The sequence below is a fragment of the Streptomyces sp. BE303 genome (genome assembly GCF_036290945.1).
Taxonomy (GTDB): Bacteria; Actinomycetota; Actinomycetes; order Streptomycetales; family Streptomycetaceae; genus Kitasatospora.
Genome location: NZ_JAQYWZ010000468.1, coordinates 57,672 through 115,342, shown reverse-complemented (window position 1 = coordinate 115,342; position 57,671 = coordinate 57,672). Strand labels below are relative to the sequence as shown.

Below are 57,671 nucleotides of genomic sequence, written 5' to 3'. Positions count from 1 at the left end.
CGTTCACGCTCACCGTGTTCGCCGGCGTCGTCGTGCCGACGGCGTACCGCCTCCTGCACGACATGTGGCTGCGGCTGACCGGCCACGCCTCGGCGGCGGGCCGCCTCGACTCGCTCGTCCTCATGGTGCTCACCCTCGCGCAGACCGGCGCCGTCGTGGTCCTGGCCGCCCGGGAGCGGCGCGCCGCCCGGTCGGCCTGACCCCCGAACGCCCCGCCCCACCGCACCTCACCACGTCACCGCACGAAAGGCAGCTGCGTCATGGCCGAGCACCGCCACCACTGGGTCCGCGCCGCCCGGCGTCCCGACCGCGTCGACGCCCGCGAGCGGCTCGACCTGCCACCCGCCCTCGCCCTGGTGAACGCCGACCGCCGGCTGCGCGGGCCCTACACGGCCGTCGGGTCGATCCTGCGCACGATCGTCCCCGACGCGCTGGCGCGCTGCCCGGAGGCCGTCGCCGGACACGACATCGAGATCCTCTCCACCACGCCGGAGCTGCGCGACCTGGTGCCCGCCACCCGCGAGACGCTGACCTCGCTGGCGGTGCCCAAGGAGCGGACCCGCTTCTACTCCGCACTGCGCACCCTGCGGATCGCCCACGGTCTGGTCGAGTTCCTGGAGGCGTACCTGCGGGCGGTCGGCCCGGCCCCGCGCTCGCTGATCGTCGAGGACGCCCACCGGGCCGACCCCACCGACGGTGAGTTCCTCGCCGTCCTGCTGCGGCGGATCGACCCGGAGCTGCTCACCGTGGTGGTCACCACCGGGACCGAGGCGCCGGAGCGACCGGCCGGCCCCGGGAACGAGGTGCTGGCCGACGCGCTCGCCGCCCACTGCGCGGTGCTCGACGCGCCGGACGGGGGACGGCCGGCCGGGGACGCCGCCCGGACGGCGGCCGGAACCGCCGCGCTCGGCCGCGCCCACGTCGCGGCGGACGGCGCAGGCGACGACCCCGACCGCATCGCCGCCTACCTGGCCCTGCCCGCCACCGAGCGCGCCCTGCTGCACGACCTGCGACGGGCGGAGCTGGAGACGGCCGGCGAGTCGTCCCTGCGGCTGGGGGCCATCGCCTGGCACGCGGAGCACGGCAGCGACCCGGCGGGCGTCGGGGCCGACACGCTGCGCCACGCCCTCGACCACTGCATGGACCTCGGCTACTACCACGCCGTCGTGGACCTCGGCGAGCGCGGGCGGCAGCTCGTCACCCACGAGAGCCACCCGACCCACTGGTGGGCCTTCACCACCAAGATGACCACCTCCTTCGCCGCGCTCGGCCTGGCCGATCTGGCGCTGCCGCTGTACGACGAGGCCCGGGCGCTCAGCGCCTCGCCCGAGGTCCACATGCAGGCCGCGTACGCCACGGCGATGCTCCACACCCGACACTTCGACACCGACCGGCGCGACCACCGGCTCGCCCGGGGCTGGGTCAACCAGGCGATCGCCTTCGCCAGTTGGCACCCGGACCCGAAGGAGCGGGAGGCGCGCGTGGTGTTCAACCGCAACGGGCTCGCGCTGATCGAGGTCCACCAGGGCCGCCTCGAAGCGGCGTTGACGCTGCTGGACGGCTGCATCGCGACCCTCGACGAGACGCTGGAGCCGCACGAGCACGCGCTGCACCGCTCCGTGCTCCGCTACAACCGCGCTCAGGTGTACGCGGGCCTCCGCCGCCACGCCGAAGCCGTCGCCGACTACACCGCGGTGATCGAGTGCGACCCCAACTACTCCGAGTACTACTTCGACCGGGGCATGCTCTGGCGCGAACTCGGCCGTCCGGAACAGGCGCTCGCCGACTACGACCGCGCCGTCCGGCTCTCGCCACCCTTCCCCGAGGCCTACTTCAACCGCGCCGACGTCCTGGCCGAACTCGGCGACACCGACGCGGCGGTGGCGGACTTCGGGTACGTCCTCCAGCTCGACCCGGAGTTCCGTGACGCCCGCCTCAACCGGGCCTCCCTGCTGTTCGAGGCGGGTGAGTACCGGCTCGCCCGGGAGGACGTCCGGGCCGGTCTCGCGGGCGATCCGGAGAACCCCCGGCTGCTGTGCCTCAAGGGCCAGTTGCTGGCCGCCGAGGGTGAGGGAACCGCAGCCGCCGAGTCCTACGCGGCCGCGCTCGCCGCCGACCCCGGCTGCGCCCAGGCGTGGGCGCTGATCGGTGAACTCCGCTACCAGGAAGGCGATCTGGACGCGGCCGGCAGCAACCTGGCGCGTGCCGTCGAGCTCTCGACGGAGCCCGGCATCCGGTTCAACCTGGCCGTGGTCCACCACGACGCCGGGCGGTTCGGGGAGGCGCTCCGGCTCCTCGACGAGGTGGTCGACTCGACCGAGGACGTGGACGCCCGGCTGCAGCGGGCGCGTTGTCTCATCGGACTCGACCGGGTGGACAACGCCAGGGCCGACCTGCTCGCCTGCCTGGAGGCCGATCCCGAGTCCGCCGGGCAGGTGTACGAGCTGATGCCGGAGCTGGCCCGCGCCTGACACCGTCCGTCCCGCGTCCCACCGGGCGCGCCGTTCCCTCGCCCCGCCGGACCAGGCCGCCCCTGCCGCACCCGTCGCCCCCGTCGCCCCTGCCGTTCCCGCTGCCCCGCGCAACGGGGGCGGCAGGGGCGGCGGGGGCGGCGGCGTCCGGTCAGTGCGGTACCGCCGCCGCCCTGGCCAGCTCCTCGCGCACCCGCCTGCGGACGTGGGCCACCGCCGGCGAACCGGTGTACGCGGCGGCGACCCTGACCAGCCAGGCCGCCTCCTCGCGGAGGTCGGCCACCAGCGGGTGCGGCACGCACCCCTCGCCGGGCCCGGCGGGGAAGTGGTGCCGGGCCCGGGCCGCCTCCAGGACGGCGGCGATGGCGGCGGCCTCCACCACGACGGCGAACTCCTCGGCACGGGCCGGGCCGAGCACCTCCGCCACCCAGAGCGGGACGTGAGGATGCAGATGGGACCGGAGGGACAGCTGCCCGTCACGGATCTCGATGATCCGCCGGTACAGGGCGAACCGGATGTCCTGCCGCCGGGCCCTCGCCCGTCCGACGTTCCGGTCCTGGGTGACGAGTTCGATCTCCGGGACCACCGACCTCATCGCCGACCAGAGCGGGTCCAGCCTGCGGTGGTCACGCCGGGCGCGCGCCCGGCCGCCCCGGTCGTCCCAGCGGCTGACGGCACCGGCGAAGCAGGCTGCCGGTGTCGGCCACCCCGTCACCCGTGCCACGCCGCGCCGCGCGGCCCCGGCCGGCCGATCGTGCGCCACCACTGCGCCGTCCGGTCGGCCAGCCGGCCGATCGCGGTGGACCGGGGACGCTGCAGCGCCCGGTGCAGCGTCAGCGAGGCGACGAGCTCCGCCTCCTGCTCCTGCCGCTCCGTGTAGACCGACCGGCCGAGCACCCGGCGGACCAGCTCGTCCGGCAGCTGGGGTGTCAGCACGCGCGACACGACCGTGCTCAGTCCCGCGCCACCCGTGTGCGCGCAGAGCAGGTGACCGATCTCGTGCAGCACGATGTGCTGTTGGTGCAGGGCCGTGGTGTCGACCGCGTAGCCGATGTAGTCCGCGCGGTCGGTGCTGATCAGGACGCCGCACGGCGAGGGCGCCGGGCCGGAGAGGGGCATGAGCTCGATGGGCCTGCCGCGCAGCCGGGTGAGTGACTCGGTCAGTGCCGTGATGCCGAACGGTTCGGGAAGCGGTATCGACTCCGCGATGCCCCGACATCGCTGCCAGAGTTCATGGTCGACCCCACGCGAATGCCCCACGCCTGCCCCCCTGCTGTCCGACCGGCCCCGGTCGGGAGGCGATCCTACGGACGGGGGAGCGCGGGGAGAACCGCTTCGACGTCGATTTCCGCTACCTGCCACCGGCCTCGCGGCGGGCGATGGCCTCGATCATGTCGCTGATCGTGCCGAGGCCCTCGGGCGAGAGGGCCACCGCGCGCAGCGCCACGTCCCGGACGCCCGCGTCGCGCAGTGCTCCCAGCAGCGCCAGCTCCTCGGCGATCCGTGCGCTCTGCCGGTCGTCGAAGAAGTAGGTCGGCGGGACTTGGAAGAACTGTGCCAGCGCCTCCAGATGACGTTTCGTCGGGTTGTCCCGGCGGCCGGTCCGCAGCTGCCAGAGGTACGTGGCGGAGAAGCTCTCGCCGGTCGCCTCCCGACAGGCCCGGGCGACCTCCTCGTGGCTGTACTGCTCGCGGTCCGCGCGGCGGACGACGTCGAACAGCCGGTCCAGCTTCGCCGCGAGCGTGGACGCAACGGAGCCTGTGTCGGACACGGCCCACCCCTTCCCTCACCCCGTGCACACGCCCGGTGCGTGCGCGGACCGACCACTCCCGATGACCCGGGCCCGCGGAGCGGACCCGGGTCCTCATTCTAGGTGCCCCGTGGAGATGACGAGGGGGTACGCGGGGGACCGGTTCGATCGCACGGCCGGTGACCTGCGCGCGCGGTCGCACGCCCTGCCGGACACCCGGTCGTCCGGGAGGGGCCGGGTGTTGCGCCGGGTGTCGCGGTGGGCGGCGGTGGGCGGCGCCGGACCGCGGGGGCGGGCCGGCCCGGGCTCCTTCGGCCGGGCCGGCCCGCCCCCCGGCTACTTGAGCCAGCCCAGCTGTTGGGCCCGGACCCCGGCCCGGAAGCGGTTGTCCGCGCCGAGCTTCTCCATCAGGTCGTTCATCAGACGGCGCAGTGTCCGGGTGGAAACGCCGAGTTCGCGGGCTATCGCCTCGTCCTTGAAGCCGGCGTTCATCAGCCGCAGGATGCCCGCCTGCTGGCCGGTGAGCGGGGTGTCGACGGGGGTCTGGGGCGGCGGGGTGTCGGTGCCGAGCTCGACCGCCGACTGCCAGCAGTGCTCGAAGACCCGTCTGAGCAGGCGGGTGATCACCGGGCCGCGGGTGACCATGGCGGTGGGCTGCGCCTCCGTGCCGAAGGCCGGCGTGAAGGCCATCACGTCGTCGATGACGATCAGGCGGAACGGGATGGTGGGAGCCAGCCGGATCTGGACCCCGGAGCGCTGCATCTCCTCCAGCAGGGCGAGGCCCTGCGGCAGCCGCGCGGTGGAGGCGAGGTGGATGGTGCGCATCCCCACGCTGCGGTTGACGACCTTCTGGTTGCGTTCCAGACGGGCTTTGGAGCGGCTCTCGACGACCGGGCCGGGGTGCATGCTCAGCACCTCGTCCTGGGCGAGCTCGGTGCAGTCCTCCAGCACTTCGGAGATGTGGTCGAGGCCGACGATCAGTTCGGCGGGCGCGAGGCTCTCCTGCTGCTGGTACTGGTCGGCGAGTTCGGTGGTGAGGAGCCGCATCGCCTTGCGGACCCGGATGGTCTCCTCCAGCCAGCGTACGGCGGTCTGCTCGGCCTGCTGCGCGAGGCGGTTGAGCGCGACCTCGGTGGAGGTGACGGTGGGCCGCCCGCTGCCGCGGCCGGACCCGGTCAGTAACCCGAGCTCGGTGAGCAGCGCCGTGGCCTCGTGGAGGGAGGCCGGATCCAGGCCCGACCGGGCGCAGATCTCGGGTGTGCTCAGGTTCGGCTCGTTCCGCAACTGCCGGTAGAGGTCCGTCAGGACCTTCCGGTCGCGCTCAAGATCCATTGCTAACTCCGTGGTGGTGGTTCTGCTGCTCTGTGGTGCCCCCGTGGATAACCTGGCCGTCACCAGTCACGGCACCTATGGGACAGCTGTGATCCCTGGACTTGCCGAAGTGCGGTCGGCAGGATCGAAGGAACTTCGCTTGGGAAACAGAGTACGGCGGAGCTGAGACAAAGATCGATTAATTCGCTGGGGGGATGAGTAACATGGTGGCCATTCGGCAATCATTTCAGTCGGCTTGGGTGGGTTTCGGATTCCCGGGCGGGCGTGACGGGGACCTTGAGTGGGGCTGAGCCGTCCGGCTCGCTCCGCAGCTGACGGAGGGGGATGGGCCCGGTGGAGTTGACGCTCCCGTCGATGGCGGCGCTGCTGCTGTTCGTGCCGACGGTGGTCGCGGTGGTCGCGGTGCCCGGGCCGAACATGCTGCTCATCCTCAGTCGTGGCATCGGCCAGGGCCGGCGGGCGGCGTTCGCCTCGGCGCTCGGGGTGGAACTCGGCACGCTGGTCCACGTCCTGGGCACCGTGGTCGGGGTGTCGGCGCTGATCGCCGCCTCCGCCACGGCGTTCGACGTGGTGAAGTACGCCGGCGCCGCCTACCTGGTGTACCTGGGCATCCGCACCCTGCTGTCCAAGGGGGGCGCGCTGGGCGATGGCCCGGCGGGCTCGGACAGCCCCCGGTCGGTCGGGACGCTGCTGCGCCAGGGGGCTCTGGTGAACGTGCTCAACCCCAAGGTCGCCCTCTTCTTCCTGGCGCTGCTGCCGCAGTACGTCGACCCGGAGCGGGGCTCCGGGGCGAGTCAGACCCTGGTGCTGGGGCTGGTGTTCTTCACGATCGCCCTGGCCATGGATCTGGTGTACGCGGTGGCCTCGGTCGGGGTGGGCGCATGGCTCGCCCGCAGTGTGCGGTTCGCCCGTGCCCAGAAGTACATCACCGGCTGTACGTATCTTCTGCTGGGTATCTCCGCGGCGTTCGCGCAGCCTTCGGGGCGGCGCGCGGGCTGATCGGGCCGTCCCGGTTCCGGATTGCGGGATTCCACCTTCGGCATTCCGTCACGCGGAACTCCTCCGCGCCGACCGGGCGGTTTATCGGTCAACTTCTTCAGGTGTATTCATCTATTTACCCATGGACGAGTGCGGCCGCCCACGCGTGCGGCCGCCCGCCACCTGGCGATTCATCCTGCGCACATTTTCGGCGGCAGCCGTAATCGGCTTTCGGCTGCCCGCGCAGAACCGCTCAGACAGTCCGCAGACCACTCAGACCCACTCAGATACTCCCAGGACGTGAGACGGAGGACCGTTCGATGCCGTGGAGATCCCTCCCTGGCCGGATCGCCGAAGAGGCGAGAGTCCGCCCGCAGGCGCCGGCACTGCTCTGGCACGCGGACGAGGTGAGCTACGCCGAACTGCACCGCATGGTCGGTGCCGCCGCCGCGCGGCTGGCCGGGCTGGGCCTGGGCCCCGCAGAACCGGTGGCCATGGTGGCGAAGAAGTCGCCGCAGGCCGTCGCCGTGGTGCTGGCCTGCCTGATGCTCCGCCGGCCGGTGCTGTTGCCCTCGGCGGAGCTCGGCGCCGAGACCCTGGCCGCCCTGGTGGACCGCTGTGGCGCCCGACGCCTGCCCGACCCGATCCAACTGACCGAAGGACACGAGGAGTTCACCTTCGAGGGTGACCATGACCCGGAGGACGTGGCGCTGCTCCTGACCACGTCGGGCTCGACCGGGCTGCCCAAGGTCGTGCCGCTGACCGGTGGCGCGGTGACGCGGTTCGCCGACTGGGCCGCCGAGCAGTTCGGCATCGGCCCGGAGAGCACGGTGCTCAACTACGCACCGCTCAACTTCGACCTGTGCCTGCTCGACATCTGGACCACGCTCAGCCGCGGCGGGTGTGTCTCCCTGGTGGACCAGGACCTCGCAGCCAACCCGGCCCACCTGCTGGCGCAGTACCGCGCCCGGCCGGTCCAGGTCGTGCAGGGCGTCCCGATGCTCTACCAACTGCTCACCCAGGCCGCCGCGGGCGACCCGGCGCTGGTGCTGGACGGTGTGGAACACGCGCTGCTCACCGGCGACGCCGTCAGCGCCCGCGGCTTCGAACCGCTGCCGGCACTCCTGCCCAAGGCGGTCTTCCACAACGTCTACGGCTGCACCGAGACCAACGACAGCTTCCTCCACACGATCGACCCGGCGGACCCGATGCCGTACGGCACGGTGCCGATCGGCCGGCCGATCGACGGGGTCGACGCGCTGGTCCTGGACGAGGACGGCGTCGAGCTCACCGGGCCGGGCCGCGGTGAACTCGTGGTCTCCACACCGTTCCAGACCGCCGGGTACCTGGACGCCGAGCTCGACCGGGGCGTCTTCTCCGAGCGGGCCGGAACCCGCTACTACCGCACCGGGGACCTGGTACGCCGTCACGACGACGGGGTGCTGACCCTGGAGGGCCGGCGGGACTTCGTGGTGAAGGTCCGCGGTGTGCGGATCAACACGGCCGAGGTCGAGACCGCCCTGCGCAGCCACCCGGCCGTCACCGAGGCGGCGGTGATCGCCGTCCCCGACGAGCTCGCCGGCACGCGACTGCACGCCGTCGTGCAGCGCGCCGAGGGCGGGAAGCTCAACTCCCTGACCATCCGCCAGCACGCCGCCGGGCTGCTGCCCCGGGTGGCCATCCCCGCCACCGTCGAGCTGGTGGACACCCCGCTGCCCCGCACCGGCACCGGGAAGCTCGACCGCAAGGCCGTCCAGCGCCGCCTCCTGCAGGCGCGGACCGACCGACCCGACACCACTGCCTCCGGAGGCTGACATGGCGCGCACCGACGACATCAAGCGGTACCTGATCGATCAGTTCCTGCTGGAGGTCACGGTCGAGGAGATCGACGACGACTTCGACCTGCTGGCGAACGGCGTGATCGACAGCCTCGGCCTGCTGACCCTGGTCGGCTGGCTGGAGAACACCTACAAGCTGGACATCGACGCGCTCGACATCGTGCCGGAAAACTTCCGTTCGGTCGCCTCGATCGACGCCTTCCTCGGTCAGGCCGACCCGGTGGCGAGCGGAGCCAACTGACCGTGGCCGATCTGCTGCAGAGCCTGGTCCGGGGCGCCGAACCGGTGGAACGCCCGGTCTGGGCCGACTTCTGGGAGCGGCTGCACGAGCGCCGGCTGAAGAACGGCGAGGCCCTCGCGGTACTCGCCTCGCTCTCCACCCGCACCCCCGTGACGCCGACCCTGGAGTCCTTCCTCGGCTCGCTGACCGACCGTGCCGCGCCGCTGCCGGCCCGCTGGCCCGGCGTCGTCAACCTGGTCGGCACCGGGGGCGGCCCCGCCACCTTCAACCTGACCACCGCCGCCGTCCTGGTGGCCGCGGCGACCGGGGTGCCGATCGTCAAGACCGGGTCGCGCGGCTACAGCAGCCGGTACGGCTCGATCGACATCCTGGACCGGCTGGGGCTGCCGACCGCGCGCTCGTACGCCGAGTGCGAGGACCTGCTCGGCCGCTTCGGCCTGGCCTTCGCCTCCGGGTTCGTCTACCCGGTCGAGCTGACCGAACTGGCGCGCGCCGTGCTGCCGTACGGCATGCAGCAGATCGGCCGGTTCGTCAACCTGCTCGGCCCGTTCCTGGCCGCGGTGCCCGTCGAGGTCCAGCTGACCGGTGTATCGTCGCCTGAACTCTGGGACGGATTCGCCGAGTTGGCGGCCGACCGGCGAGTCTGGCTGATCCGCAACGACCTCGGTGTGGACGAGCTGCTCAGCTTCACCGGGAACACCGTGCGGGCGAACGGCACGGAGCTGGCCGTCGGCCCCGGCACGGTGGGCGCGGCGGGCGGCACCCTCGCCGACCTCCGCCCGGCCGCGGAGGGCACCGACGCGGCCGAGCACCTGCTGGACCTGCTCCGGGGCCACGGCCCGGCGGCGGCGGTGGAGAGCATCTGCCTCAACGCGGCGGCCGCGGCCATCGCCGCCGGCCGGACCACCGACTGGGCGGAGGCGTTCGCCACCGCCCGGGCGGCGGTGGCGGACGGCGCGGCGGTCGGGCTCGTGGAGCGGCTGCGCCGGGAGGTGCGGGCCGGTGTCTGACCCCACCGAGCACGACGGCCGGCCGGCGGGCGGGTTCTTCGCCGGCCGCAGCTCCGCCGACCCGGGTCTGGCGCTGTTCCTCAACGCCGGTGACCCTGGCCTGGACCGGCTCGCGGACCTCGTCCGGCTGCTGGACGAGGAGCGGGTGGACTGCCTCGAACTGGCCGTGCCGTTCCCCGACTCGGTGACCGACGGCCCCGTCATCCGGCGCTCCGCACGGCGGGCGCTGGAGCAGGGCGTCGACCTGGACGCGGTGCTCGGCTTCGTCGAGCGCGTCCGGCCGGAGCTGAGGCACACCCGGATCGCGCTGCTGGCCGACTGGGGCCACTCGGTGAAGCCGGTGGGCCTGGAGGAGTTCCTGCGCAGGGCCCGGGACGCGGGAGCGGACGCGACCCTGCTGCACGGCCTGCCGCCGCTGGCCAGGCGGCGGTACCTGGAGGCCGCGGAGCGGATCGGACAGCCGGTGGTCACCACCTGCTACCCGAACTCGCCCCGCGAAGTCCTGGCCGAGAGTGCCGAGTTCGCCTCGGCGTACCTGTACCTGGTGGCCCACTTCGGCCGCTCGGGCACGGCCCCGGCCCCGGACCGCTCGGCGCTCGCGCCGGTGGTCGCCACCCTCAAGGGGCTCACCCCGGCCCCGGTGGCCGTGGGATTCGGGGTCCGCACCGCCGAGGACGTCTCGGCCATGGGGGACCTGGGCGCGGACGCGGCGATCGTCGGAAGCGCCCTGGTGGCGGAGGTCGAACGGGTCCTGGAGACCGGTGGTGACCTGCTCGCCGAACTCGCGGGATTCATCGGTGGCCTGCGTCACCGACCCGTGCACGAAGAACAACTGTCCAATCACTGAACGGAGTTCGTCATGATCATTCGCAAGCTGGAGGACGTCAGAACGGTCGAGTGGGGCAACGGCGTCAGCCGCCGCTTCCTCCTGGAGTCGGACCGGATGGGCTACTCGGTCACCGACACGGTCGTGGCGGCCGGCACCAAGTCGCTGCTGGAGTACAAGCGGCACCTGGAGGCCTGCTACTGCATCTCCGGCCGCGGCGAGGTCGTCGACATGGCGGGCAACAGCCACGTCATCGAGCCCGGCACGCTCTACGCGCTGGACCAGCACGACGCGCACTGGCTGATCGCCTGGCCGGAGGAGGACCTGCGCCTGGTGTGCGTCTTCACCCCGGCGCTGCGCGGCGACGAGGTCCACGACCTCACCGGCGCCTCGTCCTCCCACTACTGATCCCGCCCGCGCCACCGACCACCGACCGGGGAATGAAGCGATGATCGAATGGTCCGCCGATCGGCGCGAGTTGCGCGACGGCCTGACACCGTGGTTCGAGAAGTTCGGCGACGACTACCTGGCCCACGACAAGGCCGCGCGGTTCCCGCGCGGACCCTGGCAGGCCGTGGTCGACTCGGGCCTGCTCGGGCTGCCGTTCGAGCCCGAGTACGGAGGGCTCGGCCAGGACCTGCTGACCACCATGTACGTCCTGGAGGGACTCGGCCACGGCTGCCGCAACGGCGGGCTCAACTTCTCCGTCACCACCAGCATGGTGAGCGTCGGAGTCCCGCTGCAGCGCTTCGGCACGGCCGCCCAGAAGGAGCGGTACCTGACCGGGGTGGCTGGGGGCAGCCTCATCGGAGCCCACGCGATCAGTGAACCCGGCGGTGGCTCGGACGCGCTGGCGATGCGTACCAGTGCCGTGCCCGACGGCGACGCGTACGTGCTGAACGGGAGCAAGACCTTCGTCAGCAACGGACCGGTGGCGGATGTGATCGCGGTCTACGCCAAGACCGATCCGACCGCCGGTCCGCTCGGGGTGACCACCTTCCTGGTGGAGCGTGACACCCCCGGGCTGACCGTCGGCAACCCGATCGAGAAGATGGGCCTCAAGGCGTCCCCGATGTCGGAGCTGTTCTTCGACGACTGCCGGGTGCCGAAGGCCAACGTGATCGGCCGGCCGGGCACCGGGTTCCTGGTGCTCGACCACGTGATGAAGTGGGAGATCCTCTGCTCCTTCGCCGTCACCGTCGGCGAGATGCAGCGCCGGCTGGAGCAGTGCATCGCCTACGCCAAGGAGCGGACCGCGTTCGGGCAGCCGATCGGGTCGTTCCAGCTGGTGGCCGGCCGGATCGTGGAGATGCGGATCGGCGTCGAGACCTCGCGGCGGTGGCTCTACGACACCGCCGAGGCCCTCCTCGCCGGCCGGGACATCACCGTCGACCTGGCCTCCGCCAAGCTGGTGGTCAGCGAGGCGAACGTGGCGTCCGCCCTGAACGCCGTGCAGATCTTCGGGGGCAACGGCTACATGGCCGAGTACGGCGTCGAGCAGGAACTGCGCAACGCCGTCGCCGGGACGATCTACTCCGGCACCTCCGAGGTCCAGCGGGTCCGGATCGCCACCATGCTCGGCCTGTGAGCGCCCCCTTCCCAGAGTACGGAGTCCTCCCCATGTCGAGTGACGTGTCCGCCACCCTGGCGGCGACCGACTTCATCGACCACACCGCGCCGGAGGTGAGCGCCTTCGTCGCCGAGGTGCTGCCGGACGGCGGTACGGACGACCGCGACCGCGCGGTGCGGCTGTACTACGCCGTGCGGGACCGGATCAACTACGAGATCTACGGTGCGGAGTTCACCCGCGAGGCACTGACCGCCAGCGGGACCCTGCGGGCGAAGCGCGGCATGTGCATCCACAAGTCGCTGGTGTACCTGGCGGCGCTCCGCTCGGTCGGCGTCCCCGGCCGCCTGGTGCTCACCGACGTGCGCAACCACCTGGCGTCCGAGCGGATCAAGGAGTACGTCGGAGGCGACGTCTTCTACTACCACGCGCTCACCTCCGTCCAGCTGGACGGGCGCTGGGTGCGGGCCACCCCGGTCTTCAACAAGCTGCTCTGCCGTCTCTACGGGATGAAGCCGCTGGAGTTCGACGGGACGGCCGACAGCGTCCACCACCCCTTCGACGAGCACGGCGCCCGGCAGATGGAATTCCTGCACGAGCACGGCGAGTTCGACGACCTGCCGTACGACCTGGTGCTGACCGGGATGCGCCGTGAGCACCCCGGTCTGTTCGCCGGGCCGGAATCCCGGCGGTTCACCGCCGGTTCGCTGGTGGCCGACGCGGCCGCCCGCCGCACCACCTGACACCTCTTCCCCGCGACCCACCACCAGGCCCGGAGGCCGACACCGTGGACACCATCAAGTACCAGCTGGCCGATTCGCAGATCCCGACGTCCTGGTACAACCTGGCCGCCGACCTGCCCGTGCTCTCGCCCCCGCTGCACCCGGGCACGGGGCAGCCCGCGACGGTCGAGGACCTGGTCGGGATCATGCCGAAGGAGCTGGCCGAGCAGGAGCTCACCCTGGAGCGGGACATCGAGATCCCGTCCGTGGTCCGGCAGATCTACGCCCAGTGGCGGCCGGCGCCGCTGTTCCGGGCCCGCCGCCTGGAGAAGCTGCTCGACACCCCCGCGCGGATCTACTACAAGTACGAGGGCGGCAGCCCGGCCGGCAGCCACAAGCCCAACACCGGTATCGCGCAGGCCTTCTACAACAAGGAGGCCGGCATCCGCCGGCTCGCCACCGAGACCGGGGCCGGGCAGTGGGGCTCCTCGCTCTCCCTCGCCGGGGCCTTCTTCGGTCTGGAGGTCAAGGTCTTCATGGTGAAGGTCAGCTACCACCAGAAGCCCTACCGCCGCGCGCTGATGCACGCGTACGGCGCGACCTGCGTGCCCAGCCCGTCGACCGAGACCGCCGCCGGGCGCGGCATCCTGGCGGACGACCCGGACTGCCCGGGAAGCCTCGGCATCGCGACGTCCGAGGCGATCGAGGTCGCGATGAACGACCCGTTCACCAACTACGCGGGCGGCAGCGTGCTCAACCACGTCGCGCTGCACCAGACGGTGATCGGCAAGGAGGCGCTGCTCCAGCTGGAGATGGCCGACGACTACCCGGACATCATCATCGGGGCGGCCGGCGGCGGCAGCAACCTGGCCGGCCTGGCCTTCCCGTTCCTCGGCGAGCAGCTGCGCGGCGGGCGCCGGGTGCGGGTGATCGCCGCGGAGCCGTCCGCCTGCCCGAGCCTCACCCAGGGCCGTGTCGCCTACGACTTCGGCGACACCACCGGACTGACCCCGCTGCTGAAGATGCACACCCTCGGCCACTCCTTCGTGCCGCCCGCGATCCACGCCGGCGGCCTGCGCTACCACGGCATCGCGCCGCTGGTCAGCCAGGCGCTGGAGGACGGCCTGCTGGAGGCGCGCGCCGTCCCGCAGACCAGCTGCTTCGAGGCCGGCGTGACCTTCGCCCGCACCGAGGGCATCGTGCCCGCGCCCGAGTCCACCCACGCCATCCGGGTGGCCATCGACGAGGCGCTGCGGCTCAAGGAGGAGGGCCGCTCCGAGGCCATCCTGTTCGGACTCTCCGGCCACGGCCACTTCGACCTCTCCGCCTACGAGAAGTACCTGGGCGGCGAGCTCGTCGACGAGGGCTTCGACCAGGAGCTCGTCGCGCGCTCGCTGGCCCGGCTGCCGGAGCAGTTCGGGTCGGGCTCCACCGGTACCCAGGCCACGGGGAGCTGAACGAACCGTGCGGCTGAAGGTGTGCGGGGTCACCGGTGAGGACCAGCTGCGGCTGCTCGCCGGAGCCCCGGTCGATCTGGTCGGGCTCTGGTACGGCGTGCCGGACGGGCCCGCGGACCTCGACCTGCCGGAGCTGGTCCGACTGGCCGAGTGCGCGCGCTCGGCCGGCGGGCCGGCCCCGGTCCTGGTGACCCTGCTCGCCGACCCGGCGGCACTGCGCGAAGCGGTCACCGCCTCGGGGGTGTCGCGGGTGCAGTTGCACGGCTACGCGACACCCGCCCAGGTGGCGGCGATCCGCGCGGAGCTGCCCGGCGTCGAGCTGCTGAAGGTGCTCCACGTCCGGGACGGCCGGGTGCTGGAGAAGCCGCTGATCGGGGCCTACGAGCAGGCGGGCGTGGACGTCTTCCTGTTCGACTCGGTGGGCGCCGACGGCCGGATCGGCAGCACCGGTGTGCCGCTGGACGCGGACGCCGTCGAGGCGGTGCTCGGGCGGCTGACCAAGCCGTTCCTGCTGGCCGGCGGGATCAGCGCGGTCAACTCCGCCGCGTACCGGACCGTCCGGAGCCGCCCCGGCTTCGACGGCATCGACGTGGACAGCGCCGCGCGCGGTCCGGGCGGCGCCTTCGACACGCAGCGGGTCGAGCGGATCAGGTCGGCCTGGCAGCCCGCCGCCGGGGCGTTCCCGGCGGCGCTGCTGGCCGCCCGGCTGCCGGTCGTCATGGAGCTCAAGGCCCGCAGCGCCCACGGCGAGGACCTGTTCCGCGGCCGGCCGGTGCGGGAGATCGTGGACCGGTACACCCGGCTGGGCGCGCCCGCGCTCTCGGTGGTCACCGGCTCCTGGTTCGGCGGCACCCCGGCGCTGCTGGACGAGGTCGTCGCCGCCACCGAACTGCCGGTCCTGGTCAAGGACTTCTTCACCAAGGACCGGCAGCTCGCGGCGGCCCGCGCGGCCGGTGCGGCGGCCGTCCTGCTCACCGCCACGGTGCTGCCGCGCGGGGTGCTGCCCGGGCTGATCGAGTCCGCCCTGGCCCACGGGCTGACCCCGTTCGTCGAGGTCACGGACGAACGCGAGCTGGCGACGGTGGTGCACGGCGAGTCCTGCGTGGTGGCCGTCAACAACAAGGACATCCGGCAGAAGGAACAGGACGCGCCCGACCTCGGCCGCAGCCTGCGCCTGCTGCCCGACGTCCTGGCCACCGGGACCAGGGTGCCCGTCAGCGCCAGCGGCATCGAGACGCCGCAGGACGCCAGGGGGCTGCTGGCCGCCGGGTACCGGGGCCTGCTGATCGGCACCGGCCTGCTGCGCCACCCCGACCTGGACGGCTGGTTCGGCGAGCTGGGCGAAGGAGCCGTGGCGACGTGGTGACCATCTACCCCCACCCCGCGGCGGAGACCGTGACCGCCGGGCTCTCGCTGCGGGCCGCGCTGGCCGGGCTGCCGGTGATCGGCCGGGACGAGCCGATCGCCCGCGAGGCGGTCGCCGCCGACTTCGCCGAGCGGTACTCCGGCGTGCCGGCGGTCGGCCTGGCCCGGCCCGAACCGGCGGTGCTGTACACCGGGGTGCTGCCCGACGCGGCCGGCCCGGCCGACGCGACGGACCCGCCCGCCGGTCCGGTCCCGCCGGTGCCGTCCGGCCGCCCGGTCCCGCCGGTGCTGCTCGGGCTGTACGGCGACGAGGACCGGGTGCGCGGCTGGCTGCCCGGTCTGCCCCGGCACACCACGCCGCGGAGCGCCGCCGCCCTGGTGGCGGCCGGCCTCCCGCCGGTGCGGACGGACACCGCGCCCTGCCAGCAGGTGGTGGCGGGGGAGGTGGACCTGCGGGAGCTGCCGGTGCTCACCGCCACCCCCCGGGACGCCGGGCCGTACCTGACCGCCGCGCTCGTGCACGCGGGCGACGCCGCCACCGGGGGCAGCGCGCTCTCCGCGCACCGGATGCTGGTGATCGGCCGGGACCGGCTGACCGTCTGGATGGTGCCCGGCCGGCGGCTCGGGCAGCTCCACCAGGAGGCGGTGGCGCGCGGCGAACGCCTCCCGGTCACCGTCAACATCGGGGTGCCGCCCGCCGCGATGATCGCTTCGGCGATCAACTCCCGCTTCCTGCCGACTGGTTCGGACAAGCTGACGGTGGCCGGCGGCCTGGCCGGGGCGCCGGTCGGGCTCGTCCCCGCACTCACCCAGCCCGGTGCGACCGCGCTCGCGGAGAGCGAGATCGTGCTGGAGGGGTTCCTGGACGGCACGCTGGCCGACGAAGCCCTGCCGGGCTCCCCGCCGGACGGCTCGCTCCCGGAGTTCCTCGGCTACGACGGGCGGGCCAGGAGCGGGCTGCCGGTGCTCACCGTCACCGGTGTCACCACCCGGCGCGACCCGCTCTACCAGGCCGTGATCGGGCCCGGCCGCGAGCAGTCGCACATCCTGGGCGCCGCCGGTGCGCTCTCGGTGGCCCTGTCGCTGCCGTCCGCGCCCGCGCTGCACGTGCACGACCTGCACTTCTCACCCGCGGGGGGCGGCATGCTCCTGCTCGCCGTCGCCGTCCGCAAGGAGTCCGCCGAGGGGGACCGGGCACTGGCCGCACTGGCCGAGGAGGTCGTGCGCCGGCACCCGTTCGTCAAGACGGTGCTCTTCACCGACGACGACGTCCGGATCCGCAGCGCCGAGGAACTGCTGTGGGCCCTCACCACCCGGGCCAACCTCGGCGCGGACTGCGTCGAACTGCCCGGGCACCCACCGGTCCCGATGGACCCGTCGCAGACCGCCGAATGGGCGGGGGAGCGCGGCGGTCCGCCGGAGGCGCCGGCCCGCACCTTCGTCGACGCCACCACCCCCTACCGGCTCCGCACCCGCACCGAACGCAGCTTCCGGTCCGCACAGAGCTGACCACCGGGGCCGGCGCACCCCGCACCGCGAGCGCCACCGCTCAACGACGCGTCACCGAGCACGATGCCACCTCCGAGGGGAAGACATGACTGGGCAGCACACGGCCGGGCGCCGGATCGCCCCAGCCGACTGGAACGACACCGCGCAGGAGCTGCCCGGCACGTCGGCGACCCTGACCGGGCTGCTCGCCGACCAGGCGGCCCGTACGCCGGACCGCACCGCGCTGATCTTCGAGGACACCGAGCTCAGTTACGCCGAACTCGACACCAGAGCCGAGCGGCTGGCCGCCCGTCTGCGGCTGCACGGGGCCGGCCCGGACCGGCTGGTGGCGCTCACCGTGCCGCGCTCGGTGGAGCTGGTGGTCGCCCTGCTGGCGGTGCTCAGGACCGGCGCCGCCTACCTGCCGGTCGACCCCGACTACCCGGCCGACCGGATCGCCTACCTGCTCGACGACGCGGCGCCGGTGCTGCTGCTCAGCCACAGCACCGTGGGCCACCCGGCCGGGGCGGGCGTCCCGACCCTCGTCCTGGACGAGCTCCCGGAGACCGACGGGACTCCTGACGGGGCGTCCACCGGAACACCGGTCGGGGCGCACGGCGGCCCGGGCGCCCCGAGCCCGGCCGACGCCGCGTACGTCATCTACACCTCCGGCTCCACCGGCCGCCCCAAGGGCGTCGTCGTCCCGCACGAGGGCATCGTCAACCGGCTCCACTGGATGCAGGCCGCGTACGGCCTGACCGAGGACGACCGGGTGCTCCAGAAGACCCCGTCCGGCTTCGACGTGTCGGTCTGGGAGTTCTTCTGGCCGCTGATCACCGGCGCCGTGCTGGTGGTCGCCCGCCCGGACGGACACCGCGACCCGGCCTACCTGGCCGAGCTGATCCGCGAACGCCGGATCACCACCGTGCACTTCGTCCCGTCGATGCTCCAGGCCTTCGTCGACGAGCCCGCCGCCGCCGGCTGCGCCGGGCTGCGCCGCGTGATCGCCAGCGGCGAGGCGCTGCCGGTCGAACTCGCGGCCCGCTTCCGGACCCTGCTGCCCGGCGTACCGCTGCACAACCTCTACGGGCCGACCGAGGCGTCCGTCGACGTCACCTTCTGGGAGTGCGTCCCCGAGCCGGGCGAGCTCTCCGTGCCGATCGGCCGGCCGGTCTGGAACACCCGGGTGCACGTGCTCGACGCCGAGCTGCGGCCGGCCGCGATCGGCGAGACCGGCGAGCTCTACCTCTCCGGCGTCCAGCTGGCCCGCGGCTACCTCGGCCGCCCCGGACTGACCGCCGAACGCTTCGTCGCCGACCCCTACGGGCCGCCCGGCACCCGGATGTACCGCACCGGCGACCTCGCCCGCTGGCGCGAGGACGGCGCGGTGGTGTACGCGGGCCGCGCCGACCACCAGGTGAAGATCCGCGGCCTGCGGATCGAACTGGGCGAGATCGAGGCGGTGCTGGACGCCCGGCCCGGCGTCGGCGCGTGCGCCGTGCTGGCCCGGGAGGACCGGCCCGGCAGCAAGCGGCTGGTGGCCTACCTGGTGCCGGAGCCCGACGGCGTCGTCGACGTCGCCGCGGTGCGCGAGGCCGCCGCCGCAGCCCTGCCCGAGTACATGGTGCCGAGCGCGTTCGTGCTGCTCGACGCCTTCCCGCTGACGCCGAACGGCAAGCTGGACCGCAAGGCCCTGCCGGCGCCCGCCGCCGCGCCGGACACCGTCCGGGCCGCTCCGCGCACGCCCACCGAGCTGATCCTGCACGACCTGGCCGCCGAACTGCTCGGCCTGCCGGAACTCTCGGTCGAGGAGAACTTCTTCGACCTCGGCGGCGACTCGATCCGCGCCATCCAGCTGGTCAGCCGGGCCCGCCGGGCCGGGTTCGCGCTCACCCAGCACGACGTGTTCACCCACCGCACCGTCGCGGCCCTCGCCGCCCTCGCCGGGGAGCCGGCCGCGGAGGCCGCCCTCGTGCTGCCCGCCCTGCCCGAGCCGCCCGCCGCCCAGGTGGCCCGGCTGCGCGCCGTCCAGCCCGACGCCGTCGAGTTCTGGCCGCTCTCCCCCCTCCAGCAGGGCCTGCTGTTCCACGCCGAGTACTCCAAGGGCGCCCTGGACGTCTACGCGGTCCAGCTGGTCTTCGAGCTGGACGCCGAGCCCGAGGCGCTGCGGACCGCGGTCGGCCGGCTGCTGGACCGCCACCCCAACCTCCGGGCCGGCTTCGCCCACGACGACCTGGAACCGCCCGTCCAGTTCGTCCCGGCCGGCGCCGATCCGGAGTTCACCGTCGTCGAGTACGTCGGCCCGAACGCGCCGCGCAAGGCCGCCGAGCTGTTCGACGCCGAGCGCCGGCGCGGATTCGACCTCTCCACGCCGCCGCTGGTGCGGATCGCCGTCGCCGAGCTCGGCCCGCGCGGCCGCCGCGCCGCCCTGACCTTCCACCACATCCTGGTCGACGGCTGGTCGCTGCCGGTACTGCTGGACGAGCTGTCCGCGCTGCTCGCCGGCGCCGAGCCGGGCCCGGTCACCCCCTACCGCGACTACCTGGCCCTGCTCGCCGGGCGCGACCAGGAAGCGTCCCGGGAGGCCTGGCGCACCCTGCTCGACGGGCTGGAGGAGCCCGTCCTGCTCGCCCCGGGCGCCGCCGGCGCCCGCATCGCCGACGAACTGCCCTGCGACCACTGGGTGGAGCTGTCCGCCGCGCTCACCGACCGGCTCGACGGCGTGCTGCGCGCCCGCGGGCTGACCCTCAACACCGCGGTCCAGGGCGCCTGGGCGCTGCTGCTGGCCCGGCTCACCGGCCGCGACGACGTGGTGTTCGGCGCCACCGTGTCGGGCCGGGCGCCCGAACTGCCCGGCATCGAGGGCATGGTGGGCCTGTTCATCAACACCGTGCCGGTCCGCGTCCGGATCGCCCCCGGGCAGACCCTGTCCGCGCTGCTGGCCGGGCTCCAGGAGCAGCAGGCCGCGATGGCCGCCCACCAGTACACCGGGCTGGCCGAGATCCAGCAACTGGTCGGCCACGGCGAGCTGTTCGACACCCTGACGGTCTTCGAGAGCTTCCCCGGGGACCGCACCGGCGCCGCCGTGGACAGCCGCTACGCCGTGCACTACCCGCTGGCCCTGCTCGTCCACCCCGGCGAGCGGCTGCGGCTGCGGCTGAGCCACCAGACCCACAGCTTCAGCCCCGCCGAGGTCGTCCGGCTCGGCGAGCGGCTGGTCCGGCTGCTGACCGCGCTGGCCGACGACCCGGAGCAGCGGACCACCGAGGTCTCGGTGCTCTCCGCGACCGAGCGCCACCGGGTGCTGGAGACCTGGAACGACACCGACGCGCCGGTGGTCCACCGGACGCTGCCCGCGCTGTTCCGGGCCCAGGCGGCCGAGACGCCCGACCACCTCGCCGTCCTGGCGGGCGACCGCCGGCTCACCTACGCCGAGCTCGACGCCCGGGCCAACCGGCTCGCCCACGAGCTGATCGACCGCGGCGTCGGGCCCGAGCAGTTCGTGGCCCTCGCCCTGCCCCGGGACGAGCGCGCGGTGGTCGCCCTGCTGGCCGTCCTCAAGGCCGGCGCCGGCTACCTGCCGGTCGACCCCACGTACCCGGTCGAGCGCATCGACTACCTGCTCCGGGACGCCCGGCCCGCCCTCGTGCTGACCGTCGGGGGAGTCGACCTGCCCGACACGGGGGTGCCCGCGCTGCTCCTCGACGAGCCCGGCCTCGCCGCCGCCCGCCCCGACACCGACCCGCAGGTGCCGCTGCGGCCCGAGCACCCGGCGTACGCCATCTACACCTCGGGCTCCACCGGCCGCCCCAAGGGCGTGGTGGTCCAGCACGCCTCGGTCGCCAACCTGGCGGCCTGGGCGCGCGAGGAGTTCGGACCGGAACGCCTCGCGCACGTGCTGCTCACCACCTCGCTCAACTTCGACGTCTCGGTGTTCGAGCTGTTCGGACCGGTGCTCTCCGGCGGCACCGTCGAGGTGCTGCCCGACCTCCTCGCGCTCGCCGACCGCGGCGGCCGCCCCGCCACGCTGATCAGCGGCGTGCCCTCCGCGCTCGCCCAGCTGGTCGCCCAGGGTGACCTGGACGCCAGGGCCGGCACCGTCGTCCTGGCGGGCGAGGGCCTGCCCGCCCAGGCCGCCACCGACATCGCGGCGGCCCTCGGGGCCGACCGGCTGGCCAACATCTACGGCCCCACCGAGGCCACCGTCTACGCCACCGCCTGGTACGGCACCGGCGCGGTGGACGCCGCCCCGCCGATCGGCCGGCCGCTGCGCCGCACCCGGGTCTACGTGCTGGACGCCGGGCTCCGCCCGGTGCCGGCCGGTGTCGCCGGCGAGCTGTACATCGCCGGTGACGGCGTGGCCCGCGGCTACCTGGGCCGCCCCGCGCTGACCGCCGAGCGGTTCGTCGCCGACCCGCACGGCGCCCCGGGCACCCGGATGTACCGCACCGGCGACCTCGCCCGCTGGACGGCCGACGGCCAGGTCGAGTACCTCGGCCGGCTCGACCACCAGGTGAAGATCCGCGGCTTCCGGATCGAACTCGGCGAGATCGAGGCCGAACTGGCCGGGGTCGACGGCGTCACCCAGGCCGTCGCCACGGTCCGCGAGGACCGCCCCGGCGACCGCCGCCTGGTCGGCTACGTGACCGGAACCGCCGGGCCCGACGAGGTGCGGCGCGTCCTCGCGCAGCGGCTGCCGGCCCACCTGGTGCCGTCCGCGGTCGTGGTGCTGGAGGCGTTCCCGCTCAACCCGAACGGCAAGCTGGACCGCAAGGCGCTGCCGGCGCCCGCCGCCGAGGCCGGGGCAGGCCCCGGCCGGGCCGCCCGGGGCCTGCCCGAGGAACTGCTCTGCGACCTGTTCGCCGAGGTGCTCGGTGTCGACCGGGTCGGCGTGCAGGACGACTTCTTCGCCCTCGGCGGCCACTCGCTGCTCGCCACCCGCCTGGTCAGCCGGATCCGCACCGCCTTCGGTGCCGAGCTCGGCGTCCGCGCGCTGTTCGACGCGCCCACGCCCGAGGCCCTGGCGCTGCAACTGGACGGCGCGGCCACCGCCCGGGCCCCGCTGGGCCGTCGCCCGCGGCCCGCGCACCCGCCGCTCTCCTACGGCCAGCAGCGGCTCTGGTTCCTCAGCCGGATGGACGAGAACCCGGCCGCCGGCCACATCCCGGTCGCCCTGCGCCTGGGCGGCCCGCTGGACCGGGCGGCACTCACCGCGGCGCTGGCCGACGTCACCGCCCGGCACGAGGCGCTGCGCACCCTCTTCCCGGCCCGGGACGGCGAGCCCTACCAGCTGGTGCTGCCCGAGGCCGCCCCCGGGCTGCCGGTCACGCCGGTCCCGGCCGCGGGCCTCGCGGCCGCCCTGACCGCCTCGGCGGCCCGCCCGTTCGACCTCGCCGCCGAACCCCCGCTGCGCGCCGAGCTGTTCGAGCTCGGTGAGCAGGAGCACGTCCTCCTGCTGGTGCTGCACCACATCGCCGCCGACGGCTGGTCGATCGCGCCGCTGCGCCACGACCTGGCCCGCGCCTACGCCGCGCGGACCGTCGGCGACGTCCCGCGCTGGGACGAACTGCCTGCGCAGTACGTCGACTTCGCGCTCTGGCAGCGCGAGGCGCTCGGCTCCGAGGACGAGGCGGACAGCCCGTACGCCCGCCAGCTCGACCACTGGCGCCAGGCGCTGGCCGCGCTGCCGGACCAGCTCGAACTGCCCACCGACCGGCCCCGGCCGGCCCGGGCGAGCTACCGCGGCGAGAGCGTCCCCTTCGAGCTGGACGCCGAGCTGCACCGCGGGCTGCTGGCACTCGCCCGCTCCGAGCAGGCCACCCTGTTCATGGTGCTGCAGGCCGCCCTCGCGACCCTGCTCGGCAAGCTCGGCGCCGGCACCGACATCCCGATCGGCAGCCCCGTCGCCGGCCGCACCGACGAGGCCCTGGACGGCCTGGTCGGCCTCTTCATCAACAACCTGGTGCTGCGCACCGACACCTCCGGCGACCCGGCCTTCACCGAGCTGCTGCGCCGCGTCCGCGACACCGACCTCGCCGCCTACGGCAACCAGGACGTGCCGTTCGAGCGGCTGGTGGAGGCGCTGAACCCGACCCGCTCGCTCGCCCGCCACGCGCTGTTCCAGGTCTTCCTGGCCCTGCAGAACACGCCCGACGCCGACCACGGACTGACCGGCCTCAGCACCGAGCCGGTCGAGGTCGCCCTCGACGCCGCCAAGTTCGACCTCTCGCTGTACTGCGAGGAGCGGCCCGGCGGCGGCATCACCGGCGTCGCCGAGTACAGCCTCGACCTCTACGACCGGTCGAGCGTCGAACTGCTGCTCACCAGGCTGCGCCGGCTGCTGGAGGCCGTCGTCGCCGACCCCGGCAGCCGCCTCGGCGGCCTCGACGTCCTCGGTGACGACGAGCGGGACCGGCTGCTGCACGACTGGAACGACACCGGCCGCGCCCTGCCCGCGCAGAGCCTGACCGAGCAGTTCGAGGCCGTCGCCCGGGCCACCCCGGACGCGCTCGCGGTCGTCGCCGGCACCGAGCGGCTGACGTACCGGGAGCTCGACGAGCGCGCCAACCGGCTCGCCCACCTGCTGATCGCCGAGGGCGTGCGGCCCGAGCAGTTCGTCGCGCTGGCCCTGCCGCGGACCGCGGACCTGGTCACCGCGCTGCTCGCCGTCCTCAAGACCGGCGCCGGCTACCTGCCGCTGGACGTGGACTATCCGGCCGAGCGGATCACCTACATGCTCCGGGACGCGGCCCCCGCCCTGGTCGTCACCACCTCCGACACCCCCGTCGACGGCGCCGTGCCCCGGCTGCTCCTCGACCGCGAGGACCGGCTCGCCGACCTGCCCACGACGTCCCCGGGCATCACCGTGGACCCCGCCACCCCGGCGTACGTGATCTACACCTCCGGGTCCACCGGCCGCCCCAAGGGCGTCGTCGTGCCCCGTTCCGCGCTCGGCAACTTCCTGGCCGCGATGGGCGAGCAGTTCCCGATGACCGCCGACGACCGCCTGCTCGGCGTCACCACCGTCGCCTTCGACATCGCCGCACTGGAGATGTACCTGCCGCTGCTGGCCGGCGCGGGGCTGGTGGTCGCCGCCAAGGAGACCGTCCAGGACCCGGCCGCGCTCGCCGCACTGATCGCGACCGAGCGGGTCCGCGTAGCCCAGGCCACCCCCTCGCTCTGGCAGGCGCTGATCGCCACCCACCCGCAGGCACTCGCCGGGGTACGGGTCCTCGTCGGCGGCGAGGCCGTGCCGCCAGCCCTGGCCGCCCGGCTGCGCGAACTGTCCGCCGGCGTCAGCAACATGTACGGCCCCACCGAGACCACCGTCTGGTCCACCTCGGCGGCACTGGACGGGCGCCCCGGCGCACCCGTCATCGGCCGGCCCGTCCACAACACCCGCATCCGCCTCCTCGACGGCAACCTCGCCCTCACCGCCCCCGGCGTCCCCGGCGAGCTGTACATCGCCGGCGACGGCCTGGCCCGCGGCTACCTCGGCCGCCCCGGGCTGACCGCCGAGCGCTTCACCGCCGACCCGTACGGCCCGCCCGGCAGCCGGATGTACCGCACCGGCGACCTCGCCCGCTGGACGGCCGACGGCCACCTCGACTACCTCGGCCGGGTCGACCAGCAGGTCAAGCTGCGCGGCTTCCGGATCGAGCTCGGCGAGATCGAGTCCGTGCTCGCCGCCCACCCGAGCGTGGCGCAGGCCGCCGTCCTGGTCCGCGAGGACCAGCCCGGCGACAAGCGGCTCGTCGGGTACGTGGTGCCCGCCGCGGCCGACACCCCGGACGCCACCGGCCCCGACCCGGCCGAGCTGCGCCGGCACGCCGCGACCGAGCTGCCCGACTACATGGTGCCCGGCGCCGTCCTGCTGCTCGACCGGCTGCCGCTCACGCCCAACGGCAAGCTCGACCGCAAGGCCCTGCCCGCCCCCGCCTACGAGGACGAGCAGGGCGCCCGGGCCGGCCGCGCGGCGCGCACCGTCCAGGAGGAGCTGATCGCCGGCCTGTTCGCCGAGGTGCTCGGTCTGCCCTCGGTGCCGCTGGAGGAGAGCTTCTTCGCCCTCGGCGGCCACTCCCTGCTCGCCATCCGCCTGATCAGCCGGATCCGGGCCCTGTTCGACGCCGAGCTGAAGATCCGCCACCTGTTCGAGGCGCCGACCGTGGCCGGCCTCGCCGAACGGCTCGCCGGCGCCGCCGGCGCCCGCCCCGCACTGCGCCGCCACGAGCGACCCGAGCGGCTGCCGCTCTCCTACCAGCAGGGCCGCCTCTGGTTCCTCAACCGCTTCGAGGGCGGCTCGCCGCTGTACAACATCCCGATCGCGCTGCACCTCGACGGGCCGCTCGACCGGGCCGCGCTCGAAGCGGCGCTCGCCGACGTGACCGGCCGCCACCAGGCCCTGCGCACCCTCTTCCCGGAGTTCGACGGCGAGCCGTACCAGCGGGTCCTCGACCCGCAGGAGGCCCGCCCCCGGCTGCACGAGCGGGCGTCGACCCGCGAGACCCTCGCCGGCGACCTGCACGCCGCCTCCACCGGCGGCTTCGACCTCGCCACCGAGATCCCGCTGCGCGCCCACCTGCACGCCCTGGGCGAGCGGGAACACGTGCTGCTGCTGGTCCTGCACCACATCGCCGCCGACGGCCCGTCCACCACCCCGCTCACCCGCGACCTCTCCCGCGCCTACGCGGCCCGGACGGCGGGCTCCGCCCCGCAGTGGGACGAACTGCCCGTCCAGTACGGCGACTACACACTGTGGCAGCGCGAGGTGCTCGGCTCCGAGGAGGACGAGCAGAGCCCGTTCTCCCAGCAGCTCGGCTTCTGGCGCACCGCGCTGGACGGCCTGCCCGACCAGCTCGACCTGCCCACCGACCGGCCGCGCCCGGCGGTCGCCGGCTACCGCGGCGGCACCGTCCCGCTGCGCATCGACGCCGGGCTCCACCGCCGGATCCAGGAGGTGGCCCGGGAGAACGGCGCCACCGTGTTCATGCTGCTCCAGACCGCGCTGGCCACCCTGCTCACCCGGCTCGGAGCCGGCGAGGACATCCCGATCGGCAGCCCGATCGCGGCCCGCACCGACGACGAACTCGACGAGCTGGTGGGCTTCTTCGTCAACACCCTGGTGCTGCGCACCGACACCTCCGGCGACCCGGCCTTCACCGAGCTGCTGGACCGCGTCCGCACCCACGACCTCGCCGCGTACGCCCACCCGGACCTGCCGTTCGAGCGGTTGGTCGAGCTGGTCAACCCGGCCCGGTCGCTGGCCCGCCACCCGTTGTTCCAGGTGATGCTGGCCTTCCAGGAGAGCCTCACCGCCGAACTCGACCTGCCGGGGCTGACCGGTCGCGCCGAGATCGTCCCGCTCGGACTGGCCAAGTTCGACCTCGCACTCGACCTGGTCGAGCGGCGCGGCACGGACGGCCTGCCGGCCGGGATCGAGGGCGTCGTCGAGTACAGCGCCGACCTGTTCGACCGCGGGACCGCCGAGCGGTTCGCCGGACACCTGCTGCGCCTGCTGGAGAGCGCGGTCGCCGACCCCGGCCGCCGCATCGGCGAGCTGGAGGTCCTCGGCACCGACGAGCGGCAGCTGCTGCTGCACGGCTGGAACGACACCGCCCGCGAGGTCCCGGCCGCGACCCTGCCGGAGCTGTTCGAGGCCCAGGCGGCCCGCACCCCCGACGGCGACGCCGTGGTCTTCGGCGACACCGTGGTCTCGTACCGCGAGCTCAACGAACGGGCCAACCGGCTCGCCCACCGCCTGATCGGCCTCGGCGTCGGCCCCGAGCAGTTCGTCGCGCTCGCCGTGCCCCGCTCGGTCGAGATGGTCGTGGGACTGCTCGGCGTGGCCAAGGCCGGCGCCGCCTACCTGCCGATCGACCCCGGCTACCCGGCCGACCGCATCGCGTACATGCTGGCCGACGGAGACCCGACGCTGGTGCTCACCACCGGGGCCGTCGCCGACCGGCTGCCCGCCGCGGACCGCCCGGTGATCGTCCTCGACCACCCGGAGGAGAACCGGTCGCAGCCGGCCGTCGACCCGACCGACGCGGACCGCACCGCGCCGCTCACCCTCGACCGGCCCGGCTACGTCATCTACACCTCCGGCTCCACGGGCCGCCCCAAGGGCGTGGTGGTCACCCACCGCGGCATCGCCTCGGTGGCCGGCACCCACGTCGACCGGCTCGGGCTCGGCCCCGGAAGCCGCTTCCTGCTGGTCGTCTCGATCAGCTTCGACGTGTCGATGGCCGACATCGTGATGACGCTCTCCTCGGGCGCCGCCCTGGTGGTGCCCGGACCGGACCAGCAGGCCGCCGGCCAGGAGCTGTACGACCTGATCAGCCGGCACGGCGTCACCCACACCGACCTGGTCGCCCCGATGCTGGCCTCGCTGCCCGACGGCGACCTGCCCACCCTGCGCGGCTTCGTGGTCGGCGGGGAGGCCCTGCCCGCCGACATGGTCGAGCGCTGGTCCCCGGGCCGCACCGTGATGCAGGTCTACGGCCCCACCGAGACCACCGTCGTCGCCACCATGAGCGACCCGCTCAGCCCCGCCCCGCAGGCCCCGCCGATCGGCCGCCCGATCTGGAACACCCGCACCCACGTCCTGGACGCCGGCCTGCGGCCCGTCCCGGTCGGCGTGCCGGGCGAGCTCTACATCGCCGGATCCGGACTGGCCCGCGGCTACTGGCAGCGGCCCGGCCTGACCGCCGAGCGCTTCGTCGCCGACCCGCACGGCCCGGCCGGCAGCCGGATGTACCGCACCGGCGACCTGGTGCGCCGACGCCCGGACGGCAACCTGGAGTTCCTCGGCCGGGTCGACCACCAGGTCAAGGTGCGCGGCTTCCGGATCGAGCTCGGCGAGATCGAGACCGCACTGGCCCGCCACCCCGGCGTCGCGGCGGCCGCCGTGGTCGTCAGCGAGGGCGCCGGCGGCGTCAAGCGACTGGTCGGCTACGCCGTCCCCGCCACCGGCGCCGGCCTCGACCCGGCGGAGGTGCGCGCCTTCCTCGGCGGCGCCCTGCCCGACTACATGGTGCCGACCGTCGTCGTGGTCCTGGACGCACTGCCGCTGACGCCCAGCGGCAAGACCGACCGCAAGGCCCTGCCCGAACCGGACTTTGGCACCGCCGTGTCCGGCCGGGAGCCCCGCACCCCGCAGGAGGAGGCGCTCTGCACCCTGTTCGCCGACCTGCTCGGCCTGCCCAGGGTCGGCATCGACGACAGCTTCTTCGACCTCGGCGGCCACTCCCTGCTCGCCACCCGGCTGGCCGGGCGCATCCGCACCGTCCTGGGCGTGGAGGTCGGTATCCGCACGCTCTTCGCGGCGCCGACCGTCGCCCGCCTGGCCGAGGAGCTCGGCGCCGCCGAACAGGCCCGCCCCGCGCTGACGGCCGGCCCGCGCCCGGAGGTTGTCCCGCTCTCCTTCGCCCAGCGCCGGCTCTGGTTCCTCAACCGGCTGGAGGGACCGAACGCCACCTACAACATCCCGCTCTCCTTCCGGCTGCGGGGTCCGCTGGACCGCGCGGCGCTGCGGGCCGCCCTGGCCGACCTGACGGACCGTCACGAAAGCCTGCGCACCATCTTCCCCGACCACGACGGCACCGCGCGCCAGCACCTGCTGGCGCCCGCCGACGCCGCCCCGGACCTGGAGGTCCTCGGGACCGACGAGGACGGGCTCGCCGGCGCGGCCCGCGCCGCCGCCGCGCACGCCTTCGACCTGGCCACCGAGATCCCGCTGCGGGCCACCCTGTTCGCCCTCGGCGACCAGGACCACGTCCTGCTGCTCACCCTGCACCACATCGCCACCGACGGCTGGTCGATGGCCCCGCTGACCCGCGACCTCGCCACCGCCTACGCCGCGCGCAGCGCCGGCCGGACCCCCGGGTTCGCACCCCTGCCGGTCCAGTACGCCGACTACACCCTCTGGCAGCAGCGGGTGCTCGGCGCCGCCGACCGGCCGGGCAGCGTGCTCGCCGGCCAGCTCGACCACTGGCGGCGGGCGCTGGACGGCCTGCCGGAGGAGCTCGCGCTGCCCACCGACCGGCCCCGGCCGGCCGTGGCCGGCCACCGCGGCGAGGGACTGGACTTCCGGGTCGACGCCCCGCTGCACGACGCCCTGGCCCGCCTGGCCAGGCAGCAGCAGGCGAGCCTCTTCATGGTCCTGCAGGCAGGTCTCGCCACCCTCTTCGGCGCCCTCGGCGCGGGATCGGACATCCCGTTCGGCACACCGATCGCCGGGCGCACCGACGAGGCGCTCGACGACCTGGTCGGCTTCTTCCTGAACACGCTGGTCCTGCGGACCGACACCTCGGGCGACCCGACGTTCCGCGAACTGGTCGACCGGGTCAAGGAGGCCGACCTGGCCGCCTACGCCCACCAGGACCTGCCGTTCGAGCACCTCGTCGAGGCCCTCAACCCCGTCCGCTCGCCCGCCCGGCACCCGCTGTTCCAGGTGCTGCTGACGGTGCACAACAACGCCGAGCCGGCCTTCGAGCTGCCCGGCCTGCGCACCGAGCTGTACGACACCGAGCAGAGCGGTGCCAAGTTCGACCTCGCCGCGCACTTCAGCGAGCGCTTCCACCCGGACGGCACGGCGGCCGGACTGGACGGCACCCTGCAGTTCGACGTCGACCTCTACGACCGCGCCACCGCCCGCGGGCTGGTCGACCGGCTGATCCGGCTGCTGACCCAGGCCGTCGCCGCGCCCGACCGGCCCGTCGGCAGGCTCGACGTGCTGGAACCGGTCGAGCACGAGCTGCTGCTCCACGACTGGAGCGGCGGCGAGCGGCCGGTGCCCGTCGTGCCCGTCCCCGAGCTGTTCGAGGCGCAGGCCGCCCGGACGCCCGACCGCCCCGCCCTGCGGGTCGCCGGGCAGACCCTCACCTACGCGGAGCTCAACGCCCGCGCCAACCGCCTCGCCCGGCTGCTGGTCGAGCGCGGCGCCGGCCCGGAGCGGCTGGTCGCCCTGGCCCTGCCGCGCTCGGCTGAGCTGGTGGTGGCGCTGCTCGCGGTCCTCAAGTCCGGTGCCGCGTACCTGCCCGTCGACCCCTCGCACCCCGAGGACCGGATCGCCTACACCCTGGAGGACGCGGCACCGACCCTGCTGCTCACCACCCTGGAGGTGGGCGCCGGACTGCCGGTCGTCGACGGCCCCGAGGTCTGGGAGCTGGACCGGCCCGACGTGACCGGCCTGCTGTCCGGCCAGCGGGACACCGACCTGACCGACGCCGACCGGCTCGGCCGGCTGACGCCCCGCCACCCCGCGTACGTCATCTACACCTCGGGCTCCACCGGCCGCCCCAAGGGCGTACTGGTCGAGCACCGCTCGGTGGCGGACTACCTGGGCTGGACGGCGGCCGACTACCCGAGCGCCGGCGGCGCGGCCCTGGTGCACTCGCCGGTCTCCTTCGACCTGACGGTGACCGCGCTGTGGACCCCGCTGGTGGTCGGCGGCTGCGTGCACCTGGCCGCCCTGGAGGAGGACCCGCTGACCTCGGCCGCGCTCGCCGAGCAGCCGGTGACCTTCCTCAAGGCGACCCCGAGCCACCTGCCGCTGCTGGCCGCGCTGCCCGACGCGTTCTCGCCCGCCGGGGAACTGCTGCTCGGCGGCGAGGCGCTGACCGGCGCGGTGGTCGCCGACTGGCGGCGCCGGCACCCGGACGCCACCGTGGTCAACGTGTACGGGCCGACGGAGGCGACGGTCAACTGCACCCAGTACCGGATCGCCCCCGGCGAGCCGCTGGCCGACGGCGCGGTGCCGATCGGCCGGCCGTTCGCCAACACCCGGGCGTACGTGCTCGACCCGCAGCTGCGGCTGGCCGCCCCCGGCGTCTCCGGCGAGCTGTACGTCGCCGGTGCCAGCCTGGCCCGCGGCTACCTCGGCCGCCCCGGGCTGACCGCCGAGCGCTTCACCGCCGACCCGTACGGCCCGCCCGGCAGCCGGATGTACCGCACCGGCGACCTCGCCCGCTGGACCGCGGACGGCCAGCTGGTCTACCTCGGCCGCGCCGACGACCAGGTGAAGCTGCGCGGCTTCCGGATCGAGCCCGGCGAGATCGCCGCCGCGCTGACCGGCCGTCCGGACATCGTCTCCGCCGCCGTGGTGGTGCGCGAGGACGTCCCCGGTGACCAGCGCCTGGTCGGCTACGTCGTCCCGGCGGCCGGCCCGCTGGACGGCTCCGCGATCCGGGCCGCGCTCGGCCGGACGCTGCCCGCCTACATGGTGCCGTCCGCGCTGGTCGAGCTGGAGCGCCTGCCGCTCACGCCCAACGGCAAGCTGGACCGTCGCGCCCTGCCCGTACCGGACGCGGCCCCGTCGCTGCCCGGGCGCGCACCGCGGACGGCGCTGGAGAAGGAGCTGTGCGCCGCCTTCGCGGAGGTGCTCGACGTCCCGGTGGTCGGGGTCGACGACGGCTTCTTCGACCTCGGCGGCCACTCCCTGCTCGCCGCCCGGCTGATCGCCCGGCTGCGCGGGACCACCGGGGCCGACCTGGGCATCCGCGCCCTGTTCGAGGCGCCCACCGTCGCCCGGCTGGCCGAGCGGGTCACCGCCGGCGCGGCGGGGACGCTCACGCGGTCGGACGACTTCGCCCCGCTGCTGCCGCTGCGCGCGGAGGGCACCCTGCCGCCGCTGTTCGCCGTCCACCCGGCGGCCGGCATCGCCTGGGTGTACTCCGGCCTGCTGCGCGAACTGGAGCCCCAGCGCCCGCTGTACGGCCTCCAGGCCCGCTCGCTGACCGGACCGGACGGCGCGCCGGCGACGCTCGCCGAGATGGCCGGGCAGTACCTCGCGCTGATCCGCGAGGTCCAGCCCGAGGGTCCGTACCACCTGCTGGGGTGGTCGTTCGGCGGCACGGTCGCGCACGAGATCGCCGTCCGGTTGCGCGAGCGGGGCGAGCAGGTCGCGCTGCTGGCCCTGCTCGACAGCTACCCGGCTCCGCGCCCCCAGGACGGCCTGACGGATGATCAGCAGGCGCTGGCGGATCTTCTTGACTCGCTAGGTCACCCGGTGCAGACTGGCGCCGTTGAGGCGCTCACGCCAGAGCGGGCGCTGGACCTGCTCAGGGCGCGACAGAGCCCGCTCGCCGAGCTGACGCCCGGACAACTGGTGGACCTGGCCCGCGGGTTCGTCCGGAACCTGGACCTGGCGAGCCGGTTCACGCCCCGCCGGTTCGACGGCGACCTGCTGTTCTTCACCGCCACGGCGGACAAGTCGGCCGACGACCCGACCGCCCACGACTGGGCGGCGCACATCACCGGGACGGTCCACGACCACCCGGTGGACTGCGAGCACGGCGCGATGACCCGTCCGCAGCCGATCGGCCGGATCGGCTCGGTGCTCGCCGCCGAGCTGCGCCGGACCGCGACCGGCTGAACCCCGCAACCCGCCGGGCCGGTCACCCGCGGCCGGCCCGGCTCCGCCCCGCTCCACCGAGAGGAACGCCCGATGAGCACCAACCCGTTCGAGAACGCCGACGGCAGCTACCTGGTCCTGGTGAACGAGGAGGGGCAGCACTCCCTCTGGCCGGTCACCGTGGCGGTCCCGGCCGGCTGGGACACCGCCTTCGGCCCCGACAGCCGCCAGTCCGCCCTCGACCACATCGAGGCCAACTGGACGGACCTGCGCCCGCGCAGCCTGGCCGAGCACGCCTGACCGGCGGACGCCCGACCGGCGCACGCCCGGCCCGCACGAGGGGCCGGGCCACCGAGGAGAGAACGATGAGCGAGCGAAACGAGGCCGGCCGATGAGCGCCACCGACACCGACCCGGAGACCGGCCGACCCGGCGTGCCGGAGCGGCTGCGAAACCCGTGGGTGGCGATGTTCGCCATCTGCTTCACCCAGGCGGTGGTCCTGCTGGACACCACGGCGGTGAACGTGGCCGTGCCCTCGCTGGCCGAGGGCCTGGGCGCCGGCGTCGACCAGGTGCTCTGGATGATCAACGCCTACCTGCTCTCCTACGCGGTGCTGCTGGTCACCGGCGGCAGGCTGGGCGACCTGTACGGCCCGCGCAGGATGTTCCTGATCGGCCTGGCCGTGTTCGTCCTCTCCTCGGCGGCCTGCGGCATCGCGCAGACACCCGGCCAGGCGATCGCGGCCCGCGTCCTCCAGGGTGTCGGCGGCGCGCTCCAGACCCCGCAGGCGATGGCCGTCATCACCCGGATGTTCCCGGCCGACCGGCGCGGCGCCGCGATGGGCGTCTGGGGCTCCTTCGCGGGGATCGTCGCCGCCGCGGGACCCACCCTCGGTGGCTTCCTGGTCTCCTGGCTCGGCTGGCGGGGCATCTTCTACATCAACATCCCGGTCGGGGTGATCGGCGCGATCCTGGTGCTGACCTTCGTCCCGGCCCTGGAACCGAACCGCAAGCACCGGATCGACGTCCTCGGCTCGGTCCTGCTCACCGTCGCCGTGTTCTGTGTGGTGTACGGCCTGATGGAGGGCGAGTCCCACCACTGGGGCCCGCTCTGGGGGCCGCTCACCGTGCCGATGCTGATGGTGATCGGCGTGGTGGTGCTCGGACTCTTCCTGATGGTCGAACGGGGCCGGCAGGACCGCGACCCGCTGGTGCCGTTCGCGATCCTGCGGGACCGCAACTTCACCGTGATGGCCGTGGTGGTGGGCGCGCTGCCGTGCGGCCTCGGCGGCATGCTCCTGCTCACCCCGCTCTACCTCCAGGAGGTGCAGGAGTTCAGCGCCTTCCAGGCCGGTCTGCTGATCGCCGTCGCCCCGCTGGTCTCGATCTTCGCCGCGCCGTACTCCGGCCGGTTCTGCGACCGCTTCGGCGGCAAGTACGTGATGGTGGCGGGTCTCACCCTCTTCGCGGTCGGGATCGCGCTGCTGGCGGCCCTGATCCGCGCCGACTCCGGCTGGACGGCGCTGCTGCCCGGCCTGGTCTTCGTGGGCCTCGGCATGGGCGTGGCCTACGCCCCGGCCGGGGTGGTCGCCTTCGAGAAGATCGAGCCCGCCATGTCCGGCGCCGCGTCGGGCCTGTTCAACACCACCCGGCTCTGCGGCAGCCTGCTCGGCAGCGCCTCGGTGGGCGCGCTCCTGCAGGCCCGCCTCGTCGGCGGCGACACGACCGGCGCCGTCCGCGCCACCTACCTGCTGCCGGTCGGCTTCCTCGTGGCCGGTGCGCTGGTCACCCTGCTGGTCCGGCGCTCGCGGCCGGCGGCCGCGGACGCCGGCGACGGTCCCGCCGGCGCGGCGCCTGCGCGGGCCACCAGCGGGAGCGGCAAGTCCTGACCGTCCGGCACCGCCCAAGCACGACCGACTTCCACCGGAGCTCCAGGCTCCGCCGGGCCACCGGCACCCGCCCGGGCCCGCATTCACCTTCGCCAGGGGGGCAAGGCAGTGCACTTCAGTCTCTTCTACTTCGCGGACGGCCAAGGTCGTGGACGGGAGCAGTACCGGCTGCTGCTGGAGGGCGCGCGGTTCGCGGACGCCCACGGCTTCAGCGCGGTCTGGACGCCGGAGCGGCATTTCCACGAGTTCGGCGGCCAGTACCCCAACCCGGCGGTCATCGGCGCGGCGCTGGCCTCCGTCACCGAGCGGATCGGCATCCGGGCCGGCAGTGTCGTGGGCCCGCTGCACCACCCGGTGCGGATCGCCGAGGAGTGGTCGGTGGTCGACAACCTCTCCGAGGGCCGGGTGGGCCTCTCCTTCGCCTCCGGCTGGCACGCCAACGACTTCGTCCTGCGCCCGGAGAACTACGCCGGCCGCAAGGAGGTGCTGATCGAGACCATCGACACGGTCCGGCGGCTGTGGCGCCAGGAGGAGGTCACGCTGCCGAACGGTGACGGCAACCCGGTGGCCGTGCGCAGCTACCCCGCGCCCGTCCAGTCCGAGCTGCCGGTGTGGCTCACCAGCGCGGGCAGCCCCGACACCTTCCGGCAGGCCGGTGAGCAGGGCCTCGGCCTGCTCACCCACCTCCTCGGCCAGGACCTGGAGGACCTGGCCAAGAAGATCGCCGCCTACCGCGCCGCCCTGCCCGGGGGCGCCGGGGGAGCGGCGGGCCAGGTGGCGCTGATGCTGCACACCTTCCTCGGCACCGACCGCGACGCCGTCCGGGAGACCGTCCGCCGGCCCTTCACCGACTACATCCGCAGCTCGATCGGCCTGATCATGAAGGCGGCCGGGGACATCCTGCCGGGCGTCAACCCGGACGAACTCGACGCGGACGACCTGGAGTTCCTGGTCGAGCGCTCCTTCGACCGGTACTTCGACACCGGCGGCCTGTTCGGCACCGTCGAGGACGGCCTGGCCACCCTGGAGCGCCTCGACGCGCTCGGCATCGACGAGGTGGCCTGCCTGATCGACTTCGGGGTGGACCCCGACCAGGTGCTGGCCGGACTGGAGCACCTGGACCGTCTCAAGGACGCCTGGGCCGCGCGCGGGGCGGGATCGTGAACCTCCTGCTGGTCACCGGCACCGTCGCCGGAACGTCCAGCTGCCACGCGCTCACCCGGCTGATCGGCGAGCGGGCCGAACTCACCGGACAGCTCACGGCCGGTGAGCTCGACCGGTCGCTGCTGGCGCTGCCCCCCCTCGACGCGGACCGCTACCGCAGCGGCGAACTGCTGCGGGAACCGGCGGTCGACCGGCTGTACAAGGAGGTGGCCGCCGCCGACGCCGTCGTGCTGGCCACGCCGGTCCAGCACGGCAGCCTCTCGGGGGTGCTCAAGAACCTCCTGGACCACCTGCCGGACGGCTCGCTCGCCGACCGGCCCGTCCTGGTCGCGGCCACCGCGACCAGCCTGCACAACGCCTCCGGCGCCTGCGACCACCTGCGGACGGTGGTCCGGGCCCTGGACGGCTGGGCGGTGCCCACCCACCTGGTGGCGCAGCGCAGCGACCTCGCCGACCCGGTGGCCCGTGCGGCGCTCACCGCCCGGATCGACGTGGCGGTGGCCGAACTGGCCCGGTTCGCCTCGGCCCTGGGGCCGGCGGTCCGCTGACCCCGGGGCCGTGCGCCCGTACCGCGTTCACCGGCCGGTGCCGGGGTCGAGAGGACCCCGGCACCGGCCGGATCGCCGTCCGTCCTTCGCCGTCCGCCGCCTGCTGCCCGCCCCGCTCTAGGACGGCCCCGGGCGGCGAAGGCTCAGCGGACGGAGGTCGGTCCAGTGCGCCTCGACGTAGGACTCGCAGGCGTCCTCGGTGCCGGTGAAGCCGGCCGGGTGCCAGCCGGCGGGCACGGGGAGATCGGCGGGGAAGAGCCCGTGCTGCAGCTCGTCGTTGACCAGCACGGTCCAGTGCGCGGCGGGGCGGTCGTCCACGGGTGCTCCAGGCGAAGTCGGGGAGTCGGGCGGGTCGGCGGGTCGGGGGGGCCGGGGATCGGGGGCCGGGCGGGTCGTCAGCGGAAGCCGCCGTCGATGCGGAGGACCTCGCCGGTGATGTAGGCGGCCCGGTCGGACACGAGGAAGGCGATCAGCTCGGCGACCTCCTCGGGACGGCCGAGCCGGCGCAGCGAGACCTGTTCGAGGGCGCGTCCGACGGCCTCGTCCGGTAGCCGGGCCACCAGATCGGTGTCGATGTAGCCGGGGGCCACCACGTTCGCCCGGATGCCGAACCGGCCGACCTCCTGGGAGAGGGACTTGGTGAACCCGATGATGCCGGCCTTGGTCGCCGCGTAGTTGCTCTGCCCGGCGTTGCCGCAGATGCCGGCGACCGAGGAGAGGTTGACGACGGCGCCGGACCGGCGCAGCACCATGCCGTCGATCACCGCACGGCAGGCGTGGTAGACGCCGCTGAGGTTGACCTGGAGGACGTCCTGCCAGTCCTGGTCCTCCATCAGCAGCAGCGGTGCGTCCCGCAGGATCGCCGCCGAGGTCACCAGGGCGGTGATCGGGCCCAGCGCGTCCTCGGCGCCGTCGACCAGCGCGCCCACCGCGGCGGCGTCGGACACGTCGGCCCGGCGGACGTAGGTGTTGCGGCCGAGGTCCAGCAGCTCCTTCTCCAGGGCCCGGGCGGACTCCGCGTCCGCCCCGTAGCACAGGGCGACGTCGAAGCCGTCCCGGGCCAGCCGCAGTGCGGTGGCGCGGCCGATCCCACGTGTCCCACCGGTGATCAGAGCCACCGGCCCGGCCGTCCTGGTCATCGTGTTCCCCTCTCCTGTCGGGTGCGGTGCTCGGTCTGCCCGGCCGAGTCCGGGGCGGGGGGTCGCGGTGCCGTGCGCTGCCGGACCAGGCGCCTCAGCTCGGCGATCCCGAGCTCCGGCCGCTGCGCCAACAGTTCGAGCAGGAACGGCCACTGGCGCATCATCACGGCCATCGCCCGCGGCTCGATCCGCTCCGGGGAGTACAGCCACAGGCCGCGCAGGCCGCCGTCGGACTCGTGCATCATCAGGTACAGGTCGGCGTTGTGCGGCCGCATCTCGGTGATCAGCTCGGGGATCACCCCGTCGTCGCCGACGTTCAGGTTCAGCGGCGCCGACTTGAGGCCGTGCAGGTCCAGCGGCTCACCCGCGACGTTGAGCAGGTTGAACAGCAGCCGCAGCGGGTTGCGGTCCTCCCCGGCGTCCCGGCGGAGCCGCCGCAGCGGCACCTCCTGGTGCAGGTGGGCGTCCAGCACGCCCGCGCGGACCGCGGTGATCAGGTCCCGGACGGTCGCGTCCGGCGAGGGCCGGGGGCGCACCACCACCGGGTTGATGAAGAAGCCGATCATCTGCTCGGTCTCCGGGTGCTCCCGCCCGGCCAGCGGGAAGCCCACGGCGAGGTCGCCGTCCGCCACCCCGCCGTCCGCGCCGCCGCGGTCCGGGCCGCCGTCGGCGTAGGTCTGGAGCAGCAGGTGGAACGCCGAGAGCAGCACGATGAAGAGGGTGACGCCCTCCCGCTGCGCGGCGTCCCTCAGAGCCCCGGTGACGGCCGGCTCCAGGACGAAGCCGGTGGTGAACCCCTCCGCCGCGCCGGCCTTCTGGTGCTCCGGCGCCTCGAACCTCGGCAGCGGTGGCAGACCGTCCAACAACCGCTCCCAGTAGGCGACGTGCTCGTCCAGCGCGCCGTCGGCCAGCCGCCGCCGCTGCCACGCCGCCCAGTCCGGGTACTGGACCATCGGCTCGGGCAGCGTGGACTCCCGGCCCAGGACCCGTGCGGCGTACAGCTCGCGCAGTTCGCGCCCGAGCAGCGCGTAGGACCACAGGTCGACCACGATGTGGTGCAGCACCAGCACCAGCACCCACTCGTCCGGGGCGGTGGCGACCAGGGTGCCCCGGACCAGCGGCCCCCCGGCCAGGCTGAACGGGCGGCTCACCTCCGCCTCGACCAGCCGCCGCAGCTCCTCCTGCCGGGCCTGCTCCGTCCCGGCCCGCAGGTCCGCGGTGGCCAGCGGCCAGCCCCCGACCGGATCGACCAGCTGCCGCCACTCCCCGGCGCCGTCGTCGACGATCCTGGTCCGCAGCGCCTCGTGGCGCCGCACGATCTCGTCCAGGCCGTGCCGCAGCGCCTCCCGGTCGAGCTCTCCGCTCAGGACGGTCGCGGTGATGACGTTGTGGTGCGCCTCGTCCGGGTCCACGGGCTGGTACATGATGTCCAGCTGGGCGAAGGACAGCGGGACGCCCCTGCGCCGGTCGGCCGGCGGGACGGCGCCGCCCCGCCGGTCGCCCCGGCCGAGGTGCCGGTTCCGGCGCCGGTCCGTCGGAGCGGGCCGGGCGACCGGCGGACCGCCCGCCCCTGGCAGGGCGGCGCAGGCGGCGACCGCCCGCAGGGCGGCGAACCAGGTCCCGGCCAGCTCGCGCACGTCCCGCTCGTCCAGCAGGTCGTCCGCCCAGGTCCAGCCGGCCGCCAGCTGCGGGCCCCCGGGGCCGTCGTAGGTGACCGCGTTCAGCTCCAGCGGGTGCGCGAGCAGGGTGACCTCCGCCTCGTCCCCGCCCGGGGCGGCTCCGGCGTCGGCCGTGACCGGTGCCCAGGGCGCGCCCTGCCCGGTGCCGGTGAAGCGCCCGAGGTAGTTGAAGGCGACCTCGGGGACGGGGAGCGCGGCCAGCGCGGCGGCGGTGTCCGGATTGAGGTGCCGCAGCAGGCCGAACCCCAGACCGTCGCCGGGCAGGGCGGCCAGCTGCTCCCTGATCCGGACCACGGCAGCGGCCAGCTCCGTCCCGGACTCCTCCACCTGGGCCCAGCCCAGCGGGCCGGAGGCGAGCCGGACCGGCTGGACGCCGGTGAACCAGCCCACGGTGCGGGACAGGTCGACCCCGGGCGCGAGGTCCTCGTGCCGGCCGTGGCCCTCCACGTCGACCAGCACCCCGCCGTCCGGTGCGCCGGGGCCGGGCCCGCCCCGGCGGTGGCGCCACTCCTCCAGGGCGATCCCGAAGGCGGCCAGGAGCACGTCCTGGACTCCGGTGTGGAAGGCCCCGGGGACCCGCCCCAGCAGGGGCGCGGTGTCGTCCGGCGGCAGGGTCAGGACCAGCCGCCCGATGCCGGTCCCGGCCCGGGCGACTGGTCCGTTCCCGGCGGGTCCGTTCCCGGCGGGTCCGACGGCGGCCGGTCCGCTCCCGGGCGGTGCGTTCTCCGGCCGGCGGGCCAGGAGCGGCGGGGCGCCGGCCAGCAGCCTCGTCCATTCCGGGAGCTCGGCGACGCGGTCCGGGGCGACCGCGTCGGCGGCCAGCAGGCCGGCCCAGCGGCGCACCGAGGTCCCCACGGGAGCCAGCACCACCGGCCGCCCCGCGAGCACCGCCTCACCGGCGACCCGCAGGTCCGGCAGCAGGATCCGCCAGGACACCCCGTCCACCACCAGGTGGTGGAGCACCAGCAGCAGCCGCCCCGGTTCGCGCGGCCCGGCGTCGAACCAGACCGCCCGGAGCACCACCCCGGCGACGGGGTCCAGCAACCCGCGGGCCACGGCCGCGTGTCCGGCGACCCGCGCCCGCAGCCCTGCCTCGTCCGGTACGGTCCCGCCCGGCCCGGTGACGTCCACCCGGTGCAGCCGGTCCTCGACCCGCACCGAGCCGTGCGGCCCGGCCAGGAGCGACCAGCTGCCGTCCGGCCGGACGGTCAGCCGGGAGCGCAGCACGTCGTGGTGGTCGACCAGCGCCTGCAGCACCGCGGTCAGCTGCCCCCGGCCGGTGCCCGGGGGGACCGCGACCACCGCCTCCTGGCTGAACCCGTCGATCGGGGTGTCCAGCCCGCGCAGCCACTCGACGATCGGGGTGGGGGCGATCTCGCCGGTCCCGACGTCCTCGGGACCCTCCGCCGCCTCCGCGTCGGTGGCCACCGTGGCCAGGCCGGCGACGGACTGGTGGGCGAACACGTCCCGCACGGTGACCGTCAGCCCGGCGGTCCGGGCCTGGGAGACGACCTGGATCGCCTGGATGCTGTCGCCGCCCAGGTCGAAGAACCTGTCCCCGGTCCCGACCTCGGGAAGCCCCAGCACCTGCGCGTAGATCCCGCACAGGGTCTCCTCGACCGGCGTGCGGGGCCGCCCGGAACCGGGCGCCGCCGGGAAGTCGGGAGCCGGCAGCCGCTCCCGGTCCACCTTGCCGTTGGCAGTGAGCGGCAGGTCGTCGAGGACCACCACCGCGGCCGGGACCAGGTACGGCGGCAGCCGGCGGGCGAGCGCGGCCCGTACGGCCGCGGGATCCGGCCGCGCCGCCGGGCGCGGGACCACGTAGCCGACCAGGATCCGGGTGCCGGGCCGGTCCTCACGGACCGTCACCACGGCCCGGGCGATCCCCGGCAGGGCGGCCAGGGCGGTCTCGATCTCGCCCGGCTCGATCCGGAAGCCGCGCACCTTCACCTGGTGGTCGGTCCGGCCGAGGAAGTCCAGCTGCCCGTCCGCCCGCCACCGCACCAGGTCCCCGGTGCGGTACATCCGCGCCCCGGGCGGCCCGTACGGGTCCGGGAGGAAGCGGCGTGCGGTCAGGCCGGGCCGGCCCAGGTAGCCCCGGGCCAGCCCGGAGCCGGCGACGTACAGCTCGCCCGGGACACCGACCGGCACCGGGCGCAGCCCCTCGTCCAGGACGCGCACCCGGGTGTTGGCGATCGGCCGGCCCACGGGCGGGACGCCGCCGCCCGACAGCGGCCCGGTCATGGTGGCGCACACGGTGACCTCGGTCGGGCCGTACGCGTTGACCATCCGGCGCCCGGCCGACCAGCGGGCGGCCAGCCCGGCCGGGCAGGCCTCGCCGGCGACCACCAGGGACAGCCCGGCGGGCAGTCCCCCCTCCGGTACGGCCGCCAGCACGCTGGGCGGCAGGGTCACGTCCGTGACGCCGTACGCGGCGCAGGTCCGGGCCAGCGGCTCGCCCGGGAGCAGCTCCTCCTTCGGGAGCACGATCAGCGCGGCGCCGGACAGCAGCGCGTCGCACCGCTCCGCCACCGAGGCGTCGAAGCTCGGCGAGGCGAACTGCAGCAGCCGGCTGCGCCCGTCCAGCCCGAAGCCCTCGGTCTGGGCCGCGACCAGCGCGGGGATCCCGGTGTGGGTGACCACCACGCCCTTGGGCGTCCCCGTCGAGCCGGAGGTGTAGATGACGTACGCGGCGTGCGCCGGGGTCAGGGGTTCCGCGCGGTCGGCGTCCCCGGGCGCGGTGGCGGGGCGGGCGTCGAGCTCCCGGAGCACCTCCGGCCGGTCCAGGAGCAGGAGCGGGACGCCGGTGTCCGGGAGCACGCCGCTCAGCTCCCCGGTGGTGAGCAGCAGGACCGGGCCGGCGTCCCGGAGCAGGAGGGCGATCCGCTCCGGCGGGTAGTCCGGGTCGACGGGCAGATAGGCGGAGCCCGCCTTGACCACGGCCAGCATCGCGACCACCGACCGGGCCGAGCGGGGCAGGGCCACCGCCACCGGCCGGTCCGGACCCGCGCCGCGGTCGATCAGCAGCCGGGCCAGGCGGTTGGCCTCCGCCTCCAGCCGGGCGTACGTCAGCTCCCGCTCGGCGTCGACCACCGCGGTGCTGTCCGGGGTGCGGGCCACCTGGGCCTCGAACAGCTGCGGCAGGGTGGCCGACGGCAGGTCGCGGTCGGTGTCGTTCCACTCGGTCAGCAGCCGGTGCCGTTCGCCGGGGGTGAGCAGGTCCACGGCGCCGATCGGCACGTCCGGGGCGGCGCAGACCGCCAGCAGCAGACGGCGAAGCCGGTCGGCCAGGACCTCGACGGTGTCCGGGTCGAAGACGTCGGCGTTGTACTCGACCACGCCGTCGATCCCGGCCGGTGCGCCGGCGCCGGGGCCGGGGCCGCGTCGCCCGGTCAGCGCGAACACCAGGTCCATCCGGGCGGTGCCGGTGCTCACCGGCACGACCTCCTCGGCCAGGCCCGGCAGGCCGAGTTCGGCGTCGGGGAGGTTCTGCCAGGCGAGCATGACCTGGAAGAGCGGGTGGTGCGCGGTGGACCGGGCGGGCCGCAGCGCGTCCACCAGGAACTCGAACGGGACCTCCTGGTGGGCGAACCCGTCCAGGCTGCGTTCCCTCACCCGGGCGAGCAGCTCCCGGAAGGTGGGGCGGCCGGACGCGTCCACCCGCAGGACGAGGGTGTTGACGAAGAAGCCGACCAGGTCCTCGGTGGCGGCGTCGGTGCGGCCGGCGACGGTCGCACCGATCGGGAGGTCGTCCCCGCCGCCCAGGCGGTGCAGCAGGGCGGCCAGGGCGGCGTGCACGACCATGAACTCGCTGGTGTCGTGGCGGCGCGCCAGGACGGCGACGGCGTCGTGCAGTCCGGCGTCCCAGCGGAACGCGACCGTGCCGCCGCGGTGGCTCGCCTCGGCCGGGTGCGGCCGGTCGACGGGCAGCGCGATCCGCTCCGGCAGGCCGTCGAGCGCCCGCCGCCAGTGGTCGAGCTGCCGGGCCCGGACGCTGTCCGGATCCTCCGGGCCGCCGAGGAGCCGCCGCTGCCACAGCGTGTAGTCGGCGTACTGGACGGGCAGCGGTGTCCAGTGCGGCGGCCGGCCGGCCAGGCGGGCGGTGTAGGCGGTGGCCAGGTCGCGCCCGAGCAGGGCGACCGACCAGCCGTCCGCGGCGATGTGGTGCACCACCAGGACCAGCGTGTGCCGCTCCGGGCCGTGGACCAGCAGTTCGGCGTGGAGCGGCGCCTGGCGGGCCAGGTCGAAGCGGTACCGGGCGGCGGCGGCCACCGCCTCGTCCGCGCCGGGGCCGGGGACCTCGGTCACGGTCAGCCCGGGGCGTCCGGCCGCGGGGTCGAGGACGTGCTGGCGTGGCACGCCGCCCGTGTCGGGGAACGTGGTGCGCAGCGGCTCGTGTCGGTCGGTCAGGTCCGCCAGCGCCGCCCGCAGCGCGTCCACGTCCAGGGCGCCGGTCAGACGTACCGCCATCGGGATGTTGTAGGTGGCGGAGGGGCCCTGGACGCGGTCCAGGATCCAGAGCCGCTGCTGGGCGAAGGAGAGCGGCAGCTCGGCGGGCCGCGGCCCGGGCCGCAGCGCGGGGCGGGGTTCGGGGCGCGGCGCCGGGGCCGCGCCGTCGTGGCCGACGACCTCGGGGTCAGTGCCGTCGGTGTCGGCGGCGAGGCGGTGGGCCAGGCCGGCCACCGACGGCGTCTCGAACAGCGCGCGGACCTGGACCTCCACGCCCAGGGCGGCCCGGATCTGCGAGACCAGCCGGGTGGCGAGCAGGGAGTGGCCGCCCAGGTCGAAGAAGCTGTCGTGGACGCCGACCGCGGGCACCCCGAGCACCTTGGCGAAGAGCTCGCACAGCGCCTCCTCCCGCGCGTCGCGCGGCGCGACGAAGGCCGGGCCCAGGTCGCGGCGGTCGCCGTCCGGCGCGGGCAGGGCCCTGCGGTCGGTCTTGCCGTTGGGCGTCAGCGGCAGGGCGTCGAGGAGGACGAAGACGGACGGGACCATGTAGGCGGGCAGCCGCGCGGCCAGGGCGGACCGCAGGACGGGGGTGAGCCGGCGGGCCAGGCGGCGCCGGGCGCCGTTGACGTGGCGCGCCGGGTCCTGGTCGCCGGGCGGCGGCCCGGCCGCGGGCGGCAGCCCGACGGCGGGCTCGCCGTCGGCGCCGACGCGGCGGGCGACGAGGTCCAGGGCGCCGTCCGGGCCGTGCCCGGACCAGTCGAGGTCGATCCGGTACCCGGTCCGGTCGGCGAGGGACCACAGCTCCTCCGGGTCCACGGCCCCCTGGGCCGGGGGGACGGGGGAGGCCGGAGGGTCCGCCGGGTCGCCGGCGGGCGCGGCGCCGAGCCGCCCGAGGGCGTCGGCGAGCGCGCGCACGCGGGCGTTGGGCACCCCGCGGACGGCGAGCAGGGACGGCCGCTCCGACGCCAGCCGGTCCTGCAGCGACGCCACGGTGAGCCGCTCGGCCTCCCAGTCCAGCCACGCGAAGTCCGCCCGCGGGGCCGCCTCTGCCTGCGCCTGGGCCTCCGCCCGGGCCCGGGCCTCCGCCGGCGGGTCCGTCCGTGCGGTGGTGAGGACCACGTCGTAGCGGAAGCGGGTCAGCTCGTTGTCGCAGTCGGCCCGCTTGGGCAGCACGCGGACCTCCTCGACGGCGGGGAACCGCCCCGGCAGGGAGGTGAACAGCCGCGGGTCGATCACGAGTTCCTCGTCCTCGTCCACGTGGCGCCGCACCCGCGCGAGCAACCGGTCCGCGGGGAGCCCGGGTTCGGCACGGGACAGCTGGACCGAGAGGTGGAACGACTCCAGCAGCGGCAGGCTGCGGACGTCGCCGAGGAACACCGACCCGCCCGGTGCGAGGCGGGCCAGCGCGGCTTCGACCACCCGCAGCAGGTACCGCTCGTCGGGGAAGTACTGCACCACCGAGTTGAGCACGACCACGTCGAAGAGCCCGTCGGGCAGCCGGTCCAGCCGGTCGGCCGCGCAGCGGTGGAGTTCGACCCGGCCGAAGGGGTGACCGGGGGCGTCGACGGCCGTCCTCAGGCCCGCGAGCGCGACCTCGGAGATGTCGGTGCCCCAGTACCGTTCGCAGTGCGGCGCGACCCGTTGCAGGATCAGCCCGGTGCCGCACCCGATCTCCAGCACCGAGCGGGGACGCAGGCCGAGCACGCGCTCCGCGGTGCGGTCGGCCCACTCGCGCATCTCCCCGGCCGGGATCGGTTCGCCGGTGTAGCTGCTGTTCCACCCGCGCAGGTCCTCGACGGGGATCGGTGCCGGCGCGGGGGAGCCGGCGCCCGCGAGGCCGGCGGGGGAGCGCCCGGGGCCGTCGGTGCCGGTGGGCGGCCGGCTGCCGTCCTCCTCGTCGTAGGCGGTGTCCCAGATCCGGCGCCACTCGTCGACCTGGTCCGGCCACTCCTCCGCCGGGCCGGAGCCGTCGTCGACGGCGGGCACCACGTACGCCACCAACCGCTGGTCACCGGGGACGTCCTCGCGGACCGTCACCACCGCGACCCCGACCTCCGGCCGCCGGGCCAACTCGCTCTCGACCTCACCGAGTTCGATCCGGAACCCGCGCAGCTTCACCTGGTGGTCCAGCCGGCCCAGGAACTCGATGCCGCCGTCACGCCGCCGGCGCACCAAGTCCCCGGTGCGGTACAGCCGCTCCTGCGGCCCGGCCCCGAACGGGTGCGGGACGAACCGTTCGGCGGTCAGCCCGGGCAGACCCAGGTAGTCCCGGGCCAGCCCCGCGCCGCCGATGTACAGCTCACCGGGGACACCGGCCGGCACCGGACGGCCCCGGTCGTCGAGCACGTGCAGTTCGGTGTTGGCGATCGGCTCGCCGATCGAGATCGGGCCCTCGCCCACCTCGGCCACCGCCGACCAGATCGTCGTCTCGGTGGGGCCGTACATGTTCCACAGCGTCACGCCGGTGGCCAGCAGCCGCCGGGCCAGCTCGGCCGGCAGCGCCTCGCCCCCGGCCAGCACCCGCAGACCCGGTGCGCCCGGCCAGCCCGAGTCCAGCAGCATCCGCCAGGTGGACGGCGTCGCCTGCATCACGGTGGCCCCGGAGGCGGTCAGCAACCGGGACAGCCGCTCGCCGTCGGCGACCGCCTCGCGTTCGGCGACCACCACCCGCGCGCCCTCGGCCAGCGGCAGCAGCAGCTCCAGCAGCGAGATGTCGAAGGAGTGCGTGGTGACCGCGAGCAGCGTCTCGTCCGGCCCGATGCCCGGCCGTTCCGCCATCGAGTACAGGAAGTTGCCGAGCGCCCGGTGCGGGATCCGGACCCCCTTCGGCTGCCCGGTCGAGCCGGAGGTGTAGATCACGTAGGCGAGGTCCTGCTCGGCCACCGGCTCGTCGAGGCCGTGCTCGGGCTCGACGAGGAGCCCGTCGTGGAGCTCGTCCAGGCACAGCACCTCGGCGCCGGTCCCGGGCAGCCGCTCCGCGACCGCCCGCCGGGTGAGCAGCACCGGCAGCCCGGAGTCGGCCAGCACGAAGGCGATCCGGTCCGGCGGGAACTCCGGGTCCAGCGGGACGAAGGCACCGCCGGCCTTCAGCACGGCCAGCATCGCCACCACCAGCTCGACCGAGCGCTCCGTGCAGATGCCGACCGGCACGTCCCGGCCGACACCGTGCCGCTTCAGCCGGTGGGCCAGCCGGTTGGAGCGCCGGTCCAGTTCGGCGTAGCTCAGCGCCTCCCGGCCGCAGCGGACGGCCTCGGCGGCCGGGGTGCGGGCGGCCCGGTCTTCGAAGCGACGGTGGGCGAACCCCGGGTCGGGCCACTCCCGGCGGGTGTCGTTCCACCGGTCGCGCAGCCGCCGCTCCTCCTCCGCCGCGAGCATCGGCACCTGCCCCACCGGGAGGTCCGGATCGGCGAGCAGGTTCTCGACCAGCAGCCGGAGGTGGCCGGACAGCTGGTCGACGGTGGCCGCGTCGAACAGGTCGCTGTTGTAGTCGAACCGCCCGCTCAGACCCTCCGGGCGGTCGAAGACCTGGAGCTCTAGGTCGAACCGGGCGGCGGTGCTGTCCACCTCCAGCGGTTCCAGGCGCAGCCCCGCGGCGTCGAAGGAGGGCATGGCGATGTTCTGGAAGACGAAGGAGACCTGGAAGACCGGGGAGCGGGACAGGTCCCGCTGCGGGTGCAGCTCCTCCACCAGCCGCTCGAACGGCAGCTCCTGGTGCGCGAAGGCGCCCAGGCACACCGGCCGTACCCGGCGCAGGAGTTCCCGGAACGTCGGGGCGCCCGACAGGTCCGTCCGCAGCGCCAGCGTGTTGGCGAAGTACCCGATCAGCCGCTCGACCTCGGGACGGCCCCGGTTGGCGACCGGCACCCCGACGACGACGTCCTCCTCGCGGGTGTAGCGGTGCAGCAGGACCTGGAAGGCCGCGAGGAGCGTCATGAAGGGCGTGACCCCCTCGCTCCGGCTGAACGACCGCACCCGGTCCATCAGGTGCGCGGGGAGGGCGAACGGCCGCGAACCGCCCCGGGTGCTGCGGACGGCGGGCCGGGGGCGGTCGGTGGGCAGCTCCAGGGCCGCGGGCGCCCCGGCGAGGGCCTGCTTCCAGTACTCCAGCTCGGCCGCCGCCCCCTCGCCGTCGAGCCGCCTGCGCTGCCACACCGCGTAGTCGGCGTACTGGACCGGCAGTTCGGGCAGCGCGGCCTCGGTGCCGGTGGCGTACGACCCGTAGAGGGTGACCAGCTCGTCGAGGAAGACCGAGGTGGACCAGAGGTCCCCGGCGATGTGGTGGATGGTGAGCAGCAGGACGTGCTCGTCCGGGGAGAGGCGCAGGAACCGCATCCGCAGCAGCGGGCCGGCCTCCAGGTCGAACGGGCGGGAGAACTCCTCCTGGGCCAGGGCGCGGATCCCGGCCTCCCCGTCCGGCCCGTGCAGGTGCTCGCAGGGCACGACGGTGAGCTCGGGCGCGGAGCCCTCGGTGACCACCTGCACGGGCTCGCCGTCCACCTCGCGGAAGGTGGTGCGCAGCGCCTCGTGGCGCCGGGCGATCTCCCGGACGGCGCGCTGCCAGAGGTCGAGGTCCAGCGGGCCGCGTACCCGGGTCGCGCCGGAGACGTTGTAGGCGGTGTCCCCGGGCGTCAACTGGTCGAGGAACCACATGCGTTGCTGCGGGAACGACGCGGGGAAGCGGTGCTGCCGCCGCCTCGCCGCCGGCGGCCGGGCGGTCTGCTGGGGAGTGGTCTGCTGCGGCGGTGCGGCCTGCTGGGGGGCGGGCCGCTGCCCGGCCTTCCTCCGGCGCAGGTGCTCGGCCAGCAGGGCCCTCTTCTCGGCGGCCGAGAGGGTGGCGGGGTCGGGGGTGGTCATCGCGCGTCCGTCCTCGTGTGTCCGGTGGCCGGCCTGCTCTCGCTCGCTCATGCCCGGTCCTCCCGGGCCCCGAGGTCGTCCGGCTCCTCGGCGAGCAGTGCCCGGAGCTGCGCCTCGACCTCGTCGTCGGACAGGTCGTCCAGCCCGTCCAGCCCGTCCAGCTCGTCGAGCTCGTCGAGCCCGTCCAGCTCGTCGAGTGCGTCCGGTTCGTCGAGTGCGTCGAGGTCGCCGGGCCCGGTGAGGTCCGCCTCGTCGCGGCTCAGGATCTCGATCGCGTCCCCGTCGCGGCCGTTCCCCGCGCCCTCGCCGCCGGTCGCGGCCAGCAGCCCGACGGTGTGCGCGACGGTGGGGGTCTGGAAGAAGTCCCGCAGGTCGAGTTCGGTGCCGAACCGGCTCTGGATCCTGCTGTTGATCTGCACGGCCGCCAGCGAGTGGCCGCCCAGGGCGAAGAAGTCGTCGTCGACGCCGACCTCCTCGACGCCCAGGACCTCCCGCCAGACCGCCGCGACCGCCTCCTCCTGCTCGGTGGCCGGGGCCAGGAACGGGGTGGGGAGGTCGGGCCGCGGATGGGTGCCGCCCAGTGGCGCCAGCAGGTCGATCTCCCGCGCGAGGAGGGCGGGGGTGATCGACCGGGCCAGCCGGCGGAGCGCGCCGAAGTCCTTCGGCGTGACCACCAGGTGGGCCGGGAGTACGGGTTCCGCGAGGATCCGGGCGAAGGCCGCCCGGCCGTCCTCCTCGGCGAGGCCCTCGCCGAGCGCCCGCAGGGTCCCCGCTCCGGCGGGTGCCTCCCCGGGGCCGGCCGCCGAGGGGCCCGCCGTCGAGGCGTCGGCCGGCCCGGCCGTCGGTCCGGTGCCGGTGTCGGCGCCGGTCTCCGTCTCCGTCTCCGCCTCGGCCTCGGCCTCGGCCTCCGCGACGGTCTGCCGGAGCTGCTCCAGCAGGGCCTCGACGTCGTTGATCCGCTTGACCGTGAAGTCGGTCACCTGGACCAGCAACCGGCCGTCGGGGTCGAGGAGTTCGAGGTCGCAGGTGAGGGTCTCGCCGGACGACCCGTCGGGTTGCCGGATCTCCACGCCGACCAGCACGGTACCGGTCAGCGGGTGCAGGACCCGCAGGCTGCGGTAGGTGAGCGGGAGGTAGTACGGGTCCTGCGCGTGCAGCCGGAAGACCCCGCCCGCCATGTCGAGCAGGGCCGGGTGCAGCGGGTAGCCGTCCAGGTCGGCCAGGAAGGCGTCGTCCAGCCGGAGGGTGGCGAGCATCCGCCGGCCGCCTGTCCGGATGGTCTTCAGCACCTGCCAGCGCGGCCCGAACCAGAACCGGAGCGGTCCGCCGCCCTCCTCGAAGCGCTCCACCCCCAGCCGGCCCCGGATCTCCTCCTCGGTGGACAGGACCTCGGTGACCTCGCAGCGGGCCAGCACCTCGGCCAGGTCGCGCACGGTGTCCGGGCCGCGGTCGTGGAACGTCGCCCAGCCGACGGCGTGCTCCCGCCACCGCGCGCCGTCGCCGGTGCGGCTCCGGACCGTGAAGTGCGGCCGGCCGTCCCGCTCCTCGATCGTGGTGTAGATCGTCCTGGTCCGCCCGTCGGGCACGATCACCGGCGTCATGAACAGCACGTCGTGGAGTTCGATCTCCCGGTCGGCGGCCTGTTCGGCCAGTGCGGCGCGGACCAGTTCGAGGTAGGCCGTGCCCGGGACCAGGCCGTGGCCCATCAGCCGGTGGTCGGCGACGATCCAGTGGTCCGCGGTGTTCAGGTCCGTGGCGTAGGTCCGGGTGGTCCCCTCGGACCCGACCCGGCGGAGCAGCGGGTGTCCGGTGTCCTGCCCGGCCGGGTCGACCGTGCCCGGCCGGGAGAGGAGCCCGGCCGCCATGCCGACGCCCTCCCAGGTGCCCCAGGCGACGGAGGTCACCGGCCTGCCCTGCTGCCGCCTGCTCAGGGCGAAGGCGTCGAGGAAGGCGTTGGCTGCGGCGTAGTCGCTCTGGCCCGGCCCGCCCAGGACGGCGGTGACGGAGGAGCAGAGCAGGAAGAAGTCCAGCGGGTCGTCCTCGCAGAGCCGGTCCAGCAACAGGGTGCCGCGGGTCTTCGCCGCCAGCACCCGGTCCGCGTCCTCGCGCGTCTTCCGCGCGATCATCCCGCTGGACGGGGTTCCGGCCGCGTGCACGACGCCGTTCAACGCGCCGAACGCGGACCGCAGTTCGTCGATCCGGGCGGCGCTCTGCTCCGGGTCGGTCACGTCGGCCCGCAGCACGGCGACCCGGGCGCCGAGCTCCCGCAGCCGGGACAGCCGCCGGATCCGGACGCCGGTCGGGTCCTGCTCCCCGTGCGTCTCCAGCCACGCGGCCCAGTCCTCCTCGGCGGGGAAGTCCGACCGGCCGAGCAGCCCCAGCACGGGAGCCTCGACGCTGCGCGCGAGCTGCTCGGCGAGGGCCAGGCCCACTCCGCCGAGTCCGCCGGTGATCAGGTAGACGCCGCCGTCGCGCAGCGGGGCCACGGCCGGCCGGCCGGCGGTGTCGTCGGAGCCGTCGAGAGCCTCGGAGTCGTTGGTGTCGTCGGGGTCGTCGGGGTCGTCGGAGCCGTCCGCCCCGAGCCGGAACGCATCGAAGTCGCGGACCCACCAGTGCCGTCCGCGCAGGGCCAGTTCGCGTTCCCCGGTGCCACGGACGAGCAGGTCGTGGACGGCGCGGACCGATCCGTCCGGCGGGGCGGCCGGGTCGGTGCCGGTGATGTCCAGCAGGCGGCACTCGACGTCCGGCAGCTCCTGCGGGACGACCGTGCAGGGGCCGGCCAGGGTGGCGTTCTCCGGCTGCAGCGGCTCGTCCCCGGTCACGCTGTGGACGCCGCGGCAGAGGACGTCGATGGTGATCGGCACCGACGGGCGGGCGTCCTCGATGCCCTGGGCCAGCGCGATCAGGCTGTCGAAGCCGACCCGTCGTGCCTCGTCGAGCCGTGCCTCGTCGAGCCGGGCCCCGTCGAGCGCGTCGGCCGGGCCGCCGCCCAGGCTGAACAGGTGCACGATCCGGAGCGCTGCCGCGCCCCGCAGGTCCGGTGAGCGGAGGAGCTCGGCGAAGTGGTCACGGTCGGCCGGGTCCAGTGACCAGGACCGTTCGCCGCGGGAGCGGAGCCCGTCGTCGGCGCCGACCCGGACGACGGAGGCGCCCCCGTCCTCCAACCGCCGGGCCAGGGTGCGGCCGAGGCCGAGGTCGTCGCCCAGCACCACCCAGAGCGGCTCCGGGCCGTCCCCGGGCCGCCGGCCGGCGCTGCGCGGTGCGAGGCGCCGCCAGCCGGGGGTGCGGAACCAGTCGCCGAGCGGCACGGCGGCGCCGTCCGCCGTGCCGTCCGCAGGGGTCGTGGTGGCGGTGGTGGCGACGGGGTCGGGGTCCACCCAGTACCGCTGCCGCTGGAAGGCGTAGCCGGGCAGGCGCAGTACCCGGCGGCCCTCGGACGGCCGGACGGCCGCCCAGTCGACCGGGACGCCGGCGCTCCACAGCGAGCCCAGGGCCTCCAGCAGCCGTACCCGGTCGTCCGTCCGTTCGTGCGGGTGGCGCAGCGAGCCGGTCACGGTCCGGTCGTCGCGCCAGGCGCGGTGCTCGCGCACGAAGTTGCCGAGGGTGTGGCCCGGGCCCACCTCGACCAGGACCCGGGACGGGTCGGCCAGCAGCAGTCCGGCGGCCTCGGCGAAGCGCACGGGCTGCCGCAGGTGACGGCCCCAGTACTCCGGGCTGGTGGCCTGCTCGTCGGTGATCCAGGTGCCGGTCACGTTGGAGCAGAAGGGGATGCGCGGGGGGTTCAGCCGGACCTTGCGGACCTCCTCGACCAGCGGTCCGACGGCGCCGTCCATGGTGGCGGAGTGGAAGGCGTGCGAGGTGTGCAGCCGCCGGCAGGGGATGCCCGCGGCCCTGAGGCGGCGCTCCAGCCCGTCCACCGCGCCGGTCGGGCCGGAGACCACGCTCAGGGCGGTGGAGTTGACCGCGGCCAGGGCGAGGGCGGGACCGTCGCCGTCGTCGCCCAGCCAGGGCGCCAGCTTGTCCTCGGAGAGGAACACGGTGAGCATCGACCCGGCGGGCATCGCCTGGACCAGGCGGCCCCGTGCCGCCACCAGGTGGACGGCGTCCTCCACGGAGAAGACGCCCGCGAGGCAGGCCGCGACGTACTCGCCGACGCTGTGGCCGACCATGGCCTGCGGGTGGACGCCCCAGGCGGACCACTGGCGGGCGAGGGCGTACTCGACCAGGAACAGCGCCGGTTGGGCGAACTCGGTCCGGTTCAGCCGGGCTTCGGCCTCGGCCGCTCCTCCGGGCCGGGGGAAGAGCGAGTCGCGCAGGTCCGCGCCCAGCTCCGCGGCGAACAGCTCGGCGCAGCGGTCGAGTTCGGCGGTGAACACCGGCTCGTGCCGGTACAGGTCGCGGGCCATGTCGACGTACTGGGTGCCCTGGCCGGGGAACAGGAAGGCGACGGGAGCTTCGTCGGCGGCCCCGGCGGTCCCGGCGGTGACGGCGCGCAGTGCGGCGACGGCCTCCGCCCGGTCCCGGCCCACCACGGCCCGGCGCCGACCGAACGCGCGCCGCCGGCGGGCCAGCGTGTGGGCGACGTCGTCCAGGGGTGTGCCGGGGTGCTCCTCCAGGTGGTCGGCGAGCCGGTGCGCGGCCTGCTCGACCGCCTCCGGGGTCCTCCCCGACAGCGGCAGCAGGACCGGACCGGCGGGGGCGCCGGACTCGCGGGAGGGCGTGCGGCGGTCCTCCGGGCCGGCCTCCGCGTCGGCGTCCGGGCTGGGCCGCTCGGCGGGGGCCTCCTCCAGGACCAGGTGCACGTTGGTGCCGCCGATGCCGAACGAGCTGACCCCGGCCCGGCGCGGCCGGGATCCGCGGGGCCACGGCCGCAGCCGGTCGTTGACGAAGAACGGGCCGGACTCCAGGTCGAGTTCGGGGTTGGGCTTGGTGAAGTGCAGCGACGGCGGAATGGCCTCCTGCCGGAGCGCCAGCACGGTCTTGATGAGCGCGGCGACTCCGGCGGCGGCGTCCAGGTGACCGATGTTGCCCTTCACCGACCCGACCGCGCAGTAGCCGGTGGCCGCGGTGTCCTCCCGGAAGGCGCGGGTCAGCGCGGCGATCTCGATCGGGTCGCCGAGCGGGGTGCCCGTGCCGTGGGCCTCCACGTAGTCGACGGTGTCGGCGCCCACCCCGGCCATCGCGAGCGCCTCGGTGATCACCGACGCCTGTCCGTCGACCCCGGGCGCGGTGTAACCCGCCTTCAGTGAACCGTCGTTGTTGACCGCGGAGCCCAGGATGACGGCGTCCACGGTGTCGCCGTCGCGGCGGGCGTCGGCCAGCCGGCGCAGGACCACGACGCCGGTGCCGTTGCCGGGCACGGTGCCGCCCGCCGCGGCGTCGAAGGGGCGGCAGTGCCCGTCCGCCGAGAGGATGCCGCCGGGCTCGTACAGGTGGCCCTGGCGCAGCGGCGAGCCGACCGAGACGCCCCCGGCGAGTGCGAGGTCGCACTCGCCGCCCAGCAGGCTCTGGCAGGCCAGGTGGACCGCCGTGAGGGAGGTGGAACAGGCGGTCTGCACGGTCAGCGCCGGGCCCGTCAGGCCGAGCTTGTACGCGACCCGGGTGGTGAGGAAGTCCTTGTCCCCGGCCAGCAGCGTCTGGTACGGCCCTGCGGCCTCGAAGACCCGGCGGTTGGCCGTCACGTTGTACAGCAGGTAGCTGTTCATGCCGGCCCCGGCGAAGACCCCGATCCGCCCCTCGAAGTCCTCCGGGACGCAGCCGGCGGACTCCAGGGCCTCCCACGCGCACTCCAGGAACACCCGGTGCTGCGGGTCCATGATCTCGGCCTCGCGCGGGCTGTAGCCGAAGAAGGCGGCGTCGAAGCGGTCGGCGCCGTCCAGCGCGCCCTTGGCCCTGACGTAGCCGTCCTGGCTCAGCAGGGCGGGGCTCACCCCCTCGGCCAGGAGCTCCTCCTCCGAGAAGACGGTCACGGACTCCCGGCCCTGTTCCAGGTTCCTCCAGAACGTGTCGACGTCGGGGGCCCCGGGGAAGCGGCCGGCCATACCGACGATGGCTATCTGGTCGAGCTCTTCGGACATCTCCGACATCGGGTCACCTATCGCTCTCGGGAACGGGCGCGGCGTCCGGCCGCCTGTCGCCGCCGGGCGTCGGCCCGCCGGCGGTTCTCCGCGCGCTGGCGCGCATCGGGCCCGGGGGTCGCGGCCGGACCCTCCGGTCGGCTCAGGTACGCGGCCAGCGACGCGACCGTGGGGTGCTGGAACAGCTCGACCATCGAGACCCGGTGTCCGGCGTCCGAGGCGAGCAGCGACCGCAGCTCGGCCATCAGCAGCGAGTGCCCGCCGAGGTCGAAGAAGTTGTCGTGGGCGCCGACCCGCTCGACCCCCAGGACCGCGCACCACAGTCCGGCCAGGGTGTGCTCCAGGCCGGCCGCGGGCGCCGTGAAGCGGGCCCCCGGCTCCGGCCGGCCGCCGCTCGGCTCGGGCAGGGCTGCGCGGTCCACCTTGCCGCTGGGCGTGAGCGGGAGGGCGTCCAGCACCTCGAAGACGGCGGGCACCATGTACGCGGGCAGGTGGCGCCGCAGGTGGCCGGCCAGCTCCGCGGGGTCGGGCGCCCCGGGGCCCCGCGCGGTGAGGTGGGCCACCAGCCGGAGGTCACCGCCCCGGTGCGGGCGGGCGGTCACCACCGCCTCGCGCACGGTGGGGTGCGCGGTCAGCACGGCCTCGATCTCGCCCGGCTCGATCCGGAAGCCGCGCAGTTTGACCTGGTGGTCCAGCCGGCCCAGGAACTCCAGCGCGCCGTCCTCGCGGAAGCGGGCGAGGTCCCCGGTCCGGTACAGCCGGGCTCCCGGGTCCGCGTCGAACGGGTCCCGGACGAACCGTTCGGCGGTCAGTCCGGGCCGGTTCAGGTAGCCGCGGGCCAGACCCCGCCCGCCGAGGTGGAGCTCCCCGGGCACCCCGACCGGCACCGGCCGCAGCGACCCGTCCAGCACGTACACCCGGGTGTTGGCGATCGGCCTGCCGATCGGCACCGGCCGGCGGCCGTCCTCGGGCGTGCAGGTCCAGTGGGTCACGTCGACGGCCGCCTCGGTCGGGCCGTACAGGTTGTACAACCGGGCCCGGGAGCGGGCCAGGAAGCGGTCCTGGAGGTCGCGCGGCAGCGCCTCGCCGCTGCAGACCACCCGGCGCAGGGTGGTGCACTCCTCCACCGGCTCCTGGAGGAAGACCTGGAGCATCGACGGCACGAAGTGCACCGTCGTCACCCGCTCCTCCCGGATCGTGCGGGCCAGGTAGCCGCCGTCGCGGTGGCCCTCCGGGCGGGCGACCACGAGCGTGGCGCCCGTCGTCAGGGGCCAGAAGAACTCCCACACCGACACGTCGAAGGAGAACGGGGTCTTCTGCAGCACCCGGTCGGTGGCGTCCAGCCCGTAGGCGTCCTGCATCCACAGCAGCCGGTTGCGGATCCCGGCGTGCACGTTCATGACGCCCTTGGGGGTGCCGGTGGAGCCGGAGGTGTAGATCACGTAGGCCAGGTCCTCGCCGTCCACCGCGACCTGCGGGTCGTCGTCCGGCTCGCCGCCCGGTGCGGCCTCGAACTCCTCCACGCACAGCACCTCGGCCTCGGCGGCGGGCAGTCGCCCGAGCTCCTCGCGCCGGGTGAGCAGCACCGGGACCCGGGCGTCCCGGACCATGTGCTCCAGCCGGGCGGGCGGGAGGCCGGGGTCCAGCGGCAGGTAGGCGCCGCCCGCCTTGAGCACCGCCAGCAGCGCCACCACCAGCTCCGGCGACCGTTCCAGGCCGACGCCCACCACGACGTCCCGGCCGACCCCGAGCCGCAGCAGCCGGTGGGCGAGCCGGTTGGCCCGCCGGTTCAGTTCCCCGTAGGTCAGCCCGCGGCCCTCGAAGCGCACCGCCTCCGCCTCGGGGTGCCGTCGCGCCTGCTCCTCGAAGTCCTCGTGGATCCAGCCCCTCCCGGCGGGCCACTCCCGCGCGGTGGCGTTGAACTCCTCCAGGACCCTGCGGCGGTCGTCCCCCTCCAGCAGCTCCAGCCGGTCGACAGGGCGGTCCGGGTCCGCCACCACCTGTTCCGCCAGACGGCGGAAGTGGGCGGCGATCCGGGCCACGGTGGCCTCGTCGAAGAGGTCCCGGTCGTACTCGAACCAGCCGCTGAGCCCGCCGTCGCGGTCGAACGCCTGGAGTTCGAGGTCGAAGCGCGCGCCCTCGCTGCGGACCGGTAAGCGGTCCAGCTCCGCGCCGTTCAGGGTGAGCCGCGGCACCGCCTCCCGGCCGTAGGCGAAGCTCACCTGGTAGACCGGCGGCCGGCCGAGGTCGCGCGCGGTGTTCAGCTCCCCGACCACCAGCTCGAACGGCACCTCCTGGTGCTCGTAGGCGCCGAGGCAGGCCGTCCGGACCCGGTCGAGCACCTCGCCGAAGGACGGTTCCCCGCCCAGGTCGGTCCTGATCGCCAGGGTGTTGACGAAGTAGCCGATCAGCGGCTCCAGTTCGGGCCGGTCCCGGACGGCCATGGGCACGCCCACCACCACGTCCTGCTGCCGGCCGTACCGGGACAGCAGGACGGTGAAGACGGCCAGCAGCGCCATGTAGGTGGTCGCGCCGCTGCGGTGGGCGAGCCGGCCCAGCTCCCGCATCAGCGGTTCGGGGAGCTCGAAGGGCAGCGTGCCGCCGTTGAAGCCCTGGACCGCGGGGCGGGGCCGGTCCGTCGGCAGCTCCAGGGCCGCCGGGGCCCCCGCCAGGCGCTCCCGCCAGTAGGCCAGCTGCTCCGTCCACCGTCCCTGGTCCCGCTGTTCCCGCTGCCAGACGGCGAAGTCCCCGTACTGGACCGGGAGGTCCGGCAGGGGCGAGGGCCGGCCCGCGGCGAACGCCTCGTACAGGGCGGCGAGTTCGGACAGCAGCACCCACACCGACCAGCGGTCCGAGACCAGGTGGTGCAGGGCCAGCACCAGCACCGACTCGTCGTCCGCGGTCCGCAGCAGCGTCATCCGCACCAGCGGCCCGGTCTCCAGGTCGAACGGCTCGCCGATCGCCGCGGCGGCGATCCGCTCGTCCAGCGCCGTCCCGGTGAGCCGGTCCTGCCGCAGGTCGATCTCGGGCAGCTCCACCGTGAGCCGGGGCCGGACCAGTTGGGCCGGCCGGCCGTCGAGCAGCCGGAAGGCCGTGCGCAGCGCCTCGTGGCGCCGGACCACCTCGTTCAGCGCGTCCCGCAGGACCTCGGCGTCCACCGCCCCGCGGACGCGGACCGCGCCCGGCACGACGTACGCCGGGTTGCCCGGCCGGACCTGTTCCAGGAACCACATGCCCTGCTGGAACACCGAGAGCGGGAAGGCGTCCTCGGTCGTTCCGTCCTCCGCGAGCCGGCGGTCCGCGAGCAGTTCCGCGAGCCGCGCCCGCTGGGCCGGGGAGAGTTCGGCCAGCCGCCGTTCGAGGTCAGTCATCGGCCCGCTCCGCCCGCTCCGGAGCGCCCGCCCCGCCCCCGGACGCCCGGGCTCCGGGCGCCTCGTCCCCGGACACCTGGTCCAGGAGGGCCAGCAGCTCCGCCG

General features: G+C 74.8%; 27 protein-coding genes and 1 pseudogene (2 of these 28 cut by a window edge). 18 read left to right on the top strand and 10 right to left on the bottom strand.

What is annotated here, in order from left to right; genetic code table 11:
* A protein-coding gene (locus tag PUR56_RS09215; RefSeq protein ID WP_329881474.1) for a hypothetical protein crosses the window boundary here: on the top strand, window positions 1-200 show its 3' end. 1,000 nt of this gene lie to the left of the window's left edge; 200 of the gene's 1,200 nt are visible here — the last part of the coding sequence; the start codon falls outside the window, past its left edge; the stop codon is at window positions 198-200.
* 60 nt (window positions 201-260) lie between these two features.
* Window positions 261-2,471, top strand: a complete 2,211-nt coding sequence (locus PUR56_RS09210; protein ID WP_329948512.1) for a tetratricopeptide repeat protein — start codon at window positions 261-263, stop codon at window positions 2,469-2,471.
* 151 nt (window positions 2,472-2,622) lie between these two features.
* Here PUR56_RS09210 and PUR56_RS09205 read toward each other — a convergent pair whose 3' ends face one another.
* The 4 genes from PUR56_RS09205 to PUR56_RS09190 all read right to left on the bottom strand — a co-directional run bounded on the left by PUR56_RS09205 (window position 2,623) and on the right by PUR56_RS09190 (window position 5,553).
* Window positions 2,623-3,186: a DUF6545 domain-containing protein gene (locus PUR56_RS09205; protein ID WP_329881472.1), complete on the bottom strand. Its 564-nt coding sequence runs from the start codon at window positions 3,184-3,186 to the stop codon at window positions 2,623-2,625.
* The gene (locus PUR56_RS09200; protein ID WP_329881471.1) at window positions 3,183-3,731 is read right to left on the bottom strand and encodes a ParH-like protein; all 549 of its coding nucleotides are present in this window, start codon (window positions 3,729-3,731) and stop codon (window positions 3,183-3,185) included. Before PUR56_RS09200 ends, PUR56_RS09205 begins: the two co-directional genes overlap by 4 nt.
* Window positions 3,732-3,822: 91 nt before the next feature.
* Window positions 3,823-4,242, bottom strand: a complete 420-nt coding sequence (locus PUR56_RS09195) for an XRE family transcriptional regulator (protein ID WP_329881470.1) — start codon at window positions 4,240-4,242, stop codon at window positions 3,823-3,825.
* A 315-nt stretch (window positions 4,243-4,557) separates the two neighbouring features.
* Window positions 4,558-5,553, bottom strand: coding sequence for a helix-turn-helix transcriptional regulator (locus PUR56_RS09190; RefSeq protein WP_329881469.1), 996 nt, complete (start codon window positions 5,551-5,553; stop codon window positions 4,558-4,560).
* Window positions 5,554-5,886: 333 nt separating this feature from the next.
* Here PUR56_RS09190 and PUR56_RS09185 point away from each other — a divergent pair, with 333 nt between their 5' ends.
* The 16 genes and pseudogenes from PUR56_RS09185 (at window position 5,887) to PUR56_RS09110 (ending at window position 35,997) form a co-directional block, all read left to right on the top strand.
* The gene (locus PUR56_RS09185) at window positions 5,887-6,552 is read left to right on the top strand and encodes a LysE family translocator (protein WP_329948511.1); all 666 of its coding nucleotides are present in this window, start codon (window positions 5,887-5,889) and stop codon (window positions 6,550-6,552) included.
* Between the two features lie 299 nt (window positions 6,553-6,851).
* Window positions 6,852-8,345 (top strand): AMP-binding protein, encoded by a 1,494-nt coding sequence (locus tag PUR56_RS09180; RefSeq protein ID WP_329948510.1) that lies wholly within the window; start codon window positions 6,852-6,854, stop codon window positions 8,343-8,345.
* A gap of 1 nt (window position 8,346) precedes the next feature.
* Window positions 8,347-8,610: an acyl carrier protein gene (locus PUR56_RS09175; protein WP_329948509.1), complete on the top strand. Its 264-nt coding sequence runs from the start codon at window positions 8,347-8,349 to the stop codon at window positions 8,608-8,610.
* 2 nt (window positions 8,611-8,612) lie between these two features.
* The gene (locus PUR56_RS09170; RefSeq protein WP_329948508.1) at window positions 8,613-9,620 is read left to right on the top strand and encodes a hypothetical protein; all 1,008 of its coding nucleotides are present in this window, start codon (window positions 8,613-8,615) and stop codon (window positions 9,618-9,620) included.
* A complete protein-coding gene (trpA, locus tag PUR56_RS09165; protein ID WP_329881464.1) occupies window positions 9,613-10,467 on the top strand; it encodes a tryptophan synthase subunit alpha in 855 nt (284 codons plus the stop codon). The genes PUR56_RS09170 and trpA overlap by 8 nt, the downstream gene beginning before the upstream one ends.
* 12 nt (window positions 10,468-10,479) lie before the next feature.
* Window positions 10,480-10,854: an ectoine synthase gene (locus PUR56_RS09160; protein WP_329881463.1), complete on the top strand. Its 375-nt coding sequence runs from the start codon at window positions 10,480-10,482 to the stop codon at window positions 10,852-10,854.
* Window positions 10,855-10,894: 40 nt separating this feature from the next.
* Entirely contained in the window at window positions 10,895-12,034 is a 1,140-nt protein-coding gene (locus PUR56_RS09155) for an acyl-CoA dehydrogenase family protein (RefSeq protein ID WP_329948507.1), read from the top strand.
* Window positions 12,035-12,066: 32 nt separating this feature from the next.
* Window positions 12,067-12,756 carry a transglutaminase-like domain-containing protein gene (locus PUR56_RS09150; RefSeq protein ID WP_329881461.1) on the top strand — a complete coding sequence of 230 codons (690 nt, stop codon included), beginning with the start codon at window positions 12,067-12,069 and terminating at the stop codon, window positions 12,754-12,756.
* Window positions 12,757-12,800: 44 nt separating this feature from the next.
* Window positions 12,801-14,192 (top strand): TrpB-like pyridoxal phosphate-dependent enzyme, encoded by a 1,392-nt coding sequence (locus tag PUR56_RS09145; RefSeq protein WP_329881460.1) that lies wholly within the window; start codon window positions 12,801-12,803, stop codon window positions 14,190-14,192.
* 7 nt (window positions 14,193-14,199) lie between these two features.
* The gene (locus PUR56_RS09140; RefSeq protein ID WP_329948506.1) at window positions 14,200-15,558 is read left to right on the top strand and encodes a hypothetical protein; all 1,359 of its coding nucleotides are present in this window, start codon (window positions 14,200-14,202) and stop codon (window positions 15,556-15,558) included.
* Entirely contained in the window at window positions 15,555-17,066 is a 1,512-nt protein-coding gene (locus tag PUR56_RS09135; RefSeq protein ID WP_329948505.1) for a UbiD family decarboxylase, read from the top strand. The genes PUR56_RS09140 and PUR56_RS09135 overlap by 4 nt, the downstream gene beginning before the upstream one ends.
* Window positions 17,067-17,151: 85 nt before the next feature.
* A pseudogene (locus tag PUR56_RS09130) lies at window positions 17,152-32,418 on the top strand (non-ribosomal peptide synthase/polyketide synthase); the annotation flags it as partial.
* Window positions 32,419-32,490: 72 nt separating this feature from the next.
* The gene (locus tag PUR56_RS09125; RefSeq protein ID WP_329881456.1) at window positions 32,491-32,697 is read left to right on the top strand and encodes an MbtH family protein; all 207 of its coding nucleotides are present in this window, start codon (window positions 32,491-32,493) and stop codon (window positions 32,695-32,697) included.
* Between the two features lie 91 nt (window positions 32,698-32,788).
* Window positions 32,789-34,285 carry an MFS transporter gene (locus PUR56_RS09120; RefSeq protein ID WP_329948503.1) on the top strand — a complete coding sequence of 499 codons (1,497 nt, stop codon included), beginning with the start codon at window positions 32,789-32,791 and terminating at the stop codon, window positions 34,283-34,285.
* Window positions 34,286-34,393: 108 nt separating this feature from the next.
* Window positions 34,394-35,449 carry a MupA/Atu3671 family FMN-dependent luciferase-like monooxygenase gene (locus tag PUR56_RS09115; protein ID WP_329948502.1) on the top strand — a complete coding sequence of 352 codons (1,056 nt, stop codon included), beginning with the start codon at window positions 34,394-34,396 and terminating at the stop codon, window positions 35,447-35,449.
* Window positions 35,446-35,997 carry an NADPH-dependent FMN reductase gene (locus PUR56_RS09110; RefSeq protein ID WP_329948501.1) on the top strand — a complete coding sequence of 184 codons (552 nt, stop codon included), beginning with the start codon at window positions 35,446-35,448 and terminating at the stop codon, window positions 35,995-35,997. Before PUR56_RS09115 ends, PUR56_RS09110 begins: the two co-directional genes overlap by 4 nt.
* A gap of 117 nt (window positions 35,998-36,114) precedes the next feature.
* Here PUR56_RS09110 and PUR56_RS09105 read toward each other — a convergent pair whose 3' ends face one another.
* The 6 genes from PUR56_RS09105 to PUR56_RS09080 form a co-directional block, all read right to left on the bottom strand.
* Window positions 36,115-36,315 (bottom strand): MbtH family protein, encoded by a 201-nt coding sequence (locus tag PUR56_RS09105; RefSeq protein ID WP_329881452.1) that lies wholly within the window; start codon window positions 36,313-36,315, stop codon window positions 36,115-36,117.
* Between the two features lie 77 nt (window positions 36,316-36,392).
* Entirely contained in the window at window positions 36,393-37,136 is a 744-nt protein-coding gene (fabG, locus tag PUR56_RS09100) for a 3-oxoacyl-ACP reductase FabG (protein WP_329948500.1), read from the bottom strand.
* A complete protein-coding gene (locus tag PUR56_RS09095) occupies window positions 37,133-48,169 on the bottom strand; it encodes a non-ribosomal peptide synthetase (protein ID WP_329948499.1) in 11,037 nt (3,678 codons plus the stop codon). Before PUR56_RS09095 ends, fabG begins: the two co-directional genes overlap by 4 nt.
* Window positions 48,166-54,204, bottom strand: coding sequence for a type I polyketide synthase (locus PUR56_RS09090; protein WP_329948498.1), 6,039 nt, complete (start codon window positions 54,202-54,204; stop codon window positions 48,166-48,168). The genes PUR56_RS09095 and PUR56_RS09090 overlap by 4 nt, the downstream gene beginning before the upstream one ends.
* An 8-nt stretch (window positions 54,205-54,212) precedes the next feature.
* Window positions 54,213-57,566: an amino acid adenylation domain-containing protein gene (locus PUR56_RS09085; protein WP_329948497.1), complete on the bottom strand. Its 3,354-nt coding sequence runs from the start codon at window positions 57,564-57,566 to the stop codon at window positions 54,213-54,215.
* A protein-coding gene (locus PUR56_RS09080; RefSeq protein ID WP_329948496.1) for a type I polyketide synthase crosses the window boundary here: on the bottom strand, window positions 57,559-57,671 show its final stretch. Its footprint extends 3,382 nt past the window's final position; 113 of the gene's 3,495 nt are visible here — the last part of the coding sequence; its start codon lies beyond the right edge, outside the window; it ends in the stop codon at window positions 57,559-57,561. Before PUR56_RS09080 ends, PUR56_RS09085 begins: the two co-directional genes overlap by 8 nt.

Excerpts from the sequence above, each read along its gene's own strand:
- PUR56_RS09210 (WP_329948512.1), top strand. The coding sequence starts at position 261 with ATGGCCGAGCACCGCCACCACTGGGTCCGCGCCGCCCGGCGTCCCGAC.
- PUR56_RS09190 (WP_329881469.1), bottom strand. The coding sequence starts at position 5,553 with ATGGATCTTGAGCGCGACCGGAAGGTCCTGACGGACCTCTACCGGCAG.
- PUR56_RS09180 (WP_329948510.1), top strand. The coding sequence starts at position 6,852 with ATGCCGTGGAGATCCCTCCCTGGCCGGATCGCCGAAGAGGCGAGAGTC.
- PUR56_RS09175 (WP_329948509.1), top strand. The coding sequence starts at position 8,347 with ATGGCGCGCACCGACGACATCAAGCGGTACCTGATCGATCAGTTCCTG.
- PUR56_RS09160 (WP_329881463.1), top strand. The coding sequence starts at position 10,480 with ATGATCATTCGCAAGCTGGAGGACGTCAGAACGGTCGAGTGGGGCAAC.
- PUR56_RS09155 (WP_329948507.1), top strand. The coding sequence starts at position 10,895 with ATGATCGAATGGTCCGCCGATCGGCGCGAGTTGCGCGACGGCCTGACA.
- PUR56_RS09150 (WP_329881461.1), top strand. The coding sequence starts at position 12,067 with ATGTCGAGTGACGTGTCCGCCACCCTGGCGGCGACCGACTTCATCGAC.
- PUR56_RS09125 (WP_329881456.1), top strand. The coding sequence starts at position 32,491 with ATGAGCACCAACCCGTTCGAGAACGCCGACGGCAGCTACCTGGTCCTG.
- PUR56_RS09120 (WP_329948503.1), top strand. The coding sequence starts at position 32,789 with ATGAGCGCCACCGACACCGACCCGGAGACCGGCCGACCCGGCGTGCCG.
- fabG (WP_329948500.1), bottom strand. The coding sequence starts at position 37,136 with ATGACCAGGACGGCCGGGCCGGTGGCTCTGATCACCGGTGGGACACGT.
- PUR56_RS09095 (WP_329948499.1), bottom strand. The coding sequence starts at position 48,169 with ATGAGCGAGCGAGAGCAGGCCGGCCACCGGACACACGAGGACGGACGC.
- PUR56_RS09090 (WP_329948498.1), bottom strand. The coding sequence starts at position 54,204 with ATGTCGGAGATGTCCGAAGAGCTCGACCAGATAGCCATCGTCGGTATG.
- PUR56_RS09085 (WP_329948497.1), bottom strand. The coding sequence starts at position 57,566 with ATGACTGACCTCGAACGGCGGCTGGCCGAACTCTCCCCGGCCCAGCGG.